Here is a 45,032-nt window from a genome sequence, read left to right as displayed (position 1 = left end):
ATGAATACCAATAAAAAGGCTTCGATCAGCGTGTGCTCCACCTGGTTGATGGATTCATCAAGATCGGTTTTGGTACGGTAAAACTGGTTGTATTTGCGTCAACAACCTGGAGGGTGAGCGGCCATGCAGTTCGGGATCTTCAGTGTCGGGGACGTCACGCCCGACCCGACCACGGGACGTACGCCGACCGAGCGCGAGCGGATCAAGGCCATGGTCGCCATCGCGTTGAAGGCCGAGGAGGTGGGCCTGGACGTCTTCGCCACCGGCGAGCACCACAACCCGCCGTTCGTGCCGTCCTCGCCGACCACCATGCTCGGCTACATCGCGGCCCGCACCGAGCGGCTGGTGCTGTCGACCTCGACCACGCTGATCACCACCAACGACCCGGTGAAGATCGCCGAGGACTTCGCGATGCTCCAGCACCTGGCCGACGGGCGGGTGGATGTGATGATGGGCCGCGGCAACACCGGCCCGGTCTACCCCTGGTTCGGGCAGGACATCCGCCAGGGCATCAACCTCGCGATCGAGAACTACGCCCTGCTGCACCGGCTGTGGCGCGAGGACGTGGTGGACTGGGAGGGGACGTTCCGCACCCCGCTGCAGGGCTTCACCGCCACGCCCCGCCCGCTGGACGGGGTGCCGCCGTTCGTCTGGCACGGCTCGATCCGCTCCCCGGAGATCGCCGAGCAGGCCGCGTACTACGGCGACGGCTTCTTCCACAACAACATCTTCTGGCCGGCCGACCACACCCGGCGCATGGTCGAGCTGTACCGGACCCGCTACGCCCACTACGGGCACGGCACCCCCGAGCAGGCGATCGTCGGCCTGGGCGGTCAGGTGTTCATGCGGAGGAACAGCCAGGACGCGGTGCGCGAGTTCCGCCCCTACTTCGACGTGGCGCCGGTCTACGGGCACGGGCCGTCGCTGGAGGAGTTCACCGCGCAGACCCCGCTGACCGTGGGCTCCCCGCAGCAGGTCATCGAGAAGACGCTGTCGTTCCGCAGTTACGCCGGCGACTACCAGCGCCAGCTGTTCCTGATGGACCACGCCGGGCTGCCGCTGAAGACCGTGCTGGAACAGCTCGACCTGCTCGGCGAGGAGGTCGTACCGGTGCTGCGCAAGGAATTCGCCGCCCGCCGCCCGGCCGGCGTGCCCGACGCGCCCACCCACGCCTCGCTGCTGGCCGGCGCCAAGACCCAGGAAGGGGCACGGGCATGAAGCTCGTCGTCGTCTCGGCGGGACTGAGCCTGCCGTCCTCCACCCGGCTGCTCGGCGACCGCCTCGCCACCGCCACCGCCGCGCAGGCCCCGGCCGACGTCCGGGTGATCGAGCTGCGCGAGCTCGCCGTGGAGATCGCGCACACCTTCACCCACGGCTTCCCCGGCCGGGCGCTGGCCGAGGCCTTCGAGGCGGTGACCGCGGCCGACGGGCTGATCGTGGTCACCCCGGTGTTCTCGGCCTCCTACAGCGGGCTGTTCAAGTCGTTCTTCGACGCGCTCGGCGGCACCGACGCGGACGCCCTGACCGGGAAGCCGGTACTGATCGCCGCGACCGGCGGCAGCGCCCGCCACTCCCTGGTCCTGGACCACGCGCTGCGCCCGCTCTTCTCCCACCTCGGGGCCGTCGTCGTGCCCACCGGGGTCTACGCCGCCTCGGAGGACTGGGGCGCGGAGGGCCTGGACGGCCGCATCGAGCGCGCGGCGGGGGAGCTGGCGGCGCTGACGGCCGGAGCGTCCACCGTCCGCCCGCGGCCCCGGAAGGACACCTTCGAGGAGGTCACCCCGTTCGAGGAACGGCTCGCCGCACTGCGGCCCACCGGGTGAGACACGGGTAAGAAGCGGTCCCCGGCGCAGTCCGCCGGGGCCGCGGGACGGCGGGGGTTGGCACACTGGGCACGTGCCGCACACCGTTCTGCTCGCCGAAGACGACCGCGCCATCCGCAATGCCCTGGAACGCGCCCTCACCCTGGAGGGCTACCGGGTCACGGCCGTCGCCGACGGCGTCGAGGCCCTCGCGCAGGCCCACCGCGGCCGGCCCGACATCCTGGTCCTCGACGTGATGATGCCCGGCATCGACGGGCTCCAGGTGTGCCGGGTGCTGCGCGCCGAGGGCGACCGCACACCGGTGCTGATGCTGACCGCGCTGGTGGAGACCGCCGACCGGATCGCGGGACTGGACGCGGGCGCCGACGACTACGTCGTCAAGCCCTTCGACGTCGAGGAGGTCTTCGCCCGGCTGCGCGCGCTGCTGCGCCGGGCGGCCCCCGCGGCACCGGCCCCCGAGCCCCTGGCGGAGCCGGAGCCGGACACCTCCGGCCGGTTCCTGGAGGCGGCCGGGCTGCGCATGGACCCGCAGGCGCGCCGGGCCTGGCGGGGGAGGCGGGAGCTGGAGCTGACCCGCACCGAGTTCGAACTGCTGGAGCTGCTGATTCGCCACGCGGGCATCGTCCTGGACCACTCCACCATCTACGACCGCATCTGGGGCTACGACTTCGGCCCCGGCTCCAAGAACCTCGCCGTCTACGTCGGCTACCTGCGCCGCAAGCTCGACGAGCCCGGCGCGCCGCAGCTGATCCACACCGTGCGCGGAGTGGGTTACGTGCTGCGGGAGGGCTGAGTGTCGTACGGGCGGCCGGTCTCCCGCAGACGGCTGCGGCTGCTGTCCCTGGGGACCACCTTCGCGGTGGCGTTCGCCGCGGTCACCGCCACCGTCACCGTCCTGGTCGGGATCCTCTCGTACAACGCCGCCGCCCGGCTGGTGCGGGTGGACCAGCAGTCCGTGTTCGACGAGGTGGTGCAGGACCTGCGCGGCGAGGTCCGGCAGAACCGGATGGCGCCGCACGACTTCTCCTCCGCCGCGCCCGGCCACGACCTGGTGCGGCCCGCGCGCACCGACGTGCAGGTGCTCGGGCCGGACGGCGACGTCGTCGACCCCGGCAACCCGGGGCTGCCGGTGGTCGACGCCGACCGGCGGATCGCGGGCGCCGCGACCGCGGGGCGGGTGGTCGTGCACGCGGACGTCGACGTCGGCGACGACGTCTACCGGGTGGCGACCGTCGCGCTGGGCGGTGAGCGGGGCGCGGTGCAGGTCGCGCAGGAGTTCAGCGACACCGAGGACCTGCTGCGGGCGCTCCAGCGGCGCACGCTGATCCTGATGGCGGCGGTGGTGGTCGGGGCCGGGCTGTTCGGCTGGTGGCTGGCCCGGCGCATCACCCGCCGTCTGGTCGTCCTCACCGACGCCGCCGAGGTCGTCGCCCGCACCCGCCGGCTCGGCATCCAGGTGCCCGTCGCCGGCTACGACGAGGTGGGGCGCCTGGGCCGCGCCTTCGACCGGATGCTGGGCCGGCTCGCCCAGTCCGAGGAGGACCAGCGCCGGCTGGTCCAGGACGCCGGGCACGAGCTGCGTACGCCGCTCACCTCGCTGCGCACCAACATCTCCCTGCTGCGCCGCATCGACGAACTGCCGCCCGGCACCCGCGAGGAACTGGTCGCCGATCTCACCCAGGAGGCCCGCGAGCTGACCGACCTGGTCAACGAGCTGGTCGACCTCGCGGCCGGGCAGTCCGACACCGAGCCGCCGCAACGGGTCGACCTCGCGGACATCGCCGAGGACGTCGCGGGACTCGCCCGGCGCCGCACCGGACGGGAGATCGTGGTGGACGCGAGCGGCGACACCACCACCGACGGACGGCCCGGGATGCTCACGCGGGCGCTGTCCAACCTGGTCGAGAACGCCGTCAAGTTCGACCGGGACGGCCGCGTCCCCGTCGAGATCCGCGTCACGGGCCCGGCGCGCCCCGGCACGGTCCGGGTGGAGGTGCGCGACCGCGGCCCCGGCATCGCCGACGGCGACCTGACCCGTGTCTTCGACCGCTTCTACCGCGCCGCCGACGCCCGCTCCCTGCCCGGTTCGGGGCTCGGCCTGTCCATCGTCCGGGAGGTCGCCCTCGCCCACGGCGGGGCGCCGTACGCCTTCCGGCGGGAGGGCGGGGGGACGGTGACCGGGTTCACGGTGGGCGGTGTGGGCGGTGTGGCCGGACGACCGGCGGACGAGTGAGCGGCGCCCGCGGGCACCGGGTGCCGCGGTGCGGCGGGGGACGTCGGTCAGCGCACGAGGAGGTCGACCACGCCCGTCAGGTCCTCCTCGCCGCTGCCCTCGGACAGGCGGCGGCGCATCAACGCGAAGTACGGGGCGAGCAGTTCCGGGCTGACGCCCTGCTGTTCGGCGGTCCTCAGGAAGGTCGGCGTGCCGGCCACCTGCATGGCGAGGTGGGAGACGACCCCCTCGGTGTAGTCGCCGCTGCGCAGTTGCTCGGCGGTCCGGTGCACGGAGGGGGCCATCGCGACGAGCCAGTCGGCGAGCAGCGGGGCGAGCGACGCGGGGTCGACGTCCTCCTTGCGGATCAGGGCGAAGGCGTGCGCGGCCCCGGCGAACATCCCGTACATGGCGCTGAGCAGGGCCACGTCGTGGAGGGCCGCGAAGCCCGAGTCCGCACCGACGTAACGGGTGCCGAGCGGTACGCGCAGCGTCTCCTCGTGCCGCTCGAACAGCTCCCGCGAGCCGCTGTAGAAGGCGTAGCCGCCGGCCTCGGGGACGCCGACCATCGGGGGGACGGCCATGATCCCGCCGTCCAGGTAGCGGGCACCGCGCTCACGGGCCCACGCGGCGCGGGCCCGGGCCTCGGCCGGGGTGGTGGTGGTCAGGTTGACCAGGTCCCGGCCGGCCAGGTCGACGCCGGCCAGCGTCTCCCCGACCGAGGCGTCGTCCAGCAGACAGACGACGACGAGGGTGTTCGCCGCGACGGCGGCGGCGCCGTCCGCGGCCTCCGCCCCCTCGGCGGCGAGCGGCGCGGAGCGGGCCGGGGTGCGGTTCCAGACGGTGACCGGGTGGCCGGCGGCGAGCCAGGAACGGGCCAGCGCGGTGCCCATCGCGCCGAGGCCCAGCAACGTGACGGGAGTCTTCTCAGCGGTGTTCTGTGCCATGCCGACTAGGCTGGGAGCAGGCCCGGAGGCGATCAAGTACGCACTTCGGAGTGGGTGGTTACCCCGGGGTGAGCGAGCACGTCGGAGGGGTGGGGGCATGACGACGCTGAACCGGCCGAGCACACCGGACGGGCACGTCTGCGGGATCGACACCGCGATGGAGGTGATCGGCGGCAGGTGGAAGGTGCTGATCCTCTGGGCGCTCCACGAACACCCCCACCGCCGCTTCGGCGAGCTGCGCCGGCTGCTCCCGGGCGTCACCGAGAAGGTGCTCGCCTCCCACCTGCGCGAGATGGAGGCGGACGGCGTCGTGCGCCGCGTCTCCTACGACGAGGTGCCGCCCCGTGTCGAGTACTCGCTGACCGGGGACGGCGAGCGCCTCAACGAAGCGCTCGAGCCCCTGGCCGCCTGGGGACGCGACCGGACGGCCGCCCGAAACCGGCAGCAGGAGCCCTGACGCCCCGCCGCGTGCGGCCGGTGCGGGACGTCCCGCCACTCGTGCGGTGACGGCCTGCGGCAGCCGCGCCCCGGAAGGGGCGGCGGGCCCGCTCGCGCGTGTCGCGCGGCCCGAGGAGATCGCGCCGGTGTACGCGCACCTGGCCCCCGAGGCCGACTCCGGCCTCACCGTCGGCGAGGTCATCGCCGTCACCGGCGGCGTCACCACCACCGGCCGGTTGGCCCGCCGGCCCGGGGGGCGGCCGGTGCGGGGGCCGTCCTCCCGCCTCGTAGACTGCGACCGTCCCGGACCGCGCCGCCCGGGCCGTCCCGGCTCCGGCACGGACCGGCCGGCGTCGCCCCGCACGGTGCCGGGCGGCCGATCCGACCCAGGACACGGAAGGTGCAGCACGGTGGCAGGTCATCGCGGCACGGCGGTCCTCGACGACCCGGTGGGCGAGTCGCTCAGGGGGCACCACGCACACCTCGCCCGCCGGCTCGGCGCGGCCGCCGCCTACCCGTCGCCGGTCGCGACCTTCTCCGCCGTGTCCGCCACCGCGGACGCCACGGAGTGGCACGACCTGGCCCGGCTGCTCGGCCGGGGAGAGCTCGCCGACATGTTCAGCTGCCCGGCCCTCCCACCGCCGGACTGGGAGCCGGTCTTCACCCTCGAAGGCCGCCAGCTGATCTGGTCCGGCGACGACCGCCCCGACCACCCGCGTGCCGAGCCCGACCCCGGTGTGGTCGAACTGGGCCCCGCGGACGTCCCCGAGATGCTCGACCTCGTCGAACGGACCCGGCCGGGGCCGTTCCGTCCGCGCACGCACGAACTCGGCGCCTACCTCGGCGTCCGCGAGGAGGGCGTGCTGGTGGCGATGGCGGGGGAACGGCTGCGGCCTCCCGGCTGGACCGAGATCAGCGCCGTCTGCACCGCACCCGAGGCACGCGGCCGCGGTCACGCCGCACGCCTGGTGCGCGCGCTCGTCGCGCGCGTCCTGGCACGGCGGGAACGTCCTTTCCTGCACGTGGCCGAGTCGAACGCCGACGCGATCGCCCTCTACGAGCGGATCGGGTTCCGGACCCGCCGACAGGTGACCTTCCGCGGGTTCCGCACCCCATGACGGCCCGGGACACCGGCCCGACGGGCGGACGGACGTGGCCGGCCGCGGCCGTGGCCGGGCCGGAGCAGCGAGGGCTCGGTCCGGGAGGGGCGGCGGCGCACGCCGGTGCGCAGCGCGGTGCGATCGCCGCCGTGCAGGTGCTCGGCCTCGCCGTGTGGTTCTCCATGTCGGCGGTGGTCCCCGGCCTGCGGAACGACTGGGGGCTCACGGCCGGCGGCGCGGTGTGGCTGACGGCCTCCGTGCAGCTCGGTTTCGTCGCCGGGGCCGTGGCCTCGACCGCCCTGAACCTGGCGGACCGCGTCCCGCCCCAGCGCCTGCTCGCCGCCAGTGCCGCGGCGGCCGCCGCCTGCACCGTGGCGCTGGCCCTGGTCGCCGACGGACCGGCCGTCGCCGTCCCGCTGCGCTTCACGACCGGGATGTTCCTGGCCGGGGTCTACCCCACCGGAATGAAGCTCATGGCCTCGTGGTCCGGCAGCGCCGGACGGGGCAGGACGATGGGCGTCCTCATCGCCGCCCTCACCCTCGGCTCCACGCTTCCCCACCTCATCGCCGGGCTGGGCTCCCTGCCCTGGCGCGGTGTCCTGCTCGCCGCGGCGGCGGCCGGACTCACGGGCTCCGGCATCGCCCTGCTCCTCGTCCGGCCCGGCCCCCACGCGGCGTCGTCCGCTCCCGTCCGCAACCCCCGGTACGCGCTGGCCATGTTCACCGAGCGCGGGCCGCGCCTGGCCAACCTCGGCTACTTCGGGCACATGTGGGAGCTCTACGCCCTGTGGACCTGGCTCCCGTCCTTCCTGTCGGCGGCCCCCGCCGCGGGAGGGCTCCCGGGCGCGGTGGAGATCACGGTGTTCCTCGCCATGGGGCTCGGCGGAGCGGCCGGCTGCCTGCTCGGCGGCTGGGGCGCGGACCGCTTCGGCCGCTCCCCCGCCGCCCTGACGGCGCTCCTGCTCAGCGGCGTGTGCTGCCTGCTCTCCCCGCTCCTCTTCCACGCCCCGGCGCCGCTGCTGTTCGCCTTCTGCGCGCTGTGGGGCGCCGCCGTGATCGCCGACTCGGGGGTGTTCTCCACCTCGCTGAGCGAGGTCGCCGACCACCGCTACATCGGCACGGCGCTCACCGGCCAGACCGCGATCGGCTTCGCCCTCACCGTGGTCAGCATCCAGCTCACCCCCCTGCTGGCCGAGGCCGTCGGCTGGGAGTACGCCTTCCTGCTCCTCGCCCCCGGCCCCCTGGCCGGCGCCCTCGCCATGCGCGCCTTCGGCAAGGGCGCCCCCTCCGCCCGCGCTCCGCAGGACGCCTCCTGACGGCCGGACACGACGTGCACGCCGCACCGTACGCCGGCTCACGCGCCCCGGGTCACCGCCGACGGAAAAGGGCGGGGCCCGAAGACCCCGCCCGACACCAGTGGAACCCCAGCTCAGGGCCACACCAGGCAGTACGCCTGATGCCCCGCCTCGTGCAGCCGGTGCGAGAAGTCCTGCCACTCGTGCAGCAGCCGGTAGACGTTGAACGCGTCGCGCGGGCCGCCGCGGTCCGGGACCGTCGACCAGATGAAGGCCGCCGCACCGACCGCCTCCTCGCCTATGCCGCGCAGCGGGTCGACGACCGTCATGGGGAGTTTCACGACCGCGTAGTCGGGGTGCAGGACGACCAGCTCCAGGGGCGGGACCTTGTGCAGGGGGACGCCCTCGATGCCCGTGAGGACCATCGCGGCCATGGTCTCCGGCTTGATCTTGGTGAACATGCCGTTCATGCCGAGCTCGTCGCCGCCGAGTTCCTCGGGGCGCATCGAGATCGGTACGCGGGCCGCGGTGGCGCCGTCCGGCGCGCCGAAGTACTTGTACGTCACCCCCACCCGACCACCATTCCTGCTCCCCGCCCCGCTCAGGGGGCCGATCCGCTCCGGTCCACCGTGTGTCCGCCGTGTCTCGTCCGTGTCCTCCGCCTCGCGTCGGTGCCTTCCCCGCCGGGCACGTCGAGGACCCAGGTCATCGGTCCCCTCGCCCAGTCCGCCACCGCGATGCATATCTCCACCCGACTGCTTTTCTAGGACGCGTGGCCCCCGCCGCGCAACCCGATCATCGTGTCAGTGACCTCCCCCACGGCCGCCCGCCGAAACGTACGGTGGAACATCTGCCCGCGGGATGCCCGCAGCCTCCGGCCGGTCCCGGCCGTGCGAGCTGTGTGTATCAGACGCCAGTTTCGCAGATCACGGCCGATCGGGGGCCGGGTGCCGTGGTCCGCCCCTGGCCTACCCTGGACACGTCATACGCACCCGGAGCCGGGATGCTCCCGGAATGTCGGAGAAGGTCGGAGAAGTCGCAGGTCATGAGCGAACTGCCATATTCATACGAAGCCCCGGTCTCGCAGGCGCTGTTCGACCGTGCCGCGGCCGTCACGCCGGGCGGCGTGAACTCGCCGGTCCGCGCCTTCCGCGCGGTCGGCGGCACGCCCCGGTTCATGGTGTCGGGCAGCGGCCCGTACCTGACCGACGCCGACGGACGCGAGTACGTCGACCTGGTCTGCTCCTGGGGCCCGATGATCCTCGGGCACGCGCACCCCGAGGTGATCGCCGCCGTGCGGGAGGCCGTCGCGCGCGGCACGTCCTTCGGCACGCCCGGTGAGGGCGAGGTCGCGCTCGCCGAGGAGATGGTCGCCCGGATCGAGCCGCTGGAGCAGGTGCGGCTGGTGTCCAGCGGCACCGAGGCCACCATGTCGGCGATCCGGCTGGCCCGCGGGTTCACGCGGCGCACCAAGGTGGTCAAGTTCGCCGGCTGCTACCACGGCCACGTCGACTCGCTGCTCGCCTCCGCGGGCTCCGGGGTCGCCACGTTCGCGCTCCCCGACACGCCCGGCGTCACCGGCGCCCAGGCCGGCGACACCATCGTGCTGCCCTACAACGACCTGGACGCCGTGCACGCCGCGTTCGCCGCGCACCCGGGCGAGATCGCCTGTGTGATCACCGAGGCGTCGCCGGGCAACATGGGCGTCGTACCGCCGCTGCCCGGGTTCAACCAGGGGCTGAAGGACGCCTGCGCCGCGAACGGCGCGCTGTACATCTCCGACGAGGTCATGACGGGCTTCCGGACCAGCCGGGAAGGGTGGTACGGCGTCGACGGCGTCCGCCCCGACCTGATGACCTTCGGCAAGGTGATGGGCGGCGGCTTCCCGGCCGCGGCCTTCGGCGGGCGCGCCGACGTCATGGGCCACCTCGCCCCGGCCGGTCCCGTCTACCAGGCCGGCACCCTCTCCGGGAACCCCGTCGCCACCGCCGCCGGGCTCGCCCAGCTGCGGCTGCTCGACGACGCCGCGTACGAGAAGGTGAACGCCGTCTCCGCGCAGATCCGGTCCCTCGTCACCGAGGCGCTGACCAAGGAGGGCGTCGCGCACACGCTGCAGAACGCCTCCAACATGTTCTCGGTGTTCTTCACCGAGAACCCGGTGCGCACCTACGACGACGCCAAGGCGCAGGAGTCGTTCCGCTTCACCGCGTTCTTCCACTCGCTCCTCGAGAACGGCGTCTACCTGCCGCCGTCGGCCTTCGAGTCCTGGTTCGTGTCCACCGCGCACGACGAGCGGGCCGTCCAGCGGATCGCCGACGCCCTCCCGGCGGCGGCCCGGGCGGCAGCGGAGGCGACCGCGTGAGCACCCCGGAGAACAAGGACGTCACCGTCGTCCACCTGATGCGGCACGGCGAGGTCGAGAACCCGGACGGCGTCCTCTACGGCCGTCTCCCCGGCTACCACCTCTCCGAGCTGGGCCGGCGCATGGCCGACCGGGTCGGCGAGCACCTCGCCTCCCGCGACGTCACGTACGTCGTCGCCTCCCCGCTGGAGCGGGCGCAGGAGACGGCCGAGCCCATCGCCAAGGCGCACGGCCTGGACATCGCCTCCGACGAGCGGCTGATCGAGGCGGAGAACGTCTTCCAGGGCAAGACCTTCGGCATCGGCGACGGCGCGCTGCGCCGCCCGGCCAACTGGAAGCACGTCGTCAACCCCTTCAAGCCGTCCTGGGGCGAGCCGTACGTCGACCAGGTCGTCCGCATGATGGGCGCGCTGAACGCGGCCAGGGACGCGGCGCGCGGACACGAGGCGGTGCTGGTCAGCCACCAGTTGCCGATCTGGATCGTGCGGTCCTACGTCGAGAAGCGACGGCTGTGGCACGACCCGCGCAAGCGGCAGTGCACGCTCGCCTCGCTGACCACCTTCACCTACCAGGGGGACAGGATCGTCTCCGTCGGCTACAGCGAGCCGGCCCGCGATCTCGTCCCGGCGCACCTGCTCGCCGGCGCCAAGCCGGTGAAGGGGAAGGGCAAGGCCTTCGGGGCGTAGGGCGGCCCGCGGGGCCCGACGCGGAGGATCCCGCTCGAACTCCGTCGCGAAACCTCCGCACGGGGCGGGAACCTCCCGCTCCGTCGCGTCCTCTGAAGGGGTGACCACCAGAGGACGCGACGAACAGGATTGCCATGCGCGGTCTCACCCGCAGGGGAGTGCTCGGGCTCGGGGCGGGGGCCGCGGCCGCGGTCCCGCTGACCGGCTGCGGCGGCTCCGGGGCCCCGGACGGCGCCGGCCGCCCCGGCGGTTCCCGCCGGAGCGGAACGCCGGAGCCGGAGCCGGAGCCGACGGCGACGGTCCGCCCGATCGGCGACGGCTCCACCTCCTTCACCGGCCGGCAGCCCCACCAGCCCGGGGCGCCGGTGCCGCTGGAGCCGGGGCAGACCCCGCCGCAGTTCGTCGTCTTCTCCTGGGACGGGGCCGGCGAGGTCGGCAACGGCCTCTTCCCGCGCTTCCTGGACCTCGCCAGGGAGCACGGCGCGTCCATGACCTTCTTCCTCTCGGGCCTGTACCTGCTGCCCGAGTCGAAGAAGCGGCTCTACGACCCCCCGAACAACCCGCGCGGCGCCTCCGACATCGGCTACCTCACCGACGCCCACATCAAGGACACGCTGAGGAACCTCCGCCGCGCCTGGCTCGAGGGGCACGAGATCGGCACCCACTTCAACGGCCACTTCTGCGCCGGCTCCGGCAGCGTCGGCACCTGGACGCCGCAGCAGTGGCGCAGCGAGATCGAGCAGGCCAAGTCCTTCGTGAAGGAGTGGCGGACCAATTCCGGCTGGACCGACCTGGAGCCGCTCCCCTTCGACTACGACAAGGAGCTCGTCGGCGGCCGCACGCCGTGTCTGCTCGGCCAGGACAACCTGCTGCCCACCGCCCGCGAGCTCGGCTGGCGCTACGACGCCTCCTCGCCCGGCGGCCGCCAGGTCTGGCCGTCGAAGAAGCGGGGCATATGGGACCTTCCGCTCCAGCAGATACCGTTCCCCGGCCGCTCCTTCGAGGTCCTGTCGATGGACTACAACATCCTCGCCAACCAGTCGGTCAACTCGACCAACGCGCCCGCCCGCCACCACCCCGGCTGGCGGCGGCAGGCGACCCGGGCGTACATATCCGGCTTCGAACGGGCCTACGAGACCAACCGGGCGCCCTTCTTCGTCGGCAACCACTTCGAACAGTGGAACGGCGGCATCTACATGGACGCCGTGGAGGAAGCCCTCAAGCACATCGCGCGGGAGAAGGAGAAGGGCGGCGACGTGAGGCTCGTCTCCTTCCGGCAGTTCACCGACTGGCTGGACGCGCAGCGGCCCGAGGTGCTGGAGCGGCTGCGGACCCTGGACGTCGGGCAGAAACCGGCCGGGGGCTGGAAGGCGTTCGGGAAGGACGCCGGCACCACCGGGAAGGGCGCCGAGAACGCCGCCTGATGTGCGGGTTCCCGCCCGCGCGGGGGGTGCGCAAGATCCCCGGAACGGACATGCGAAACTTTTCACATGAGTGCCGCCAGCCGCGCCCCCCAGCGCTCGAACCGGGCCGACCACAGCTCGCACCGTGTCCGCCGCCGCGCCGTCCTGGCCGCCGGCGCCGCCGCGGCCGCACTGCTCGTCTCCGCGTGCGGCTCGGGCGGGACGTCCGGCGGGGGCGGCAACACCAACTTCGTCGCCGGCACCGACGGCATCTCCACGGTCCCCGCGGGCAAGCGGGTCGCCGCGCCCGAGCTGTCCGGGAAGACCCTCGAGGGCGAGCAGCTCGACGTCGCCGACCACAAGGGCAAGGTCGTCGTCCTCAACATCTGGGGCTCCTGGTGCAACCCGTGCCGCGCGGAGGCCAAGTACTTCGCCAAGGTCTCCAAGGAGTACGCCGACCAGGACGTGCAGTTCGTCGGCATCAACACCCGGGACGGCAGCACCACGGCCGCCCTCGCCTTCGAGAAGGACTTCGGCATCCCCTACCCGAGCCTGTACGACCCCACGGGCAAGCTGATGCTCCGCTTCGAGAAGGGCACCCTCAACCCGCAGGCCGTCCCCTCCACCCTGGTCCTGGACCGGGACGGGAGGATCGCGGCCCGCTCGCTGACCGCCCTCGACGAGGAACGGCTGCGGGAGATGCTCGAGCCGGTCGTCGCGGAGAAGTGACGTGACGGCCCTGCACACGCTCGCCGCCGAGACGGGCTACAACGGCACGGTGCTCAACGGCGCCCTGCTGGTCGCCCTGCCCATCGCCCTGCTCGGCGGACTCGTCTCCTTCTTCTCGCCCTGCGTGCTGCCGCTGGTCCCCGGCTACCTCTCCTACGTCACCGGCGTCTCCGGCACCGACCTGGCCGAGGCCCGGCGCGGACGCATGGTCGCCGGCGCCTCCCTCTTCGTGCTCGGCTTCACCGCCGTGTTCGTCTCCGGCGGCGCCTTCTTCGGCTTCTTCGGGCAGACCCTGCAGGAGCAGTCGGGCGTGCTGTCCAAGGTGCTCGGCGTCCTCATGATCCTCATGGGCGTCTTCTTCATGGGCCTGATGCCCTGGCTCACCCAGCGCGAGTTCCGCTTCCACAAGCGTCCCGCGGCCGGGCTGGCCGGCGCCCCCGTCCTGGGCGCCCTGTTCGGCATCGGCTGGACGCCCTGCATCGGCCCGACGCTCGCCTCCGTGCTCACCCTCTCCGCGCAGCAGGAGAGCGCCGGACGCGGCGCCGTACTGACCGTCGCGTACTGTCTGGGACTGGGCGTCCCCTTCGTGCTCGCCGCCGTGGCCTTCCGCAAGGCGCTGGGCGCCTTCGGCTGGATCAAGCGCCACTACACCTGGGTGATGCGCATCGGCGGCATCATGATGATCACGACCGGGCTGCTGCTGCTGACCGGCGCGTGGAACAGCCTCGTGGCGGAGATGCAGACCTGGTCCAACGGCTTCACTGTGGGGATCTGACCCGATGAGCAAGACAACGACCGACGACGCCCCCGGGCCCGCCGACGACCAGGACCTCGGCGCCGCCGGCTCCCGGCTGTCCACCGCCCCCACCGAGGAGCAGCCCCACCTGCCCTCCCTGGGCGTCCTCGGCTGGGCCCGCTGGTTCTGGCGCCAGCTCACCTCCATGCGGGTGGCGCTGCTGCTGCTCCTGATGGTGTCGCTCGGCGCGATCCCCGGCTCGCTCATCCCGCAGACCGGCGTCGACGAGACGAAGGTCGCCGACTTCCGCGAGCGGCACGAGGTCCTCGCGCCGATCTACGACAAGCTCGGCCTGTTCCACGTCTACAGCTCGGTGTGGTTCTCCGCGATCTACATCCTGCTGTTCGTCTCCCTCATCGGCTGCATCGTGCCCCGCACCTGGCAGTTCGTGGGCCAGCTGCGCGGCCGCCCGCCCGGCGCCCCCCGCCGGCTGACCCGGCTGCCCGCCCACACCACCTGGCGCACCGGGACCGACCCCGAGCAGGTCCGCGAGGCCGCGCTCGCCCTGCTGCGCAAGCGCCGCTTCCGCGCCCACCTCGTGGGTGACGCCGTCGCCGCCGAGAAGGGCTACCTGCGCGAGGTCGGCAACCTGCTCTTCCACATCGCGCTGATCGTGATCCTGATCGCCTTCGGCTGGGGCCAGCTGTTCAAGTCCGAGGGCAACAAGCTGATCGTCGAGGGCGACGGCTTCTCCAACACGCTCACCCAGTACGACGACTTCAAGTCCGGCAGCCTCTTCACCAACGACGACCTGGAGCCGTTCAGCTTCGACGTCAAGGAGTTCACCGGCACCTACGAGCGCACCGGACCCAACAAGGGCACCCCGCGCACGTACCAGTCCGAGGTCACCTACACCGAGGGGGCCGACGGCGAGGAGAAGACCGCCGTCGTCAAGGTGAACGAGCCGCTGGAGATCGGCGACGCCAAGGTCTACCTCGTCAGCCACGGCTACGCGCCCGTCGTCACCGTCCGCGACGGCAAGGGGAAGATCGTCTACCAGGACGCCGTGCCGCTGCTGCCGCTCGACTCCAACGTCACCTCCTCCGGCGTGGTCAAGGTCCTCGACGGCTACCGCAACCCGGAGGGCGAGAAGGAGCAGCTCGGCTTCAACGCCTTCTTCGTGCCCACCTTCGGCGGCTCCGCCAGCGGCACGATGCTCTCCCAGTTCCCGGCGCTGGACTACCCGGTCCTCGCGCTCTCCGCCTACCACGGCGACCTGAAGGCCGACTCCGGCATTCCGCAGAGCGTGTACCAGATGGACAAGACCAAGATGAAGGAGTTCAAGGACTCCGAGGGCGAGCTGTTCAAGCAGCTGCTCACGCCCGGCGAGACCATGACGCTCCCGGACGGCGCCGGCTCGGTCACCTTCGAGGAGGACGTCAAGGAGTGGGCCGGCTTCCAGGTCGTCCAGGAGCCGGGCGGCGGCTGGGCGCTCGGCGGCGCCGTCGCCGCGATCGCCGGCCTCGCCGGCTCCCTGTTCATCCAGCGCCGCCGCGTGTGGGTGCGCGCGGTGCGCGGCGACGACGGCGTCACCGTCGTCGAGATGGCCGGCCTCGGCCGCAGCGAGTCCGCGAAGGTGCCCGAGGAACTCGGCGACCTCGCCGGAATCCTCTACGACCAGGCGCCGGGCGCGCCCGATCCCTCCCCGGACCCGTCCGATCCCACCGACACCGACACCGAAGCCGTACCTGCCGAAGGGGCTGAGAAGTGACTCTCGCCGCCGCAACAGATCTGGCCGCCGCGACCAACGAGAACCTCGCGGAGATCAGCAACGTGCTGGTCTACTCCGCGATGGCGGTCTACCTCCTCGCCTTCTTCGCGTACATCGCGGAGTGGACCTTCGGCAGCCGCAGCAAGGTCGCCCGCACCGCCGCCGCCCTCACCCCGAAGGCGGGGACCCGGGCGAAGGGGGCGCCGGCCGTCACCGTGAAGCAGGCCGGCGGCACCGCCGTGCTGGAGCGGCCGAAGGTCGTCGTGCGCGCCGCGACCGGCTCCCGCGACGTGCCCGACGGGCCCGGAGCGCACGGCGGGGACGAGAAGGGCGACCTCTACGGGCGCATCGCCGTCTCCCTCACCGTGCTCGCCTTCTGCCTCTCCTTCGGCGGCGTGCTCACCCGCGCGCTGTCCGTGGAGCGGGCGCCGTGGGGCAACATGTACGAGTTCAACATCACCTTCTCCACCACCGCGGTCGGCGTGTACCTCCTGCTGCTGGCGCTGAAGAAGAACGTGCGCTGGATCGGCCTGTTCCTGACCACCTCGGTCCTCGTCGACCTCGGCATCGCCGTCACCTGGCTCTACACCGAGAGCGACCAGCTGGTCCCCGCCCTCCACTCGTACTGGCTGTACATCCACGTCTCCACGGCGATCCTGTGCGGCGCCGTCTTCTACCTGGGCGCGGTCGGCGTGATCCTCTACCTGTTCAAGGACGCGTACGAGAACAAGCTCGCAGGCGGCGGCAAGCCCGGCAGCTTCGCCACCTCCGTCCTGGAGCGGCTGCCCGCCTCCGCCTCGCTGGACAAGTTCGCCTACCGGGTCAACGCGGCCGTGTTCCCGCTGTGGACGTTCACGATCATCGCGGGCGCCATCTGGGCGGGCGACGCCTGGGGCCGCTACTGGGGCTGGGACGCCAAGGAGGTCTGGTCCTTCATCACCTGGGTCGCCTACGCCGGCTACCTGCACGCCCGCGCCACCGCCGGCTGGAAGGGCCGCAAGGCCGCCTACCTGGCCCTGCTCGCCTTCGGCTGCTGGCTGTTCAACTACTACGGCGTCAACATCTTCGTCTCCAGCAAGCACTCCTACGCCGACGTCGGCCTGGGCGTGCTGCAGTCCGTGGGCCTCTGAACCCACCCGCCACGAAGGCCGGTTCCCCGTGACCCGGGTCACGGGGAACCGGCCTTCGCCGTTCGGCCGCCGACGCCCGCGCTCCACGGCTGTGGACGGCGGGCGACGCGCTCCCGCGTCACCGCGGCGCACCCGGCGTCGTCCAGCGGCACGACCTCCACGCCGTGGCCGGCCGGTCGTGGCCGCCGTGGAAGGCGGCCGCCTCGCCGGTCACTCGTACGTGACGTCCCGGCGGCCGCCCTCGTCGTGCCTCGGTGACGTCGGCCCTGCACCCGCCGGCGCGCTCGAAGGTGATGACGCCGTCGACGGCGCCGGGGATGAGCCCGGGAGGAGGCGCGGGTCCTTTGCCGGGGGCGTCGAGTGACGCGGGCGTGGGCCGGCCGCCCCGGACCGACGGCCGCTGACGCCGCCGGTGCGCCGGCCGCGGGTCACTCGCCCCGGTCGCGCTGGTCCTTGTCCCCGTCCTGGTCCTTGGGCCGGTCCTCGTCCAGCGACTTCAGGAACTCGGGGTTGTCGTCCGGCGCGACCCACTGCTGTCGGCCGCCGCCCCAGCCCCGGGCGGAACCGGCGACGCCGCCCGCGGGGTGCCGTTTCTTGCCGGCGATCAGCCACGAGATCGAGCCGACCAGCGGGAACAGCAGCACGAGGATCGCCCACAGCGGCTTGGGCATGTGCCGGATGTCCTCGTCCTTCGTGCTGATGCAGTCGATGAACGCGTACACGCTCAGAGCCAGTGGCACGAGGAACATCAGCACCCGCAGCATGGGGCCTCTCCAGCGAAAGCGGTGGGCGGTACAGGGCCAGGGTAACCGCTCGGGGATACTTGACCGCATGGCTTACGACGATCTTCGCTCCCTGCTCAGGTCGCTGGAGCGCGAGGGCGACCTCAAGCGCATCAAGGCCGAGGTCGACCCGTACCTGGAGGTCGGTGAGATCGTCGACCGGGTGCAGAAGGCCGGCGGTCCCGCACTGCTCTTCGAGAACGTGCGCGGCTCGGACACGCCCCTGGCGATGAACGTGTACGGCACCGACCGCCGCCTGCTGAAGGCGCTCGGCCTGACGTCGTACGCGGAGATCTCCGAGAAGATCGGCGGGCTGCTCAGGCCCGAGCTGCCGCAGGGCTTCATCGGCGTGCGCGAGGCGTTCGGGAAGCTCGGCGCGATGACGCACGTGCCGCCGAAGAAGGTGAAGGAGGCCCCCGTCCAGGAGGTCGTCCTGCACGGCGACGACGTGGACCTGGAGCGGCTCCCGGCACTGTTCACCTGGCCCAAGGACGGCGGCTCCTTCTTCAACCTGGGGCTGACCCACACCAAGGACCCGGAGACGGGCATCCGCAACCTCGGCCTGTACCGCCTCCAGCGCCACGACAAGCGCACCATCGGCATGCACTGGCAGATCCACAAGGACAGCCGCAACCACTACCAGGTGGCCGCCCGGCGCGGCGAGCGCCTGCCCGTCGCCATCGCCTTCGGCTGTCCGCCCGCCGTGACGTACGCCTCCACCGCACCGCTGCCCGGCGACATCGACGAGTACCTGTTCGCCGGGTTCGTGCAGGGCAAGCGGATCGAGATGGTGGACTGCAAGACGGTCCCGCTCCAGGTGCCCGCGCACGCGGAGGTCGTGCTGGAGGGCTGGCTGGAGCCCGGCGAGATGCTGCCCGAGGGGCCGTTCGGCGACCACACGGGCTTCTACACCCCGCAGGAGCCGTTCCCCGCGCTGACGATCGACTGCGTGACGATGCGCAGGCGTCCGCTGCTCCAGTCGATCGTGGTCGGCCGCCCGCCGACGGAGGACGGCCCGCTGGGCCGGGCGACGGAGCGTTTCTTCCTGCCGCTGCTGAAGATCATCGTCCCGGACATCGTGGACTACCACCTGCCCGAGGCCGGCGGCTTCCACAACTGCGCGATCGTCTCGATCGACAAGAAGTACCCGAAGCACGCGCAGAAGGTGATGCACGCCGTCTGGGGCGCGCACATGATGTCGCTGACCAAGCTGATCGTGGTCGTGGACTCGGACTGCGACGTGCACGACCTGCACGAGGTGGCCTGGCGGGCGCTGGGCAACACCGACTACTCCCGTGACCTCACGGTCGTCGAGGGCCCCGTCGACCATCTCGACCACGCCTCGTACCAGCAGTTCTGGGGCGGCAAGGCGGGCATCGACGCGACGAGGAAGTGGCCCGAGGAGGGGTACACGCGCGACGGCGGATGGCCCGACATGGTCGAGTCCGACCCGGACACGGCCGCCCTGGTCGACCGCCGCTGGAAGGAGTACGGACTGTGACCTCGGCCTCCGCCGCCCTCCCGCAGCAGCCGGGACGCACCAGGGCGTTCCTGCGGCTGGTGATGATCGAGCACTCGGTCTTCGCCCTGCCCTTCGCCTACATCGCCGCCCTCACCGCGATGTACGAGCGGGACGGGAACATCCACTGGGTGCGGCTGCTGCTGGTCACCCTCGCCATGGTCGGCCTGCGCACCTTCGCGATGGCCGCCAACCGGATCATCGACCGCGAGATCGACGCCCGTAACCCGCGCACCGCCCACCGCGAGCTGGTCACCGGGGCGATGTCGGTCCGGCACGCCTGGACCGGCGCGCTCGTCGCCCTCGCGGTCTTCCTCGGCGCGGCGGCGCTGCTCAACCCGCTCTGCCTGGTCCTCGCGCCCGTCGCGGTGATCCCGATGGTGGTGTATCCGTACGGCAAGCGGTTCACCGACTTCCCGCAGGCCATCCTCGGACTCGCGCAGGCGATGGGCCCGGTCGGCGGCTGGCTGGCGATCACCGGGTCGTGGTCCTGGGAGGCGGTCGTCCTCGGGCTCGCGGTCGGCGTCTGGATCGGCGGCTTCGACCTGATCTACGCCTGCCAGGACGTGGAGACCGACCGGGAGGTCGGCGTGAAGTCGGTCCCGGCCCGCTTCGGCATCCCCGCCGCGATCCGGGGCGCCCGCGCCTGCCACGCCGTGACGACGGCCCTGTTCGTCTGGTACGCGCTGCTCACCGACGCCGGAGCGTTCTTCTGGCTCGGCCTGCTGATCGTGGCCGGGGCGTTCGTCTACGAGCACACCATCGTCCGCCCGACCGACCTGTCCCGCCTGAACCGGGCGTTCTTCAGCGTCAACGGCTTCATCGGCATCGCGCTGTTCGGGTGCGCGCTGCTGGACCTGCTGGTGCGGGGGCTGACCGTGTAGCACGCCGGCGCGCGGGCCGGGCTCAGCCCTGGGGTTCCTGCGGCTTGGCGTCGACCTCGCGCAGCCCCTGGTCCCTGAGCTCGGTGCGCGCCTCGGTGCGGTGGCCCCGGGCGATGTAGTCCCGCACGACCAGCTCGATCGCGTCCTGGGGCGAGCCGACCCCCGCCAGGACCATCACCTCCACCACGAGTTCGGCGTCGATACTGATGCTGACCTTGGCCACGGTGCCCCCCATCGCGTCGTACGCGCACGATAGCCGCTCGGGGCGCGGCGGTACACGCGCGAGGCCCGGGGATCCGCACGACGGTGACGACGACGGTGACGGACGCCGGCGGTCATGTGTCCGCCCCCGGTGCCCCGACCGGTCCTGGGAACGGACGCCTGTCCTCCGCCGGTAGGCTCAAGATGTGAACGCAGGAGAAACGCGGCGCAAGCCTTGGATCGTGGGGGTCTCGGGGGCGTCCGGGACGCCCTACGCAGCCGCTGTGCTGCGTGCGCTGCTGGCGGCGGGGGAGAGCGTCGACCTCGTCGTCAGCCGGGCCTCCCGGCTCACCCTGCTGGACGAGACCGGCATCGCCTTCCGGGACGCCCACTGGCGGGACGACCTGCGGGAATGGCTGTCCCGAGGCGCGGACGGCAAGCCGGACACGTTCACCGTCGACCTCGACGGCGTACGGCACTGGGCCGCCGGCGACCTCGCGGCCGGGCCGTCCTCGGGGTCGTACCCGAGCAAGGGCATGCTGGTCGTGCCCGCCTCCACGGCCTGTGTGGCCGGGGTGGCGCTCGGGCTGTCCAAGGACCTGTTGCAGCGGGCGGCGAGCGTCACCCTGAAGGAGGGGCGCACGCTGGTCGTGGCCGTACGGGAGACCCCCCTGAACGGCCAGACCCTGCGGCACCTGGTGACGCTGGACGACGCGGGCGCGACCGTGGTGCCCGCCTCGCCGGCCTTCTACGCGGGCGCGACGCACATCCAGGACCTGGTGGACTTCGTCGCCGGACGCGTGCTCGACGCGGCGGGCGTCGAGCACCGGCTCTACCGCCGCTGGGAGGGCGAACTCGGCGGCGGATCCCGCCCGTGACCGAGCACTCCCGCAACACCCGCACGCACCAGAACTCCCAGACCTCTTCAGTGGAAGGCTTCGATTCGATGGACGCGGTGGACAGGCAGCTCATCCAGGCACTGAGGGAGAACGGCCGGGCCTCCTACGCGGAGCTCGGACGCCTCGTCGGCCTGTCGGGCCCCAGCGTCACCGACCGCATCAACCGGCTGGAGGCGGCCGGCGTCATCACCGGCTACCGCGCCACCGTGGACGCCGCCTCGCTGGGCCTCGGCGTCGCCGCCCTGATCGGCGTCTCGCTCTCCGACGCCGCCGACCACGAGGACGTGGCGCAGCGGCTGAAGGACCTGAAGGAGATCGAGGACTGCTGGTTCATCGCCGGCGACGACTCCTTCATGCTCAAGGTGCGGGCGACCGACGTGGACGGCCTGGAGAAGATCATCCGCCGGCTGTCCGGCACCAAGGGCGTCTCCCGGACCCGTACGACGATCGTGCTCTCCACGAAGTGGGAGAACCGCGTCGGTGAGCTGCCGGAGGAGGCGGAGTGACGGGGGCGTACGGTTGACCGGGTCTGTCCGAAGAGGGAAAGAGGGAGCGGCATGGACGTCGGGCTCAAGCGCGAGCTGGAGGAGAAGGTCCGGGCGGGCGAACGCCTGACCCGTGAGGACGGCATCGCGCTGTACGAGTCGGACGACCTGGCCTGGCTGGGCGGCCTCGCGCACGAGGTGCGCACGAGGCTGAACGGCGACGTCGTGCACTTCAACGTCAACCGTCACCTCAACATGACGAACGTGTGCACCGCCTCCTGCGCGTACTGCTCCTTCCAGCGCAAGCCGGGGGAGAAGGACGCGTACACGATGCGCATCGAGGAGGCGGTGAGGCTCGCCAAGGAGATGGAGTCGGAGAACCTGACCGAGCTGCACATCGTCAACGGGCTGCACCCCAACCTGCCGTGGCGCTACTACCCGCGCTCGCTGAGGGAGCTGAAGGCCGCGCTGCCGGACGTCTCGCTGAAGGCGTTCACGGCCACCGAGATCCACCACTTCGAGACCATCTCCGGCCTGTCCGCCTCCGAGATCCTCGACGAACTGATCGACGCGGGCCTCGAGTCGCTGACCGGCGGCGGCGCGGAGATCTTCGACTGGGAGGTGCGGCAGCACATCGTCGACCACCGGACCCACTGGGAGGACTGGTCGAGGATCCACCGGCTGGCGCACGAGAAGGGGCTCAGGACGCCGTGCACCATGCTGTACGGGCACATCGAGGAGCCCCGCCACCGCGTGGACCACGTGCTGAGGCTGCGCGAGCTCCAGGACGAGACCGGCGGCTTCCAGGTCTTCATCCCGCTGCGCTACCAGCACGACTTCGTCGACGTGAAGGACGGCAAGGTGCGCAACCGGCTCCAGGCGCGGACGCAGATGGCGACCGGCGCGGAGGCGCTGAAGACGTTCGCGGTGTCGCGGCTGCTGTTCGACAACGTGCCGCACGTCAAGGTGTTCTGGGTGATGCACGGCGTGCAGACGGCGCAGCTGGCGCTGCAGCACGGGGCGGACGACATGGACGGGTCGGTCGTCGAGTACAAGATCACGCACGACGCGGACAACTACGGCACGCCGAACAAGCTGACCCGCGAGGACCTGCTGGACCTGATCCGCGACGCCGGGTTCCGGCCGGTGGAACGGAACACGCGCTACGAGGTCATCCGGGAGTACGACGGCCCCGACCCGGCGCGCCGGGAGTCCCCCCAGCCGATGCGCGTCTGAGGGGGCGCCGCCCGGCCCGAGGGGTGGGGGGCGACCGGCGGGAAAGCGGCTGCGCATGCGCCGAGGTAATGCTTACCATCGGCCCATGCCCCTTACTTTCACGTTCGATCCCGTGGTCACCCCCGAACTCCGCGACGGCGTCCTCGACCTGTGGACCGACGTCACCAACGCCGGCGGGGCGGTCGGGTTCGTGCCGCCCGTGACGCGGGAGGACGTCCGCCCCCAGCTGGTGCGGCAGCTCGTGTCGATGGCGGAGGAGCGCTCCCGCCTCCTCGTCGGGCACGACGAGGAGGGCAGGGTGGCCGCGACGGCGTTCCTCACCCTCAACACCCACCGTCTGATGACCCACTGGATCTGGCTCTACACGGTGATGGTCCACCCCCGCCATCAGGGCAAGGGCTACGGCCGTGACCTGCTCGCCGCCGCCGAGCGGGCCGCCCGCACCCTCGACGGCGTCGAGGCGATCCGGCTGGGCTGCCGCGGCGGTCTCGGCCTGGAGCACTTCTACGCCTCCTGCGGCTACAAGGAGGTCGGCCGCGTCCCGGACGCCATCCGCGTGGCCCCCGGCGACGACCGCGACGACATCACCATGCTGCTCCCGCTGACCTGAGCCCCGCGCGCACCCCGCTGAAAGATCCCTGCCCGGTCGTGCTTCACTGGACGTCGTCCCTTTGGGGCGTTCTGACCGTACGCAGGGAAGAGTGGATGAGATGCTCCGCTACACGCTGATGCGCCTCGGGATCTTCGTGGGCTGCCTCGTGGTCGTCTGGGGCCTCGTCCACTCCGGCCTCGCCCCGCGCGGCCTCGGCGACTCCAACGGCCTGTGGATCATCCTGCTCGCGATGCTGATCTCGGCCCCCATCAGCCTCGTCGTGCTCCGCAAGGAGCGGGACCGGGCCTCCGAGCAGATCGTGCGGCGGATGGACCGGGCCAAGGCCGACCTGGAGGCCAACCGCAACCAGGAGGACGCGGCCGACGAGACCGCCCGCGCCCAGGGGCAGGCGCAGGAGCAGGCCTCGTAACGTCCGTCACATCCGCGCACCGCACCCGGGCGCCCCGGTTTCCGAACACCCCTGGAAATCGGGGCGCTTTGCGTTGTGCGGGCACCTTTGGCCTCCCGCCTCTCAAAGCAAGGCTTTGAGGGTCCCAAAGCTCAGGTGTTACGGTCTCAGGGTGAAGTCAGCAGTCGTGTTCCCCACGCCCCGGAGTGTTCCGCTCGTGGCGCGCCTGCACGTGGACCTCTGCCGGGTCACCGCCGCGAACTGTCGTCCCTGACGCCTGCGCGCCACCCGAGTCCCACGTCACCTTTCCCCACGCGTCCTCTCACCGGAGCATTCTCGTGTCCACGAACACGCGGTTCAGGCGGCCCGTACTGTCCGTACGCGCGCCCTTCTGGGTCCAGATACTCGCCGGCCTCTTCCTGGGCGTCCTGCTCGGCTGGCTCGCCCGCAGCCAGGACGTCTCCTGGCTGGTCACCACCCTGGAGAAGGTCGGCGGGACCTTCATCGGCCTGCTGAAGCTGGCCGTCGCCCCGCTGGTCTTCTTCGCGATCCTGGTCTCCATCACCAACCTGCGGAAGGTCAACAACGCGGCCCGGCTGGCCTCGCGCACCCTCCTCTGGTTCATGATCACCTCGTTGATCGCGGTGGCGATCGGCCTGGTCATCGGCCTGGTCACCAACCCGGGCGCCGGTACCGGCCTCACCCCGGCGGACGGCGACGCGCCGGAGAAGACCGGCTCCTGGATCGACTTCCTCACCGGCATCGTGCCGACCGACGTGATCACCCCGTTCACCGAGCTGAACGTGCTGCAGATCGTCTTCATGGCCGCCGTCGCCGGCATCGCCGCCCTCCAGCTCGGCGAGAAGGCCCAGCCGATCCTCACCCTGAGCGAGTCCGTCCTGGAGCTCCTCCAGAAGGCCCTGTGGTGGGTCATCCGCCTCGCCCCGCTCGGCACGATCGGCCTCATCGGCAACGCCATCGCCACCTACGGCTGGGACCTGATCGGCAAGTACGCCACCTTCACCGCCGACATCTACGTCGGCTGCCTGATCGTCCTCTTCGGCGTCTACCCGGCGCTGCTGGCGACCGTCGGCAAGGTCCGCCCGGTGCAGTTCTTCAAGGGCGCCTGGCCCGCGATCCAGCTGGCCTTCGTCTCCCGCTCCTCCGTCGGCACCATGCCGCTGACCCAGAAGGTCACCGAGCGCCTCGGCGTGCCCAAGGAGTACGCGAGCTTCGCCGTCCCGTTCGGCGCGACCACGAAGATGGACGGCTGCGCCGCGATCTACCCGGCGATCGCCGCGATCTTCGTCGCCCAGATCTTCGACATCCCGCTCGGCGTCGGCGACTACCTGCTGATCGCCTTCGTCTCGGTGGTGGGCTCCGCCGCCACGGCCGGCCTCACCGGCGCCACGGTCATGCTCACCCTCACCCTCTCCACCCTGGGCCTGCCCATGGAGGGCGTGGGCCTGCTGCTGGCCATCGACCCGATCCTGGACATGATCCGCACCGCGACGAACGTCGCCGGCCAGGCGCTGGTCCCGGTGATCGTCTCGGCCCGCGAGGGACTGCTCGACCGGAAGGCGTACGACTCGGTCCACTCCTCCCCGGTCGACGAGGAACCGGCCGACGAGGTCCCGGCCGACGGGCCCCGGCGGGCACCCGCCGTGGCCTGACCGTCACCGGATCCCGAACAGGGGCGCTTCCCGGCAATCACCGACGGGTGACCGTTGCTGGGGGCGCCCCTTATCCCCGTCCTCCCGGTGGTGTGGAATCACCTGGACCACGTGCGTCACACCACTCACGTGGTCCACATCGATGATCCGGCAGGGATCAGCACCACACGCGAAGGGGGAGACCGTGGCACGCACGCGGGCGCAGGGTCTGCGCAACGTCGCCGAGGCGGTCGCGTCCGGCACCGATCCGCGCACGGCGGCCCAGGACGAACTGCGCCGCCGCACCGCAGGGGGCGGCGCGCCGTCCCGGAACACCGGGGACGAACGCGGCGGGCGTCAGGAGGCCGCGGGCGAGGGGATGGACCCGGCCGACTTCCCGGCGGCCCGGGAGCAGGACGGGAGCTCCGTCGACACCGTCATGCGGCAGAAGACGGTGCCGCTGGACGAGGCGGGGGAGGCGCTGGGCCGCAGCGAGCAGCTGCGGGAGGACGGCAAGGTGGTGCACGCCATCTGCCCGATGGTGATGCCCCGGGGCCGGTCCCTGCTGTCCATGCTGCCGGTGCTGTCGCTGCTGGTGGTCGGCGTCGTGGGCGCCTCCGTCGTGTCGGCGGCCGGTGGCGGCGGCCTCACCGACCCCCTGTTCGGAGTGCACTACTGGGTCGTCGTGCTGCTCGCCGTCGCGTTCGTGTGGTGGCGGCAGGGCCTGGTCATGGTGCCGGACGGCTGCCAGGCGATGATCACCCGCTTCGGGAAGCTGGAGAAGGTCGTCGGGCCCGGCCGGGTCACCCTGCTCAGCCCCTGGAAGCGGGTGTCGTACATCGTCAACACGACCCGCGAGTACCCGTTCAACGCGCCGGTGCGCGAGGCCCCGACCAAGGGCGGGGTGAAGGCGTCCATCGACCTGTTCATCCAGTTCCGGATCAGCGACCCGGTCGAGTTCGTCTACACCCTCGGCGCCGTGCGCGGCTTCGAGGAGAAGCTGGGCAACGCCGTCAGCGAGACCATCCGCAGCCTGATCTACGAGCAGGAGGCGGCCGGCATCTACGACATGGTCGGTGAGGACAGCGGCCGTCTGCTGGAGCAGCTCAACCAGCAGTTCCGGCCCGCGGTGGAGCTGACCAACGCCAACATCACCCACGCCGAGCCCTCGGACCGGCGCTACCGGATGGACCTGGCCGCCCCCGAGATGGTGCGCGTGGCCAAGGAGGCGTACACCCACGAGTACGCGCTGCAGCTGCGCAAGGAGCAGGACGAGGGCGACCTGACCCGGGAGCTCGCCTCCAGTCAGGAGACGCTCTCCGCGATCCAGGCCGACATCGCCCAGTACCAGGCGCAGATGGACACCGCCGTGGAGCGCGAGACCAACCGCGCCGAGGCGCTGGCCCGCCAGCGCTACGTGCAGGCCGAGTCGGAGGCCAAGGCCAATGCGGCGCTGCTGGAGGCGCAGGCCCTCGACATCCGCGCGGTGACCGCGGCGCAGGCGCCGGAGATCCTCGAGTACCGCTACCAGCAGCAGGTGCTCGACACCCTGGAGCAGGTCGCCGACCACCTGCCGCGTCTGGTGCGCATCGGCGGCGCGGACGGTACCGGCGCGGCCGGGATCGACTTCCTCGAACTGGCCCGGGAGCTGGTCGGCGAGCGCGGGGCCGAGCTGTTCACCGACGCGGACATGGCCGCCGTACGGGACCGGCTGGCGGAGGTGTCCGAGCGCATCGCCGCGCGCGAGGAGGAGATCGGCGCCTTGCTGGCGGCCGAGCGGCCGACGGTGCCGCAGGTGCCCGAGGGCGCCGGGGCGGGCGATGTGCCCGCGTCCGCGGGGACCGCCGAAGCGAGCGATGTGTCCGAGTCCGCCGAGGAGGCCCAGCAGTGAGCTCCGCCCGTACCCGCCGCCGTTCGGTCATCTCCGAGGCCGTCGCCCCCTGGAGCGACATCGCCCGGCTGCTGCGCGGCGGTGAGGCCGACACCCTCATCCCGGTGATCATCCCCCGTCACCGCCGCCGGCTGTGGTGGATGCTGCCGCTCTGGCTCGGTGTCTACGCCCTGCTGACGGGTGTGATGCTGACGCTGCGCGAGGACGGTTCCGACGGCGCGGCCGATCTCGCCCACGGCGCGCCGGCCACCCTCGCCCACGTCGGCGGCGTGGTGCTGCTGCTGATCGGCGCGCTGTGGTGGTGGCGCTCCTCGATCGTCGAGATCGAGCAGGGCACCAACGGTGTGCTGACCCGCTACGGTGCCGTCACCCGCACCCTGGACGCCGGCCGGCACTACCTGTGGCACCCCTGGTCGAGGGTCGACTTCGTCGTGGACACGGCCACCGAGATCCCGTACTCGGCGCCCGTCATGGCCTGTCCCACGCAGGAGAACGTGCCGCTGCGCTCGATCGAGTTCTTCCTGAAGTTCCGCATCACCGACGCGGTGCTGTTCGTCCGCACCATCGGCGCCGGCAACTTCGACCTGGTGCTGTCCAGCGCCGTGCAGGACGCGATCCGGCAGCGGGCCCGCAGGATGCGCACCGAGCGCGCCTACGACCTGCGCGGCTCGGACGTGGCCGACATGCAGGAGCTGCTCAACCGGCAGCTGTCCGGCTACGGCGTGCGCATCACCGGCTGCAACATCCCCGACGTGCAGCTGCCGGCGCAGTACCAGCACCACCTGGCCACCCGGGAGCGGATCGCCAAGGAGCGCACCGCCTACGAGCAGGAGTGGGGCCTGACCCGCAAGCGGCGCATCGACAGCCTGGGCATGGACATCGAGCGGGCCAAGAAGGTGCGCGACGCCCGGATCGTCGAGGTGAAGGCCGCGCTGAACCGGGCCCGTGAGGAGGTCGCCCAGCTGCTGGAGCGGCAGGAGACCGAGGCCCAGCGGGTGCGGTTCGAGATCGAGACGCGCGGCCGCAGCGGACTCATCGCGGCCGAGAACGAGGCCCGCGCCCAGCGTGCCCTGGCCAAGGCCTACCGGGACAACCGGGCGGTGCTCCAGTACGAACTGGCCCGCAGGCGGCTCGAGGTGGGCGCCGGGCTGGCCGGGAAGGCCCCGCGGCCGGTGGTGGTGCGCACCGACGGCGGCACCGACACCTCGGCGCTGTCCACGCTGTTCACCGCGCAGCTGCTGCCGCGGCTGACGGCGGGCGAGCGGCCCGTCCTCGGCGACCGCACGGGGCCGGGGGACGACGGCGGCCGGGACCCGCGGTGAGCGACGGACCGTACGCTGTGTCCCATGGGTGCCGTGAAGACCAAGCGGATGCCGCGTGCGGTCCGTGAGCAGCAGATGCTGGACGCCGCCGTACGGACCTTCGGGCAACGGGGGTACATGGCCGCGTCGATGGACGAGATCGCCGAGCTGGCGGGCGTGTCGAAGCCGTTGGTGTACCTGTACCTGAACTCCAAGGAGGACCTGTTCACCGCGTGCATCCGGCGTGAGGCGAAGGCCCTCGTCGAGGCGGTGCGCGCCGGCGCCCGGCCGGGGCTGCCCGCGGACCGGCAGCTCTGGTCGGGCCTGACGGCGTTCTTCACGCACACCGCCCGCAACCCGGACGGCTGGGTGGTGCTGCACCTCCAGGCCCGCACCCACGGGGAGGTCTTCGCCGCCGAGGTCGCCGCGATGCGCGCGGAGATCGTGGCGTTCGTGACGCAGCTGATCCTCGACGCCGCCCGCGAGGCCCACCGGGACCCGGACCTGCCCGAGCGTGAGGTGTCCGGGCTCGCGGAGGCCCTGGTGGGTGCCGCCGAGTCCCTCGCGGACCGGGCCAACGCCACCCCCGGTGTCACGGCCCGGCAGTCGGCGGCGACCCTGATGAACTTCGCCTGGGCGGGGCTGGGCAACCTGATGGCGGGCCGCCGCTGGACCCCGCCCGACGACTGCGAGCCCGACACCGGCGCCGCCGGGGATCAGACCGGGCGGACCTCCCCGGTCAGGTGAACCCGGCCGCCGGCGCCGCGCAGCTGGAAGCGTCCGTCCCGCGCCGCGTAGGTGACCGTCCCCGGCAGCAGCACCGGCGCCCGGAAGTCGGCGCGGATCTCCGCCGCGTCCGGGACGCCGTGGGCGGCGAGGCAGCGGGCCACGGTCCACATGCCGTGCGCGATGGCGCGGGGGAAGCCGAAGAGGCGGGCGGTGAGCGGGTGGAGGTGGATCGGGTTGCGGTCGCCGGAGGCGGCGCCGTAGCGCCGTCCGACGTCCCCGGCCAGCTGCCACTGGGCGACGGCGGGCAGGGGCTCGCGCTCCTCCTCCCGCGCCGCGGCGGGCCGCCCGGAGGTCCGGTGCCGGGCCAGATAGGTGCTCCGCGACTCCCACACGACGTCCCCGCCGTCCCGCATCTCGGTGATCACGGCGACCTGGGTGCCGCGCCGGTGCGGGGCCAGTCCGTCGACGCGCACCGCCAGTTCGCGGGCGCCCGTGACGGGTGTCGCCCGGTGCCGGGTGATCCGTATCGACGTGTGGACGAGGCCGAGCAGCGGGAGCGGGAAGTCCGGCCCGCTCATCAGCCGCATGGCGAGCGGGAAGCCCAGCACGTGCGGGTACGTCACCGGCAGCGCGTCCCCGCCGGTCGGGAAGCCGCAGACCCGCTCGTAGGCGGCGAGCCGGGCGGGGGCGACGCGCGGCACGGGCAGCACCAGCCGGGTGCGGGGGTGGGCGGCGCCGGGACGCGGGCGCTTGAAGGGCGACAGCAGGGCGCCGCGCGCGAGGAGCGGCGCGAGGGCGGGGGGTGCGGAGAGCTCCACGGTGGGCGCGGGTGCGGACGTCACGGGGCGTTCACGCTCCCAGCAGGCTCTGGCCGCAGACCCGTACGACCTGGCCGTTCACCGCGCCGGAGGCCGGGTGGGCGAGCCAGGCGGTGGTCTCGGCGACGTCGGCGGGCAGGCCGCCCTGGGCGAGGGAGTTCATCCGGCGGCCCGCCTCGCGGATGAACAGCGGGACGGCGGCCGTCATCCTCGTCTCGATGAATCCGGGCGCCACGGCGTTCACCGTCACTCCGTGCCCGGCGAGGGCGTGCGGCGCGAGGGCGCGGACCAGGCCGGTGACGCCGGCCTTGCTCGCCCCGTAGTTGGTCTGGCCGGCGTTCCCGGCGATGCCCGCGATGGACGCCGTGGCGACGATCCGCCCGCCCCGCTTCAGGGTCCCGGCGGCGAGCAGCGCGTCGGTGGTGCGCAGCACGCTCGCCAGGTTCACCTCCAGTACGGAACTCCAGCGTTCGGCGGGCATGTTGACCAGCCGCCGGTCACGGGTGACGCCGGCGTTGTGGACGAGCACGTCGAGGCCGTCGGGGAGGGCTTCGGCGATCCGGGCGCCCGCGTCGGCGGCGGTGATGTCGAGGGGGAGCGCGACGCCGCCGAGCCGTTCGGCGACGCGCCGGGCGTCCGCCTCGGCCCGGGGGACGTCGAGGACGACCACCCGGGCGCCGTCCCGGGCCAGCGTCTCGGCGACCGCCTCGCCGATGCCGCGCGCGGCGCCGGTCACCAGGGCGGTGCGGCCGGACAGCGGGCGCTCCGCGTCGTGGGGGGCGGCGGGCCCGTGCCCGGCGACCTCGATCACCTGGCCGCTGACGTAGGCCGACTTGGGGGAGAGCAGGAAGCGCAGGGTGGACTCGGCGGCGGGGGCGTCGGCGAGGCGGACCAGGTTCACGGTGATGCCCCGGCCGGTCTCCTTGCCGAGGGAGCGGGTGAAGCCCTCCAACGCCTGCTGGGCGGCGGCCTGATGGTGGTCGGCGGGGTCGAGCGGGGCGCCGAGCACCACGATCCGGCCGCTCGCGGCGATCGACCGTACGACGGGGTGCAGGGCGGCGTGTACGCCGTCGAGCCCTTCCACGTCGCGTATCCCGCTCGCGTCCAGGACGACGGCGGCGGGCCGGCCCGTGGCGTCGTCCGCGCCGAGTCCCGTGCGGGCGAGCACGGGGGCGAGGTCGAGGCCGGACTTCCCGGCCGTGAGGTGGAGCAGGCCGCCGTCCAGCCGCGGCCGCTCCGGTGACCAGCGGCGCAGCGGCGCGGGCTGGGGGAGTCCCAGGCGGCGCGTGAGGAAGCGGCCGGGCGCGGTGCCGGTGAAGCTCAGATAACGGTCGGCCATGGGGGACTCCTCCGTCTTGCCGTGCCTGCTCCGGACGTGCTTACTCTGGAGTAAGGTTACCGGAGGTAATCCTATGTCACCGGTGAGGAGCAGGTCGAGATGAGCACCCTGGAGCCGAGCGCCGTCCGGCGCGTCGCGGTCATCGGCGGCAGCCGCGTCCCCTTCGCCCGTTCCGACGGCCCCTACGCCACCGCCTCCAACCAGGAGATGCTCACCGCCGCGCTGGACGGCCTGGTCGAGCGGTACGGGCTGCGCGCGCCGGGCGCGGTGGGCGAGTTCGTCGCCGGGGCGGTCCTCAAGCACAGCCGTGACTTCAACCTCGCCCGCGAGACCGTCCTCGGCTCGGCGCTCGACCCCCGCACCCCCGCCTACGACATCCAGCAGGCCTGCGGCACCGGACTCCAGGCGGTCGTCGCCGCCGCCAACAAGATCGCCCTCGGCCAGACGGACGCCGCGATCGCCGGCGGCGCCGACACCGCGAGCGACGCGCCCCTCGGCGTCAACGACGACCTGCGCAAGGTGCTGCTGGAGGCACGGCGGGCGAAGACCCTCGGCGGCCGGCTGAAGACCCTGGCGAAGGTGCGCCCCGGCCACCTCGTCCCCGACATCCCGCGCAACGCCGAACCGCGCACGCACCTGTCCATGGGCGAGCACGCCGCGGTCACCGCACGCGCCTGGGGCATCACCCGCGGGGACCAGGACGAACTGGCGGCGACCAGTCACCGGCGGCTGGCGGCGGCGTACGAACGCGGTCTGTTCCAGGACCTCGTGGTGCCCTTCCGGGGCCTGGCCCGCGACCAGAACCTGCGGCCCGGTTCGACGGTGGAGAAACTGGCCGCGCTGAAGCCGGTGTTCGGCCTCGACGGCCCCGAACCCACCATGACGGCGGGCAATTCGACCCCGCTCACCGACGGTGCCGCGCTGGTGCTGCTGGCGAGCGAGGAGTGGGCGGCGGAGCGGGACCTGCAACCCCTCGCCTACCTGACCGCGTACGAGACGGCCGCCGTGGACTTCGTGCACGGGGACGTCGCCGGCGGCGAGGACGGCCTGCTGATGGCACCCGCCCACGCGGTCCCGCGCATGCTGGAGCGGGCCGGTCTCGGCATGGCGGACTTCGACCTGGTCGAGGTCCACGAGGCGTTCGCCTCCCAGGTGCTGGCCACGCTGGCCGCCTGGGAGAAGCGGGGGCTGGCCCCGGTGGACCGCGCCCGGCTGAACGTGGCGGGCTCGTCCCTGGCCACCGGCCACCCCTTCGCCGCCACCGGTGCCCGCATCGTGGCGACCCTGGCGAAGCTCCTCGCCGAACGGGACGCCCCCGCACGCGGGCTGATCTCGATCTGCGCGGCGGGCGGCCAGGGCGTGACGGCGATCCTGGAGCGTACGTGAGTGACCCTCACGTAACCCGCAACACTGCACACCCCCGGCCCGGGACCACCCCCGGACCCGCACAGACCTTCCACGTCAGGGCCGTACGATCCCCGCACCGACCGGTGGTGACCCCTTTCCCCGACGGCCACCGGTGAGCGCCTCGGCGTGCGAGGCACGTACGTCGTGGCATCACGCAGTTCCCCCCTGCACGCCCCAGGAGCCGCCCGTGTCCACCGCCTGTTCCTCCGCTCCCGGCGACGACGTCCACGGAGCACCCGTCCTGGTCGAGCCGGAGATCCGGCGGCTGGACGGCGTCGTACGGGAGGCGTCCGTACCGCCGTTCGCCCGGCGGGTGCGGCACGGATCGCTCGCCGACCTGCCGTTCGAGAACGCGGGCGCGGCGCCGGACGCGGTGGTGCTCAGCCGGCGGACGGCGGACGGCAGCTGGCGGGACGTCACGGCGGAACGATTCGCCGCCGAGGTCCTGGCCGTCGCCAAGGGGCTGATCGCCGAGGGCTTGGCGCCGGGCGACCGGATCGCCGTCATGGCCCGCACGATCTACGAGTGGACCGTCCTCGACTTCGCCGCCTGGGCCGCCGGACTGGTCACCGTCCCGATCTACCCCACCTCCTCCGCCTTCCAGGCCCGCTGGATCCTGCACGACTCCGGCGCGGTCGCCCTGGTCACCGAGACCGCGGGGCAGGCCGCCGCCCTCGGCCCCGAGTTCCCGCACCTCCCCGACCTGCGGCGGGTATGGGTCGTGGAGAAGGGCCACGTCGACGCCCTGGCGGAAGCCGGAGCGCACCTGCCGGACGCCGAGGTGGAGGTGCGCAGGGGCATGCTGGGCCCCGACACCCTCGCCACCCTCGTCCACACCTCCGGCACCACCGGCCGCCCCAGGGGCTGCGCCCTCACCCACGGCAACTTCTTCGCCGAGGTGGACAACGCCATCGAGCTGCTCTACCCCGTCTTCAGGGCCCGGACCGGCGAAGAGGCCTCCGTCCTCCTCTTCCTGCCGATGTCCCACGTCTTCGGCCGGATGGTCGCCGTCGCCTGCGTGCGGGCCCGGGTCCGCCTCGGCCACGCGCCCAGCCTGGCCGCCGAGGACCTGCTGCCCGACCTGGCGAGCTTCCGGCCCACCTGCCTGCTGACCATCCCGTACATGCTGGAGAAGGTCTTCAACACCGCCCGCGCCCAGGCCGAGTCGGGCGGACGGCTGTCGGCCTTCGACCGCGCGGCGTCGGTGGCCCGCCGCTACGGCGAGGCCCTCGAGGCCGGCCGGGCGGGGGCGGGCGCCGGTCCGTCCCGCTCCCTGAAGACGGCCCGCGCCTTCTACGACCCGCTGGTCTACCGCAGGATCCGCAACGCCATGGGCGGCAAGGTGCGGTACGCCATCTGCGGCGGTTCCCCGCTCGGCCGCCGCCTCGCCGCGTTCTACGCCGGGGCCGGCATCGAGATCTTCGAGGGCTACGGACTGACGGAGACCACCGGCGCCGCGACGGTGACGCCCCCGCTCAGACCCCGTCTGGGCACGGTGGGCTGGCCGCTGCCGGGGACGCGGATCCGCATCGCGGCGGACGGCGAGGTCCTGGTCGGCGGCGACCACGTGCTGCGCGGCCACTGGGACCCCCAGGCGGGCGGGGTCGTGCCCGCCGCCCCCGACGGCTGGCTGCCCACCGGCGACCTCGGCGAACTGGACGACGAGGGCTACCTGACCATCACGGGCCGCAAGAAGGAGCTGATCATCACCTCCGGCGGCAAGAGCGTCGCCCCGGCCCCGCTGGAGAACTGGCTCCGCGCACACCCGCTGATCTCCCAGGTCATGGTGGTCGGCGACGGCCGCCCCTACGTCGGTGCGCTGATCACCCTCGACCCCGACGGCATCACCCACTGGCGCCGGATGAACGGCAGGCACCCGGTCCCGCCGGAACTCGTCGCCGACGACGAGGAGCTGCGCGCGATCCTGCAGCGCGCGGTCGACGAGGCCAACAGGATGCTCTCCCGTCCGGAGTCGATCCGCCGCTTCACCGTCCTCCCGGTGGACTTCACGGAGGCGGCGGGCCACCTGACCCCGTCGATGAAGCTGCGCCGGGAGGTGGTCCTGCGGGACTTCGCGGCGGAGGTGGAGGGACTGTACGGCGGGTAGGCCCGGTCGGGCTGTACGGCGGGCAGGGCCCGGGTCACCCGGCCGCCGCGCGGGCGATCAGGAGCGCCTGGGGGGTCGACTCGCCCCGGTCCGGGTCGGCCGCGCGCACCGTCTGCTGGACGAGGGCGAAACCGGCCGCCTCCAGGAGCGGGGTGATGCGTTCGGGCCGCATGCGCCGGAAGTCGAGGGTGACCGGGTGGCCCCAGGGGTGCTCGTGGCGGCGGGGCGCGTCGCCGTACTGGAACGCGAGCAGCAGGTGGCCCCCGGGCGCCAGGACCCGGCGGAACTCGGCGTAGACGGCGGGCAGCTCGTCCTGCGGGGTGTGGATGGTGGAGTACCAGGAGACCACGCCGGCGAGGGCGCCGTCGGGCAGGTCCAGGTTCCGCATCGAGCCCTGCTCGAAGCGCAGGCCGGGGTGCTCGCGACGGGCGATCGCGAGCATCCCTCCCGACAGGTCGAGGCCGAAGACGGAGAGGCCGAGGGAGGCGAGGTGCGCGGTCACCTCACCGGGGCCGCACCCCAGGTCGGCCACCCGGCCGCCCTCCCCGACCAACTCGGCGAAACCGGCCAGCAGCGCCCGGTCCAGCGGTCTGGCCGTGAGCTGGCCGCGGAACCGGGCGGCGTAGTCCTCGGCGACGGCGTCGTAGAAGGCACGGGTGGCGGCTGTGTGATCGGCGTCGGCGGCGGTCATGGGCGGTGACCCTACCCGTCCCCACCGACAGCCCCGGGGAAGGGCCGGCCGTGCGCTCCGAGCGGTCCGGTCACGTCGCCACCCCGCTGTCGGCGGGCCCGCCGGGCGCGCGGCGCGACATCCGCGCCGTGGGGCTGGAACCGGGGACCGCGCGCGCTTCCGAGCCGCGCGTCCCGGGGACCGTTGGAGCACATCGTGGTCGGCGCGGGACGGGTGAAGGCGGGACCCGGCGGAGAGCGCGGAACTCGGCCCCGGGGACCGCACGACGTACCGCGGGGATGTGCCGCACGCGTACCAGGCACCGGGGGCCGGCACGGAATTCGTACGGATCAGGCGGTACGTATGAGAGGAATTCCCCGGATGTTCACCGGAGCATTTCGGCGGTGCCGGGGAAAAGGCAGGAGCCCCGTCGCCTGACGGCGCGGGGCTCCTTGGGTACTGCTAGTCGTTCCCGGATCGGCGAGGATCAGACCGGGGTGACGTTCTCCGCCTGCGGGCCCTTCGGACCCTGCGTGACGTCGAAGGACACCTGCTGGTTCTCCTCAAGGGAGCGGAAGCCGCTCGCGTTGATCGCGGAGTAGTGGACGAAGACGTCGGGGCCGCCGCCTTCCTGGGCGATGAAACCAAAGCCCTTTTCGGCGTTGAACCACTTCACGGTTCCGGTAGCCATAAGCCCTCCTTGGGCCCAAAGGGTTGCCCTGCTCCAGAACCAGCAAGTGTGAAGACCAATTCTGCACAACTGCATCCGTCTGAGAACGACGAGAGCCCGCGGTCACATGCTCCGCAGGCTCTGTACTGCAAGGGAAACCAAACTGCAACTTGCGACGAGCCTAGCACGCAGGCTCCCGAATGCAAGAGAGGTCAAGATCACGTCACCCGAATGTTTCAACGCCCCGTCCGTCACCGACCTCTGGTCGAACACGTGGGCGACCAGGGGGCGCAGATCCGCCCGCCCGGGACGGGGGCTAGCCTCACGATGTGGACAATCCTCGCACCCGGCCGCGCGTCGGCCACATCCAGTTCCTGAACTGCCTGCCCCTGTACTGGGGGCTCGCGAGAACGGGCACGCTCCTCGACTTCGAGCTGACGAAGGACACCCCGGAAAAGCTCAGTGAGAAGCTGGTGCAGGGCGACCTCGACATCGGACCCGTCACCCTCGTCGAGTTCCTCAAGCACGCGGACCGGCTCGTCGCCTTCCCGGACATCGCCGTCGGCTGCGACGGCGACGTGATGTCGTGCGTGATCGCCTCGCAGGTCCCGCTGGACCGGCTGGACGGGGCACGGGTCGCCCTCGGGTCGACCTCCCGCACCTCCGTACGCCTCGCCCAGCTCCTCCTCGCCGAGCGGTACGACGTACGGCCCGACTACTACACCTGCCCGCCCGACCTGGGCCTGATGATGCGGGAGGCCGAGGCGGCCGTCCTCATCGGGGACGCGGCCCTGCGCGCGAACATGCTCGACGGACCCCGCTACGGGCTCGACGTGCACGACCTGGGCGCCCTGTGGAAGGAATGGACGGGCCTGCCGTTCGTCTTCGCGGTGTGGGCGGTGCGCCGCGACTACCTGGAACGCGAGCCGGTCATCACCCGCGCGGTGCACGAGGCCTTCCTCGCCTCCCGCAACCTCTCCCTGGAGGAGGTCGACAAGGTCGCCGAGCAGGCGGCCCGCTGGGAGGCCTTCGACGAGGCGACCCTGGCGCGGTACTTCACCACCCTCGACTTCAGCTTCGGCGCGCCGCAACTGGAGGCGGTCGCCGAGTTCGCCCGCCGGGTCGGACCGACGACGGGCTTCCCGGCGGACGTGCGGGTCGATCTGCTCCGGCCCTGAGGCCGCGGGCGACCCGCCCACTACCCTGCTGGAAGGTTACGGCGTACGGGGGAGAGGGGTGGCGCCATGCGGCCGCTCGACGTGGACGAGCCCACGGTCGTGGGGCCCTACCGGCTGCTCGGCCGGCTCGGCTCGGGCGGCATGGGCCGGGTGTACCTGGGCCGCAGCGCCGGGGGCCGCACGGTCGCGGTGAAGATCGTGCACCCGCACTTCGCGCTGGACGAGGAGTTCCGCGCCCGGTTCCGGCGCGAGGTCGACGCCGCCCGCCGGGTCGGCGGCGCCTGGACGGCCCCCGTCCTGGACGCCGACCCCGACGCCCGGGTCCCCTGGGTCGCCACCGCCTACGCGGCCGGCCCCTCCCTCGCCGCGGCCGTCACCGACACCGGCCCGCTGCCCGTGGCCACCGTACGGGCGCTGGGCGCGGGACTGGCCGAGGCGCTGACGGCCGTGCACGCACTGGGCCTGGTGCACAGGGACGTGAAGCCCTCCAACGTCCTCCTCACCCTGGACGGCCCCCTCCTGATCGACTTCGGCATCGCCCGCGCCACGGACGGCACGGCGTCCCTGACCTCGACGGGCGTGTCGATCGGCTCCCCCGGCTACATGTCCCCCGAGCAGATCCTCGGCAAGGGCGTGACGGGCGCGGCCGACGTCTTCTCCCTCGGCGCCGTCCTGGCGTACGCGGCGACGGGCAACCCCCCCTTCCCCGGCGACTCCTCGGCGGCCCTGCTGTACAAGGTCGTGCACGAGCCGCCCGAACTGGACGGGCTCGACGGCGACCTGCGCGGCCTGACGGAAGCCTGCCTGGCCAAGGACCCGTCCGCCCGACCGGCCCCGGCCGAGGTGGCCCGCCGACTGGCCCCCGAGGGGGCGGCGCGCCTGGTGGCGGCCGGCTGGCTGCCGGGGGCCCTGGTGGAACAGGTGAGCCGGGGCGCGGTGCGCCTCCTGAACCTGGAGGCGACGGGCGGGGGCCCGTCGGGACCGGTGGGGTTCAGCAGGCCGTCGGTGGGGGAGACGGCGGAGCCCGGCGGGGCGCCGCCGGACGGGGCCCCACCGGCCGGGGGCTTCGGCGATCCGCCGGCGAGCGGCGCGGGACCCGGGGGTTTCGGCGATCCGGCCACGAGTGGCCCCCCGCCGGCCGGCGCGGCGTCCGGGGGCTTCGGCCCGCCGCCCGTGATGCCGGGAACACCACGCCCGGGCACGGCCGCCGTCCCCGGGCCCCGCGACGCGCCGCCCCACGCACCCGTGGCCCCGCACCCGCCCACCCGGCCGGGGGACCGGAGCACCCCCGGGAAACTCTCCGTCTCCTTCGCGGCCGCCTCCTCCCCCGACCGCGGCGGCCGGGGCCGCCGCGTCAGCTGCACGGTCGCCCTCGCGGTGGCGGGCGCGCTGGCCGCGGTGACCGTCGGCTCCGTGTTCGTACTCGACCTGCTGCCGGGCGACTCCGGGAACGGCCCCGCACAGTCCGACGGCGGGAGCAGGTCCGAGGAACCGGCCGCCCCCCTCACCGTCCCCACCACCTACCTCGGCACCTGGGAGGGCCAGGCCGGCTCCCGCGAGGGCATCGCCATCCCGCTCGGCACGTTCCGGGTCACCCTCCGGCAGGCGGAGGTGGGCGAACAGGTGGGCACCCTCCGCCACACGGACATCTTCGGCGGCGTCTGCGACGACGTCCTCACCCTGAAGCAGGTCACGGAGGAACAGCTCGTCACGACCTCCGTCGGCGCCGGGTCCAACCGCGACGTCTGCAACCAGGCCGAGCACACGGTCCGCCTCACCCCGGCCGGCGACGACCTGGTCTACGAGTCGGACAGCAAGGAGTCGGGGTCCCCGAAGGCCCGCCTGACGAAGATCGGGTGACGGCGGGCCCCGGCCCGCCGGGGTCCGCTCACCCCGGCACCACGACCGTCCGCAGCTCCCCGTCGCCGAGGTGGAGCATGCCCTTGCCCGGGACCACCTGACCGCCGACCATCCCGCGGGACAGCCGTACGCCGATGAGGTCGCCGCTGGACGACTCCTGCGGCGAGAGCAGGATCCCGCGCCGCGCCTTCTTCGCGTCGACCTGCCAGCCGGAGAAGCCGCTGCACACGTCCTCCTCGTCACCGGCGATGACCAGGGCCAGCCCGCGCTCGGCACCGCGGGAGACGAGCTTCTTCAGCTGGCTCTCGGCGTCGCAGTCCTCCAGGATCTCCCCGTCGTCGACGAGCACGGCGATCGGCTCGTCCGTCGACGCCCCGTCGATCAGCTCCTCGAACTCGTCCTCGTCGATGTCGTCACCGGTGAAGACCTTCAGCACGCCCTCGGCGCCGTCGAGCCGACGCAGCGGCGACTGACGCGGGGCGGCGACGACCAGACGGGTGCCGTGCGCGAGGAACGACTGCGCGAAGTTCATCAGCACCGTCGAGCGGCCCGACTTGGCCGGACCCGCGATGACGAACGCCGGCACGCCGTCGGCGAGATCGGGACCGAAACCGACGATCTCGTCGCCGCCGATGCCGGCCAGGGCCCACAGCCTGGACCGGGACCCCTCCGGGTCGCGCAGCTCCCACGCCTCCGGGAAGGAGATCCGGCTCGGCAGGCTGTCCACCCGGAACGGCCGCCGCGCACGCGGCACCCCGGCGTCACGGGCGGCCGCCGCCTCACCGATGGCCGTGAGCGCCGCCGCCTGGCCCTGACCGGTGGTGTCCTCGCAGAGCAGCGCGAACTGCGTCTCCGTACCGGACTCGTTGCGGAAGGCGCGACCCGGCGGGATCTCCTCCGGCACCTTGCGGACCGGGATGCCGAGCGCGGAGAAGTCGCTGCGGTCGGCGAGCCGCAGACCGTACTTGTCCTCGGTGAGGGAGGCGATCCGGCCGACGAGCAGCGTCCGGTCACCGGTCAGCACGAGGTGGATGCCGACGCTGGCACCCTCCCGCATCATCGTCTGCAACTCGTCGGTGAGCGAACCGTGGTCGATCTCGCCGAGCGTGGGCACCCAGCCCTCCCAGCGGTCCAGCAGCACCACGACGTGCGGCAGCCGCTCCTCCTCGGCGACCGCGGCCCGCTGCTCGCCGATGTCCGCGAACCCCTTGTCCGCCAGCAGGTCCTGGCGGCGGGAGAGCTCGCCCTTGAGCCGGTTGACGAGCCGGATCACCCGCTCGGTCTGGTTGCGGCCGACGACCGCGCCGCAGTGCGGCAGCCGGGTCAGCGCGTTCAGCGCGCCGTTGCCGCAGTCGATGCCGTACAGGTGGACGTCGGCGACGGAGTGGGTGCGGGCCAGGGAGCCCGCGAGGGTGCGCAGCACCTGGGACCGGCCGCTGCGCGGGGCGCCGCCGATCATCAGATGGCCGAAGGTGGAGAAGTCGACGACGACCGGCCGGCGGGCCTGGTCGCCCGGCAGGTCCTCGACGCCGAACGGAGCCGGCGGCAGCTTGCCCGGCGCGAGGGCGACCGCCGGGACCTCGACGTCGTCGAGCAGCAGCGTCTCGTCCAGGGCGGGCAGCCAGGGGCTGTGCTGGGCCGGGATGCCGAGCGCGCTGTTGGCCTCGCGCACGGCGTCGACGAGCACCTTCAGATCGGTGATCTCGTCGTCCTCGCGCACCTCCGACTTCGGCTTGGCCAGCGCGGCCCGCCCCAGGTCCTCCCAGGTCAGCGGCCCCACCCAGGGGGCGAGGGCGGCCGGGTCCGCCGCTCCGGGCCGCCGACCGCCGACCCGCCCCGACTGGAACGGCACCAGCGAGGCGTGACCGAGCCGCGCGTACGCCCGGCCCGGGGTGCTCTTCGCGATGTGCCCGGCCTCGGGCGAGTCGATGACGTCCGTCGACTCACCGGCGTCCGTCACCCGCAGGGCGATCCGGAGGTTGGTGTTGGCGCGGATCTCCGGGGAGACGACACCGCTCGGCCGCTGCGTGGCGAGCAGCAGGTGGATGCCGAGGGAACGCCCTCGCTGCGCGATGTTCACCAGGCCCGTCACGAAGTCGGGCAGGTCGCGCACCATGGACGCGAACTCGTCGATCACGATGAGCAGCCGCGGCACGGGCGCGTGGGACGGGTCCCGCCGCACCAGGTCCTGGTAGTCCTCGATGTCCTTGGCGTCCGCGGCGGCCAGGATGTGCTCGCGCCGCTTCAGCTCGGCGCCCAGCGACTCCAGCGCCCGCTCCACCAGGTGGGCGTCGAGGTCGGTCACCATGCCGACGGTGTGCGGCAGCTTCACACAGTCCTTGAAGGCGGAACCACCCTTGTAGTCGACGAGGACGAACGTCATGTTCTCCGGCGTGTTGGCGACGGCCAGCGCGGCGACGATCGTCTGCAGCAGCTCGGACTTGCCGGAACCGGTCGTACCGGCGATGAGCCCGTGCGGCCCGTCCTTGCGCATGTCGATGCCGAACGGCCCGTCGTACGACTCGCCGATGACGGCGAGCGTCGACTGCCCGCCCATCCGCCACCGGGCGGCGATCGCGTCGGCCGTCGGCGGCTCCAGCTGGAGCACGTCGAGCAGCCGGCTGGAGCCGGGCAGCGCCGAGTCCTCCGTCTCCCCGCTGATGTCGCGCAACGGCGACAGCGAACGGGCGAGCCGCAGACACCAGGCCGGCGGAACGAAGTCCGGCCGTACGTCCTTGATCCGCTCCGCGCCCGCCTCCTCGACGCGCAGCCGCAGCCGGTCCGTCCGCTGGGCGCGGCCGGGCTCGGGCGCGCTGGTGTGCCAGGCCTGGAAGGAGGGGAACCCGCCGCTCACCTGCTGCGGCCGGGCCTGCTGCGGCTGCCGCTCCCGGTCGTGCTCCTCGACCCTGGGCTCGGCGACGACGAACGCCTGGCACTCGCCCGGCAGGAACCGCTCCTCGGCGTCGAGGCAGAGCGCGTACACGGACACGGACGGCCCCTCGCGCAGCAGCCGCACCACACCGGGCAGCGACCGCAACCGCCGCGAGCCGTCCCACACCACGACGATGTCGGGGTCGCTGAACGTCGTGCCCTGCGCACGCGCCTGCTCGGCGGCCTTCTTGCGGGCGTCGAGGATCTGCGTCAGCTCACCGATGCGGGCGCCGACGGTCTCGGCGTCGGTGCCGATGAGGACGTTCACGTCCTGCCCCCCGGACGGCCGGGCGTGCGGCAGCCACCGCACCCAGTCCCAGGACGGCTGCGCGGAGTTCTCGCTCAGCACGTAGAACTGCACGTCCATCGGGCTGTGCAGCGCGGCGGTCTGCGCCACCGCCCACCGCCCGAGGGCCCGCGCGGAGTCACCGGGCCCCGCCACACCGATCACCCCGAGCGCGCGCAGGTTCAGCGCGACGGGTGCGTCCTCGATCTTCCAGGTCACCTGGCGCCGGTGGTCGTCCTGCTCGGGGTCGTCGAGCACCACCTCGGACGGCAGCCGTCCCGTCCCGAACCGCAGCAGCAGGTGGTCCCGGTCGGTCCGCCGCCGCTCCCACAGCCGGGTCCGCGGCCCGGTGCCCATCGACAGCACGGTCGCCGGATCGGGAATGGCGTGCCGCCGGTCGTTCCGCTCCTGGACCAGAGCCTCCTGGGCGTCCTTCTCGATCCGCTCCTTCTGCTCCTGGTACTCCTTGACCTGCTTGGCGTGGGACTTGCGCCCGTGCTTCTTGTCGTTGAAGTAGTTGGCGAAGAGGAGGATGGGACTGAGCCCCGCCATGATCAGGTAGTACCAGCGCTGGAAGATCGCCACCATGACGACCGCGCCGACGAGCGGCGACAACGCCATCAGCCACGGCAGCGGCCGTGCCTCGTACTCGCGGGGCGCCGAGGGCAGCCGGAAGCTGGTCTGCCGCTCGGCCGGACGCAGCCGGGGCGGCCGGTTGTAGTCGAGCCCCACCCCGTCGTCGGACCACTTGAGGGCGGCGTCGGGCGGTGTGTAACGGGCCAGCTCGAGAAGGGTGTTGCCGATCCCGATCTGCGCGCCGAGGGGCCAGTCGAACCGGTCGGGCTTCTCGCCGGCGGACTCCTCGCCCTTCTTGCGCCGGCGCTTCTTCCGCCCCTTGCCCTCCGTCTCGCCCTTCTCCTTCTTCTCCTTCTCCTCCTCCGAGCCGGAGATCGGCTTCCCGTCGAGGGTGACGCCCTCCTCGTCGCCGTGCACGGCGACCTGGCACGTCCCGTCGGTGGTGACGGAGAGGGTGAGGGCCCGGGCGTCGACCTCCGGGTCGTCGACCCGGACGTACGAGGCCGCCCCGCTGCCGATGTCGTACCGCCCGACCCCGAGCCGGTGCACGAACCCGGCGGCCGGTCCGCCGACCACCCGCAGTTCGACGAGCCCGGACGGCTCACCGGGCAGACACCCGGACGGATCCTGGAGCGACACGACCGCACCGTCGCGCAGCGGCGACCCGACGACGGTGGCACCGGGATCGACGGCGTACCCGTCCACGTACACGGCGGGCGCACCGCCTGCGGGAACCCGCCCCTGGTGCCCGAGGGGAATGACCTGCGCCCCGCCGCGCCCCACCTGCGCGGCCAGCTCCTGCGCGATGTCCCCGACAGTGGACTCGGGATCGGCATCGAGCACGACGTCGGCGGCGTCCCCGCCGAACGGATCGACGACGGTCAGAGTCAGGCGCACGCGTGTCCTCCCCAGGCCCCGTGACCGCTTCCACCCCGCGCGTCACGGTCCCGCCGACGATATCGGCTCGCCCCCGGGCCGGGGCAGTCGGGGAGCCCGCCCCCGTTCCCGACAGCAACGGCATGCACGGCTTCACACCGCCGCCTTCACAAAGCGGGGATGTGCCACCACAGTTCACCCCCGTAAGCTGCTGCCGCAAGAGCGGACGAGCGCACCGGCGGCCCCGGCGGCCCCGCGCCGACAGTTCCGCAAACAGGGAGCCACGGGGGTTGGCCCTGCGGCGTTGCGAGAGGGAGCGGCTTCATGGCCAAGGACCTTGACATCACATATCAGGACATGCGGGAAGCTGCCAAGCATGTCGTGAAGGAGAAGGAGAAGCTCCAGGAGAAGCTGGACGGCCTTCGCAAGTACATCAACAACCTGGTCAACTCCGGCTACGTCACCAAGAGTTCCTCCAAGGCCTTCGACGAGAACTTCGACGAGTTCACCAACGGCGCGAAGACCACGCTCGACGGCCTGGACGGCATGGGCGACTACCTGACCATGGCCGCCGACAAGTTCGAGCAGATCGACGACGAGCTGGCCAAGGCGGCCCGCAGGTAACCGCCCGCGGACGGAGCTCTCCGCGACGACGGGGCGGGCGAGGTCCGCTCGCCCCGTCGTTCCGTACCGGGATACCGCTCAGCGGGAGATGGGATGTCGGACCAGACCGCAGATATCGGACGTATCAAGGAAAGCGCCAGGTCTCTGTCCAGGATTCACCGGGAGTTCTCCAAGAACGCCAACCCTGCCGAAGGACTGGGCGTCGGCACGCTGGGCGACCAAGGCCTGGTCGACGTCTTCGAGGACTTCGGTGACAACTGGAAGATCCACCGGGAGCGTTTGACGGACGAACTGGAGAAGCTGTCGTCCCTGCTCTCGACCGCGGCGAAGACCTACGAGGACATCGATCACGCGCTTGCCGAGGCCTTGAGGGGTACGGACAAGAAGAAGCCCGGCCCCGGAGGAGGAGCCGAGTGACCCGACCGCGCGCCGACGAATGGGTCGTGATCGGCGAACAGTCGGACCCGATCCCCGGTGA

General features: G+C 72.6%; 42 protein-coding genes (1 of these 42 cut by a window edge). 33 read left to right on the top strand and 9 right to left on the bottom strand.

Annotated elements, in window-relative coordinates:
• Window positions 1-123 precede the first annotated feature (123 nt).
• From ABTY20_RS10235 to ABTY20_RS10220, 4 genes are all read left to right on the top strand, one after another.
• Entirely contained in the window at window positions 124-1,218 is a 1,095-nt protein-coding gene (locus tag ABTY20_RS10235) for an LLM class flavin-dependent oxidoreductase (protein WP_351996524.1), read from the top strand.
• Window positions 1,215-1,823: an FMN reductase gene (locus ABTY20_RS10230; protein WP_351996523.1), complete on the top strand. Its 609-nt coding sequence runs from the start codon at window positions 1,215-1,217 to the stop codon at window positions 1,821-1,823. The genes ABTY20_RS10235 and ABTY20_RS10230 overlap by 4 nt, the downstream gene beginning before the upstream one ends.
• 73 nt (window positions 1,824-1,896) lie before the next feature.
• Window positions 1,897-2,616, top strand: a complete 720-nt coding sequence (locus ABTY20_RS10225) for a response regulator transcription factor (RefSeq protein WP_351996522.1) — start codon at window positions 1,897-1,899, stop codon at window positions 2,614-2,616.
• On the top strand, window positions 2,617-4,056 hold the full coding sequence (locus tag ABTY20_RS10220; protein ID WP_351996521.1) for a HAMP domain-containing sensor histidine kinase: 1,440 nt from the start codon (window positions 2,617-2,619) through the stop codon (window positions 4,054-4,056).
• A gap of 47 nt (window positions 4,057-4,103) precedes the next feature.
• Here ABTY20_RS10220 and ABTY20_RS10215 read toward each other — a convergent pair whose 3' ends face one another.
• Window positions 4,104-4,982, bottom strand: a complete 879-nt coding sequence (locus ABTY20_RS10215) for an NAD(P)-dependent oxidoreductase (RefSeq protein WP_351996520.1) — start codon at window positions 4,980-4,982, stop codon at window positions 4,104-4,106.
• Between the two features lie 97 nt (window positions 4,983-5,079).
• On the opposite strand from ABTY20_RS10215, the gene ABTY20_RS10210 reads away from it, so the two are divergent.
• The 3 genes from ABTY20_RS10210 (at window position 5,080) to ABTY20_RS10200 (ending at window position 7,836) form a co-directional block, all read left to right on the top strand.
• Window positions 5,080-5,439, top strand: coding sequence for a winged helix-turn-helix transcriptional regulator (locus ABTY20_RS10210; RefSeq protein WP_351996519.1), 360 nt, complete (start codon window positions 5,080-5,082; stop codon window positions 5,437-5,439).
• 391 nt (window positions 5,440-5,830) lie between these two features.
• Window positions 5,831-6,538, top strand: coding sequence for a GNAT family N-acetyltransferase (locus ABTY20_RS10205; protein ID WP_351996518.1), 708 nt, complete (start codon window positions 5,831-5,833; stop codon window positions 6,536-6,538).
• Window positions 6,535-7,836, top strand: coding sequence for an MFS transporter (locus ABTY20_RS10200; protein WP_351996517.1), 1,302 nt, complete (start codon window positions 6,535-6,537; stop codon window positions 7,834-7,836). Before ABTY20_RS10205 ends, ABTY20_RS10200 begins: the two co-directional genes overlap by 4 nt.
• Window positions 7,837-7,949: 113 nt before the next feature.
• Here ABTY20_RS10200 and ABTY20_RS10195 read toward each other — a convergent pair whose 3' ends face one another.
• Window positions 7,950-8,558, bottom strand: a complete 609-nt coding sequence (locus ABTY20_RS10195; RefSeq protein ID WP_351996516.1) for a hypothetical protein — start codon at window positions 8,556-8,558, stop codon at window positions 7,950-7,952.
• A gap of 302 nt (window positions 8,559-8,860) precedes the next feature.
• Between ABTY20_RS10195 and hemL the strand changes: the two genes are divergently transcribed.
• The 7 genes from hemL (at window position 8,861) to ccsB (ending at window position 16,632) form a co-directional block, all read left to right on the top strand.
• A complete protein-coding gene (gene hemL / locus ABTY20_RS10190) occupies window positions 8,861-10,177 on the top strand; it encodes a glutamate-1-semialdehyde 2,1-aminomutase (RefSeq protein ID WP_351996515.1) in 1,317 nt (438 codons plus the stop codon).
• Window positions 10,174-10,863, top strand: coding sequence for a histidine phosphatase family protein (locus ABTY20_RS10185; RefSeq protein WP_351996514.1), 690 nt, complete (start codon window positions 10,174-10,176; stop codon window positions 10,861-10,863). The genes hemL and ABTY20_RS10185 overlap by 4 nt, the downstream gene beginning before the upstream one ends.
• Before the next feature lie 134 nt (window positions 10,864-10,997).
• Window positions 10,998-12,287: a polysaccharide deacetylase family protein gene (locus ABTY20_RS10180; protein ID WP_351996513.1), complete on the top strand. Its 1,290-nt coding sequence runs from the start codon at window positions 10,998-11,000 to the stop codon at window positions 12,285-12,287.
• 66 nt (window positions 12,288-12,353) lie between these two features.
• Window positions 12,354-12,995: a TlpA family protein disulfide reductase gene (locus ABTY20_RS10175; RefSeq protein ID WP_351996512.1), complete on the top strand. Its 642-nt coding sequence runs from the start codon at window positions 12,354-12,356 to the stop codon at window positions 12,993-12,995.
• Between the two features lies 1 nt (window position 12,996).
• Window positions 12,997-13,770 carry a cytochrome c biogenesis CcdA family protein gene (locus ABTY20_RS10170; RefSeq protein ID WP_351996511.1) on the top strand — a complete coding sequence of 258 codons (774 nt, stop codon included), beginning with the start codon at window positions 12,997-12,999 and terminating at the stop codon, window positions 13,768-13,770.
• Between the two features lie 4 nt (window positions 13,771-13,774).
• On the top strand, window positions 13,775-15,502 hold the full coding sequence (gene resB, locus ABTY20_RS10165) for a cytochrome c biogenesis protein ResB (RefSeq protein WP_351996510.1): 1,728 nt from the start codon (window positions 13,775-13,777) through the stop codon (window positions 15,500-15,502).
• Between the two features lie 80 nt (window positions 15,503-15,582).
• The gene (ccsB, locus tag ABTY20_RS10160; RefSeq protein WP_351996532.1) at window positions 15,583-16,632 is read left to right on the top strand and encodes a c-type cytochrome biogenesis protein CcsB; all 1,050 of its coding nucleotides are present in this window, start codon (window positions 15,583-15,585) and stop codon (window positions 16,630-16,632) included.
• 428 nt (window positions 16,633-17,060) lie between these two features.
• On the opposite strand, the gene ABTY20_RS10155 is transcribed toward ccsB, so the two are convergent.
• A complete protein-coding gene (locus ABTY20_RS10155; RefSeq protein ID WP_351996509.1) occupies window positions 17,061-17,396 on the bottom strand; it encodes a PLD nuclease N-terminal domain-containing protein in 336 nt (111 codons plus the stop codon).
• A 67-nt stretch (window positions 17,397-17,463) separates the two neighbouring features.
• Here ABTY20_RS10155 and ABTY20_RS10150 point away from each other — a divergent pair, with 67 nt between their 5' ends.
• Entirely contained in the window at window positions 17,464-18,915 is a 1,452-nt protein-coding gene (locus ABTY20_RS10150; protein ID WP_351996508.1) for a menaquinone biosynthesis decarboxylase, read from the top strand.
• Entirely contained in the window at window positions 18,912-19,817 is a 906-nt protein-coding gene (mqnP, locus tag ABTY20_RS10145; protein ID WP_351996507.1) for a menaquinone biosynthesis prenyltransferase MqnP, read from the top strand. The genes ABTY20_RS10150 and mqnP overlap by 4 nt, the downstream gene beginning before the upstream one ends.
• Before the next feature lie 22 nt (window positions 19,818-19,839).
• On the opposite strand, the gene ABTY20_RS10140 is transcribed toward mqnP, so the two are convergent.
• A complete protein-coding gene (locus tag ABTY20_RS10140; protein WP_351996531.1) occupies window positions 19,840-20,040 on the bottom strand; it encodes a type II toxin-antitoxin system VapB family antitoxin in 201 nt (66 codons plus the stop codon).
• A 184-nt stretch (window positions 20,041-20,224) separates the two neighbouring features.
• Between ABTY20_RS10140 and ABTY20_RS10135 the strand changes: the two genes are divergently transcribed.
• From ABTY20_RS10135 to ABTY20_RS10090, 10 genes are all read left to right on the top strand, one after another.
• On the top strand, window positions 20,225-20,896 hold the full coding sequence (locus ABTY20_RS10135) for a UbiX family flavin prenyltransferase (RefSeq protein ID WP_351996506.1): 672 nt from the start codon (window positions 20,225-20,227) through the stop codon (window positions 20,894-20,896).
• Between the two features lie 68 nt (window positions 20,897-20,964).
• Window positions 20,965-21,423 carry an Lrp/AsnC family transcriptional regulator gene (locus tag ABTY20_RS10130; RefSeq protein WP_351996530.1) on the top strand — a complete coding sequence of 153 codons (459 nt, stop codon included), beginning with the start codon at window positions 20,965-20,967 and terminating at the stop codon, window positions 21,421-21,423.
• A 51-nt stretch (window positions 21,424-21,474) separates the two neighbouring features.
• Window positions 21,475-22,638 (top strand): aminofutalosine synthase MqnE, encoded by a 1,164-nt coding sequence (gene mqnE / locus ABTY20_RS10125; RefSeq protein WP_351996505.1) that lies wholly within the window; start codon window positions 21,475-21,477, stop codon window positions 22,636-22,638.
• A gap of 85 nt (window positions 22,639-22,723) precedes the next feature.
• Window positions 22,724-23,248: a GNAT family N-acetyltransferase gene (locus tag ABTY20_RS10120; RefSeq protein ID WP_351996504.1), complete on the top strand. Its 525-nt coding sequence runs from the start codon at window positions 22,724-22,726 to the stop codon at window positions 23,246-23,248.
• A gap of 100 nt (window positions 23,249-23,348) precedes the next feature.
• Entirely contained in the window at window positions 23,349-23,660 is a 312-nt protein-coding gene (locus ABTY20_RS10115) for a DUF4229 domain-containing protein (protein WP_351996529.1), read from the top strand.
• 151 nt (window positions 23,661-23,811) lie between these two features.
• Entirely contained in the window at window positions 23,812-23,913 is a 102-nt protein-coding gene (locus tag ABTY20_RS10110; RefSeq protein ID WP_351996503.1) for a putative leader peptide, read from the top strand.
• Window positions 23,914-23,971: 58 nt separating this feature from the next.
• Complete coding sequence (locus tag ABTY20_RS10105; protein ID WP_351996528.1) at window positions 23,972-25,312, top strand: dicarboxylate/amino acid:cation symporter; 1,341 nt, start codon at window positions 23,972-23,974, stop codon at window positions 25,310-25,312.
• A 184-nt stretch (window positions 25,313-25,496) separates the two neighbouring features.
• Complete coding sequence (locus ABTY20_RS10100; RefSeq protein ID WP_351996502.1) at window positions 25,497-27,182, top strand: SPFH domain-containing protein; 1,686 nt, start codon at window positions 25,497-25,499, stop codon at window positions 27,180-27,182.
• Window positions 27,179-28,504, top strand: a complete 1,326-nt coding sequence (locus tag ABTY20_RS10095; RefSeq protein WP_351996501.1) for an SPFH domain-containing protein — start codon at window positions 27,179-27,181, stop codon at window positions 28,502-28,504. Before ABTY20_RS10100 ends, ABTY20_RS10095 begins: the two co-directional genes overlap by 4 nt.
• Window positions 28,505-28,528: 24 nt before the next feature.
• Entirely contained in the window at window positions 28,529-29,230 is a 702-nt protein-coding gene (locus ABTY20_RS10090) for a TetR/AcrR family transcriptional regulator (RefSeq protein WP_351996500.1), read from the top strand.
• Here the strand turns inward: ABTY20_RS10090 and ABTY20_RS10085 are convergent.
• Window positions 29,200-30,054 (bottom strand): MaoC family dehydratase, encoded by an 855-nt coding sequence (locus tag ABTY20_RS10085; RefSeq protein WP_351996499.1) that lies wholly within the window; start codon window positions 30,052-30,054, stop codon window positions 29,200-29,202. The two genes, ABTY20_RS10090 and ABTY20_RS10085, sit on opposite strands and share 31 nt — an antisense overlap.
• Before the next feature lie 7 nt (window positions 30,055-30,061).
• Window positions 30,062-31,369, bottom strand: a complete 1,308-nt coding sequence (locus tag ABTY20_RS10080) for a 3-oxoacyl-ACP reductase (protein WP_351996498.1) — start codon at window positions 31,367-31,369, stop codon at window positions 30,062-30,064.
• Between the two features lie 99 nt (window positions 31,370-31,468).
• On the opposite strand from ABTY20_RS10080, the gene ABTY20_RS10075 reads away from it, so the two are divergent.
• Together ABTY20_RS10075 and ABTY20_RS10070 are read left to right on the top strand one after the other, a co-directional pair.
• The gene (locus ABTY20_RS10075) at window positions 31,469-32,755 is read left to right on the top strand and encodes an acetyl-CoA C-acetyltransferase (RefSeq protein WP_351996497.1); all 1,287 of its coding nucleotides are present in this window, start codon (window positions 31,469-31,471) and stop codon (window positions 32,753-32,755) included.
• A 208-nt stretch (window positions 32,756-32,963) separates the two neighbouring features.
• Complete coding sequence (locus ABTY20_RS10070) at window positions 32,964-34,883, top strand: AMP-dependent synthetase/ligase (protein ID WP_351996496.1); 1,920 nt, start codon at window positions 32,964-32,966, stop codon at window positions 34,881-34,883.
• Window positions 34,884-34,917: 34 nt separating this feature from the next.
• Here the strand turns inward: ABTY20_RS10070 and ABTY20_RS10065 are convergent, their stop codons facing one another.
• Together ABTY20_RS10065 and ABTY20_RS10060 are read right to left on the bottom strand one after the other, a co-directional pair.
• The gene (locus tag ABTY20_RS10065; RefSeq protein ID WP_351996495.1) at window positions 34,918-35,574 is read right to left on the bottom strand and encodes a class I SAM-dependent methyltransferase; all 657 of its coding nucleotides are present in this window, start codon (window positions 35,572-35,574) and stop codon (window positions 34,918-34,920) included.
• A gap of 466 nt (window positions 35,575-36,040) precedes the next feature.
• Window positions 36,041-36,244, bottom strand: coding sequence for a cold-shock protein (locus ABTY20_RS10060; RefSeq protein ID WP_003992177.1), 204 nt, complete (start codon window positions 36,242-36,244; stop codon window positions 36,041-36,043).
• Window positions 36,245-36,552: 308 nt separating this feature from the next.
• Here ABTY20_RS10060 and ABTY20_RS10055 point away from each other — a divergent pair, with 308 nt between their 5' ends.
• On the top strand, window positions 36,553-37,401 hold the full coding sequence (locus tag ABTY20_RS10055) for a menaquinone biosynthetic enzyme MqnA/MqnD family protein (RefSeq protein WP_351996494.1): 849 nt from the start codon (window positions 36,553-36,555) through the stop codon (window positions 37,399-37,401).
• 66 nt (window positions 37,402-37,467) lie between these two features.
• Window positions 37,468-39,261: a serine/threonine-protein kinase gene (locus ABTY20_RS10050; RefSeq protein WP_351996493.1), complete on the top strand. Its 1,794-nt coding sequence runs from the start codon at window positions 37,468-37,470 to the stop codon at window positions 39,259-39,261.
• Window positions 39,262-39,289: 28 nt separating this feature from the next.
• On the opposite strand, the gene ABTY20_RS10045 is transcribed toward ABTY20_RS10050, so the two are convergent.
• Window positions 39,290-43,951, bottom strand: coding sequence for an FtsK/SpoIIIE domain-containing protein (locus ABTY20_RS10045; protein ID WP_351996492.1), 4,662 nt, complete (start codon window positions 43,949-43,951; stop codon window positions 39,290-39,292).
• Between the two features lie 303 nt (window positions 43,952-44,254).
• On the opposite strand from ABTY20_RS10045, the gene ABTY20_RS10040 reads away from it, so the two are divergent.
• The 3 genes from ABTY20_RS10040 to ABTY20_RS10030 all read left to right on the top strand — a co-directional run.
• Complete coding sequence (locus ABTY20_RS10040) at window positions 44,255-44,554, top strand: WXG100 family type VII secretion target (protein ID WP_351996491.1); 300 nt, start codon at window positions 44,255-44,257, stop codon at window positions 44,552-44,554.
• 93 nt (window positions 44,555-44,647) lie between these two features.
• Entirely contained in the window at window positions 44,648-44,971 is a 324-nt protein-coding gene (locus ABTY20_RS10035; protein WP_351996490.1) for a DUF6317 family protein, read from the top strand.
• On the top strand, window positions 44,968-45,032 hold the start of the coding sequence (locus tag ABTY20_RS10030; protein WP_351996489.1) for a putative T7SS-secreted protein. The gene runs 1,456 nt beyond the window's last position; 65 of the gene's 1,521 nt are visible here — the first part of the coding sequence; it begins with the start codon at window positions 44,968-44,970; the stop codon falls past the right edge of the window. The genes ABTY20_RS10035 and ABTY20_RS10030 overlap by 4 nt, the downstream gene beginning before the upstream one ends.

The organism is Streptomyces sp. NPDC126497 (assembly GCF_040302425.1).
Lineage (GTDB): Bacteria > Actinomycetota > Actinomycetes > Streptomycetales > Streptomycetaceae > Streptomyces.
Note: the sequence above shows the minus strand (reverse complement) of the source record. Positions and strands in the feature narration are given on the sequence as shown.

Excerpts from the sequence above, each read along its gene's own strand:
- ABTY20_RS10235 (WP_351996524.1), top strand. The coding sequence starts at position 124 with ATGCAGTTCGGGATCTTCAGTGTCGGGGACGTCACGCCCGACCCGACC.
- ABTY20_RS10230 (WP_351996523.1), top strand. The coding sequence starts at position 1,215 with ATGAAGCTCGTCGTCGTCTCGGCGGGACTGAGCCTGCCGTCCTCCACC.
- ABTY20_RS10215 (WP_351996520.1), bottom strand. The coding sequence starts at position 4,982 with ATGGCACAGAACACCGCTGAGAAGACTCCCGTCACGTTGCTGGGCCTC.
- ABTY20_RS10210 (WP_351996519.1), top strand. The coding sequence starts at position 5,080 with ATGACGACGCTGAACCGGCCGAGCACACCGGACGGGCACGTCTGCGGG.
- ABTY20_RS10200 (WP_351996517.1), top strand. The coding sequence starts at position 6,535 with ATGACGGCCCGGGACACCGGCCCGACGGGCGGACGGACGTGGCCGGCC.
- ABTY20_RS10195 (WP_351996516.1), bottom strand. The coding sequence starts at position 8,558 with ATGCATCGCGGTGGCGGACTGGGCGAGGGGACCGATGACCTGGGTCCT.
- hemL (WP_351996515.1), top strand. The coding sequence starts at position 8,861 with ATGAGCGAACTGCCATATTCATACGAAGCCCCGGTCTCGCAGGCGCTG.
- ABTY20_RS10180 (WP_351996513.1), top strand. The coding sequence starts at position 10,998 with ATGCGCGGTCTCACCCGCAGGGGAGTGCTCGGGCTCGGGGCGGGGGCC.
- ABTY20_RS10175 (WP_351996512.1), top strand. The coding sequence starts at position 12,354 with ATGAGTGCCGCCAGCCGCGCCCCCCAGCGCTCGAACCGGGCCGACCAC.
- resB (WP_351996510.1), top strand. The coding sequence starts at position 13,775 with ATGAGCAAGACAACGACCGACGACGCCCCCGGGCCCGCCGACGACCAG.
- ccsB (WP_351996532.1), top strand. The coding sequence starts at position 15,583 with ATGGCGGTCTACCTCCTCGCCTTCTTCGCGTACATCGCGGAGTGGACC.
- ABTY20_RS10155 (WP_351996509.1), bottom strand. The coding sequence starts at position 17,396 with ATGCTGCGGGTGCTGATGTTCCTCGTGCCACTGGCTCTGAGCGTGTAC.
- ABTY20_RS10150 (WP_351996508.1), top strand. The coding sequence starts at position 17,464 with ATGGCTTACGACGATCTTCGCTCCCTGCTCAGGTCGCTGGAGCGCGAG.
- ABTY20_RS10130 (WP_351996530.1), top strand. The coding sequence starts at position 20,965 with ATGGACGCGGTGGACAGGCAGCTCATCCAGGCACTGAGGGAGAACGGC.
- mqnE (WP_351996505.1), top strand. The coding sequence starts at position 21,475 with ATGGACGTCGGGCTCAAGCGCGAGCTGGAGGAGAAGGTCCGGGCGGGC.
- ABTY20_RS10120 (WP_351996504.1), top strand. The coding sequence starts at position 22,724 with ATGCCCCTTACTTTCACGTTCGATCCCGTGGTCACCCCCGAACTCCGC.
- ABTY20_RS10115 (WP_351996529.1), top strand. The coding sequence starts at position 23,349 with ATGCTCCGCTACACGCTGATGCGCCTCGGGATCTTCGTGGGCTGCCTC.
- ABTY20_RS10090 (WP_351996500.1), top strand. The coding sequence starts at position 28,529 with ATGGGTGCCGTGAAGACCAAGCGGATGCCGCGTGCGGTCCGTGAGCAG.
- ABTY20_RS10080 (WP_351996498.1), bottom strand. The coding sequence starts at position 31,369 with ATGGCCGACCGTTATCTGAGCTTCACCGGCACCGCGCCCGGCCGCTTC.
- ABTY20_RS10075 (WP_351996497.1), top strand. The coding sequence starts at position 31,469 with ATGAGCACCCTGGAGCCGAGCGCCGTCCGGCGCGTCGCGGTCATCGGC.
- ABTY20_RS10065 (WP_351996495.1), bottom strand. The coding sequence starts at position 35,574 with ATGACCGCCGCCGACGCCGATCACACAGCCGCCACCCGTGCCTTCTAC.
- ABTY20_RS10060 (WP_003992177.1), bottom strand. The coding sequence starts at position 36,244 with ATGGCTACCGGAACCGTGAAGTGGTTCAACGCCGAAAAGGGCTTTGGT.
- ABTY20_RS10050 (WP_351996493.1), top strand. The coding sequence starts at position 37,468 with ATGCGGCCGCTCGACGTGGACGAGCCCACGGTCGTGGGGCCCTACCGG.
- ABTY20_RS10040 (WP_351996491.1), top strand. The coding sequence starts at position 44,255 with ATGGCCAAGGACCTTGACATCACATATCAGGACATGCGGGAAGCTGCC.
- ABTY20_RS10035 (WP_351996490.1), top strand. The coding sequence starts at position 44,648 with ATGTCGGACCAGACCGCAGATATCGGACGTATCAAGGAAAGCGCCAGG.